The sequence below is a fragment of the Bartonella sp. AC10YNML genome, from assembly GCF_042196825.1.
Lineage (GTDB): Bacteria > Pseudomonadota > Alphaproteobacteria > Rhizobiales > Rhizobiaceae > Bartonella.
In genome coordinates this window covers 1-42,769 of the sequence record NZ_JBHIRA010000015.1, presented here as the reverse complement: position 1 = coordinate 42,769, position 42,769 = coordinate 1, and the positions used below count along the sequence as shown (strand labels likewise).

33 protein-coding genes, 1 tRNA gene and 4 pseudogenes are annotated in these 42,769 nt (G+C 37.4%); 18 read left to right on the top strand and 20 right to left on the bottom strand.

The window, feature by feature from the left end; translation table 11 throughout:
* Positions 1–240 precede the first annotated feature (240 nt).
* Positions 241–426, top strand: a pseudogene (locus tag ACFINA_RS07725) (DNA-binding protein).
* A 103-nt stretch (positions 427–529) separates the two neighbouring features.
* Here the strand turns inward: ACFINA_RS07725 and ACFINA_RS07720 are convergent.
* The 8 genes from ACFINA_RS07720 to rpmH all read right to left on the bottom strand — a co-directional run bounded on the left by ACFINA_RS07720 (position 530) and on the right by rpmH (position 7,249).
* Positions 530–614: transfer RNA gene (locus ACFINA_RS07720), tRNA-Leu, on the bottom strand.
* A 114-nt stretch (positions 615–728) separates the two neighbouring features.
* Positions 729–1,349 (bottom strand): 2,3-bisphosphoglycerate-dependent phosphoglycerate mutase, encoded by a 621-nt coding sequence (locus ACFINA_RS07715; protein WP_375607302.1) that lies wholly within the window; start codon positions 1,347–1,349, stop codon positions 729–731.
* Positions 1,350–1,377: 28 nt separating this feature from the next.
* Entirely contained in the window at positions 1,378–2,190 is an 813-nt protein-coding gene (dapB, locus tag ACFINA_RS07710) for a 4-hydroxy-tetrahydrodipicolinate reductase (RefSeq protein WP_375615366.1), read from the bottom strand.
* A gap of 1,116 nt (positions 2,191–3,306) precedes the next feature.
* Positions 3,307–3,999, bottom strand: a complete 693-nt coding sequence (locus ACFINA_RS07705; RefSeq protein ID WP_375615365.1) for a glutathione S-transferase family protein — start codon at positions 3,997–3,999, stop codon at positions 3,307–3,309.
* Between the two features lie 139 nt (positions 4,000–4,138).
* A complete protein-coding gene (gene yihA, locus ACFINA_RS07700) occupies positions 4,139–4,783 on the bottom strand; it encodes a ribosome biogenesis GTP-binding protein YihA/YsxC (protein WP_375607299.1) in 645 nt (214 codons plus the stop codon).
* Positions 4,783–6,618, bottom strand: a complete 1,836-nt coding sequence (gene yidC, locus ACFINA_RS07695; RefSeq protein WP_375615364.1) for a membrane protein insertase YidC — start codon at positions 6,616–6,618, stop codon at positions 4,783–4,785. Before yidC ends, yihA begins: the two co-directional genes overlap by 1 nt.
* Positions 6,608–6,997 (bottom strand): ribonuclease P protein component, encoded by a 390-nt coding sequence (gene rnpA, locus ACFINA_RS07690; RefSeq protein WP_375607297.1) that lies wholly within the window; start codon positions 6,995–6,997, stop codon positions 6,608–6,610. The genes yidC and rnpA overlap by 11 nt, the downstream gene beginning before the upstream one ends.
* A 117-nt stretch (positions 6,998–7,114) precedes the next feature.
* On the bottom strand, positions 7,115–7,249 hold the full coding sequence (gene rpmH, locus ACFINA_RS07685; RefSeq protein ID WP_005864709.1) for a 50S ribosomal protein L34: 135 nt from the start codon (positions 7,247–7,249) through the stop codon (positions 7,115–7,117).
* Between the two features lie 584 nt (positions 7,250–7,833).
* Here rpmH and ACFINA_RS07680 point away from each other — a divergent pair.
* Positions 7,834–8,895, top strand: coding sequence for an Mrp/NBP35 family ATP-binding protein (locus ACFINA_RS07680; protein ID WP_375607296.1), 1,062 nt, complete (start codon positions 7,834–7,836; stop codon positions 8,893–8,895).
* A 481-nt stretch (positions 8,896–9,376) separates the two neighbouring features.
* Here ACFINA_RS07680 and ACFINA_RS07675 read toward each other — a convergent pair whose 3' ends face one another.
* From ACFINA_RS07675 to ACFINA_RS07645, 7 genes are all read right to left on the bottom strand, one after another.
* Positions 9,377–10,168, bottom strand: a complete 792-nt coding sequence (locus ACFINA_RS07675; RefSeq protein ID WP_375607295.1) for a pyrroline-5-carboxylate reductase — start codon at positions 10,166–10,168, stop codon at positions 9,377–9,379.
* Between the two features lie 55 nt (positions 10,169–10,223).
* Positions 10,224–10,469: a hypothetical protein gene (locus tag ACFINA_RS07670; protein ID WP_375607294.1), complete on the bottom strand. Its 246-nt coding sequence runs from the start codon at positions 10,467–10,469 to the stop codon at positions 10,224–10,226.
* Between the two features lie 103 nt (positions 10,470–10,572).
* On the bottom strand, positions 10,573–10,941 hold the full coding sequence (locus ACFINA_RS07665) for a YraN family protein (protein ID WP_375607304.1): 369 nt from the start codon (positions 10,939–10,941) through the stop codon (positions 10,573–10,575).
* Positions 10,942–10,951: 10 nt separating this feature from the next.
* Positions 10,952–11,839: a 16S rRNA (cytidine(1402)-2'-O)-methyltransferase gene (gene rsmI / locus ACFINA_RS07660; RefSeq protein ID WP_375607293.1), complete on the bottom strand. Its 888-nt coding sequence runs from the start codon at positions 11,837–11,839 to the stop codon at positions 10,952–10,954.
* A gap of 2,093 nt (positions 11,840–13,932) precedes the next feature.
* Positions 13,933–15,594: a 4Fe-4S dicluster domain-containing protein gene (locus tag ACFINA_RS07655; protein ID WP_375615363.1), complete on the bottom strand. Its 1,662-nt coding sequence runs from the start codon at positions 15,592–15,594 to the stop codon at positions 13,933–13,935.
* A 3-nt stretch (positions 15,595–15,597) separates the two neighbouring features.
* Positions 15,598–16,518, bottom strand: a complete 921-nt coding sequence (locus ACFINA_RS07650) for an electron transfer flavoprotein subunit alpha/FixB family protein (RefSeq protein ID WP_375615362.1) — start codon at positions 16,516–16,518, stop codon at positions 15,598–15,600.
* A 51-nt stretch (positions 16,519–16,569) separates the two neighbouring features.
* A complete protein-coding gene (locus ACFINA_RS07645) occupies positions 16,570–17,316 on the bottom strand; it encodes an electron transfer flavoprotein subunit beta/FixA family protein (protein ID WP_375607290.1) in 747 nt (248 codons plus the stop codon).
* 513 nt (positions 17,317–17,829) lie between these two features.
* Here ACFINA_RS07645 and ACFINA_RS07640 point away from each other — a divergent pair.
* From ACFINA_RS07640 to ACFINA_RS07630, 3 genes are all read left to right on the top strand, one after another.
* Positions 17,830–18,645, top strand: a complete 816-nt coding sequence (locus tag ACFINA_RS07640) for a hypothetical protein (RefSeq protein ID WP_375608510.1) — start codon at positions 17,830–17,832, stop codon at positions 18,643–18,645.
* A gap of 182 nt (positions 18,646–18,827) precedes the next feature.
* Positions 18,828–19,748: a sulfite exporter TauE/SafE family protein gene (locus tag ACFINA_RS07635; protein WP_375607288.1), complete on the top strand. Its 921-nt coding sequence runs from the start codon at positions 18,828–18,830 to the stop codon at positions 19,746–19,748.
* Positions 19,749–19,750: 2 nt separating this feature from the next.
* Complete coding sequence (locus ACFINA_RS07630; protein ID WP_375607287.1) at positions 19,751–20,560, top strand: TIGR02186 family protein; 810 nt, start codon at positions 19,751–19,753, stop codon at positions 20,558–20,560.
* 22 nt (positions 20,561–20,582) lie between these two features.
* Here ACFINA_RS07630 and ACFINA_RS07625 read toward each other — a convergent pair whose 3' ends face one another.
* A complete protein-coding gene (locus ACFINA_RS07625; RefSeq protein ID WP_375607286.1) occupies positions 20,583–20,867 on the bottom strand; it encodes a DUF6460 domain-containing protein in 285 nt (94 codons plus the stop codon).
* A gap of 1,086 nt (positions 20,868–21,953) precedes the next feature.
* On the opposite strand from ACFINA_RS07625, the gene ACFINA_RS07620 reads away from it, so the two are divergent.
* From ACFINA_RS07620 to ACFINA_RS07570, 11 genes and pseudogenes are all read left to right on the top strand, one after another.
* The gene (locus ACFINA_RS07620; RefSeq protein WP_375615361.1) at positions 21,954–23,579 is read left to right on the top strand and encodes an ABC transporter substrate-binding protein; all 1,626 of its coding nucleotides are present in this window, start codon (positions 21,954–21,956) and stop codon (positions 23,577–23,579) included.
* Between the two features lie 891 nt (positions 23,580–24,470).
* Entirely contained in the window at positions 24,471–26,102 is a 1,632-nt protein-coding gene (locus tag ACFINA_RS07615) for an ABC transporter substrate-binding protein (RefSeq protein WP_375607284.1), read from the top strand.
* A 461-nt stretch (positions 26,103–26,563) separates the two neighbouring features.
* Complete coding sequence (gene xseA, locus ACFINA_RS07610; RefSeq protein ID WP_375615360.1) at positions 26,564–27,994, top strand: exodeoxyribonuclease VII large subunit; 1,431 nt, start codon at positions 26,564–26,566, stop codon at positions 27,992–27,994.
* A 181-nt stretch (positions 27,995–28,175) separates the two neighbouring features.
* Positions 28,176–28,404 (top strand): annotated as a pseudogene (locus tag ACFINA_RS07605) (Arm DNA-binding domain-containing protein); the annotation flags it as partial.
* A gap of 8 nt (positions 28,405–28,412) precedes the next feature.
* Entirely contained in the window at positions 28,413–29,003 is a 591-nt protein-coding gene (locus ACFINA_RS07600) for a DNA-3-methyladenine glycosylase I (RefSeq protein ID WP_375615367.1), read from the top strand.
* A 1,619-nt stretch (positions 29,004–30,622) separates the two neighbouring features.
* Positions 30,623–32,248 (top strand): ABC transporter substrate-binding protein, encoded by a 1,626-nt coding sequence (locus tag ACFINA_RS07595; protein WP_375610798.1) that lies wholly within the window; start codon positions 30,623–30,625, stop codon positions 32,246–32,248.
* 371 nt (positions 32,249–32,619) lie between these two features.
* Positions 32,620–34,236, top strand: coding sequence for an ABC transporter substrate-binding protein (locus tag ACFINA_RS07590; RefSeq protein ID WP_375615359.1), 1,617 nt, complete (start codon positions 32,620–32,622; stop codon positions 34,234–34,236).
* 110 nt (positions 34,237–34,346) lie between these two features.
* Positions 34,347–35,420, top strand: a complete 1,074-nt coding sequence (locus tag ACFINA_RS07585) for an ABC transporter permease (protein ID WP_375607280.1) — start codon at positions 34,347–34,349, stop codon at positions 35,418–35,420.
* A gap of 2 nt (positions 35,421–35,422) precedes the next feature.
* Positions 35,423–36,352, top strand: a complete 930-nt coding sequence (locus tag ACFINA_RS07580; RefSeq protein ID WP_273790732.1) for an ABC transporter permease — start codon at positions 35,423–35,425, stop codon at positions 36,350–36,352.
* Positions 36,345–37,229 carry an ABC transporter ATP-binding protein gene (locus ACFINA_RS07575; RefSeq protein WP_273790733.1) on the top strand — a complete coding sequence of 295 codons (885 nt, stop codon included), beginning with the start codon at positions 36,345–36,347 and terminating at the stop codon, positions 37,227–37,229. Before ACFINA_RS07580 ends, ACFINA_RS07575 begins: the two co-directional genes overlap by 8 nt.
* A complete protein-coding gene (locus ACFINA_RS07570) occupies positions 37,216–37,998 on the top strand; it encodes an ABC transporter ATP-binding protein (RefSeq protein WP_273790734.1) in 783 nt (260 codons plus the stop codon). The genes ACFINA_RS07575 and ACFINA_RS07570 overlap by 14 nt, the downstream gene beginning before the upstream one ends.
* A gap of 538 nt (positions 37,999–38,536) precedes the next feature.
* Here the strand turns inward: ACFINA_RS07570 and ACFINA_RS07565 are convergent.
* The 4 genes and pseudogenes from ACFINA_RS07565 to ACFINA_RS07550 form a co-directional block, all read right to left on the bottom strand.
* Positions 38,537–39,907, bottom strand: a pseudogene (locus tag ACFINA_RS07565) (autotransporter outer membrane beta-barrel domain-containing protein); the annotation flags it as partial.
* 27 nt (positions 39,908–39,934) lie between these two features.
* Positions 39,935–40,447: a hypothetical protein gene (locus tag ACFINA_RS07560; protein WP_375615358.1), complete on the bottom strand. Its 513-nt coding sequence runs from the start codon at positions 40,445–40,447 to the stop codon at positions 39,935–39,937.
* A gap of 133 nt (positions 40,448–40,580) precedes the next feature.
* On the bottom strand, positions 40,581–41,156 hold the full coding sequence (locus tag ACFINA_RS07555) for a hypothetical protein (RefSeq protein ID WP_375615357.1): 576 nt from the start codon (positions 41,154–41,156) through the stop codon (positions 40,581–40,583).
* Positions 41,157–41,910: 754 nt separating this feature from the next.
* On the bottom strand, positions 41,911–42,147 hold the full coding sequence (locus ACFINA_RS07550; RefSeq protein ID WP_375615356.1) for a hypothetical protein: 237 nt from the start codon (positions 42,145–42,147) through the stop codon (positions 41,911–41,913).
* Between the two features lie 130 nt (positions 42,148–42,277).
* Between ACFINA_RS07550 and ACFINA_RS07545 the strand changes: the two genes are divergently transcribed.
* Both ACFINA_RS07545 and ACFINA_RS07540 read left to right on the top strand, forming a co-directional pair.
* On the top strand, positions 42,278–42,652 hold the full coding sequence (locus tag ACFINA_RS07545) for a hypothetical protein (RefSeq protein ID WP_375615355.1): 375 nt from the start codon (positions 42,278–42,280) through the stop codon (positions 42,650–42,652).
* A gap of 25 nt (positions 42,653–42,677) precedes the next feature.
* Positions 42,678–42,769: pseudogene (locus tag ACFINA_RS07540) on the top strand (phage tail protein); the annotation flags it as partial.

Below are 42,769 nucleotides of genomic sequence, written 5' to 3'. Positions count from 1 at the left end.
AACAAATTATATCAAATTTTTTTAAACAAAAAGCGCGTTGCAATCACCTGTTTTGAAGCCAATGTATGCATGTGTCACAGAGGATAACTCGCATTAGCTCTCACTCAATTACCTGATTGGAAATATGAAATTAAGCACCTCTAAAAAATAAATTTGCAGATTTTTAAAAACTGGAGTGCTCCACATGCTTCCCAGCACCCCCGCCCATTTAATTAATATAAAAAATAGAAAGGTAATAAGATGATATTTGATGATGGAGATGGATATGTAATAACACGTGGGTGTGCAAAGTTTTTTAGTGTATCCACAACCACGATTCGTAATTAGGTGCTTCAAGGGGGGGCAGAGCTATATAAGCTAGAGAGAGCAGTGAGATGGAGAAAGAAAGAGATCTTATCCTTCACTCCAAAGAAAAATAAGGAATAAATTAGCTAAAGTTATATAAACCGTAGAAGGTGGTCTAAAAGTTGGTCTTAAAATAGCTCTTTAAAGAAAAAATTTATATATTTAATATGTTAAAGATACAAAATGGTGCCCAAAAGAGGACTCGAACCTCCACGCCTTACGGCACAGGTACCTGAAACCTGCGCGTCTACCAATTCCGCCATCTGGGCTTATAAAATTCATCTAAGTGCATGAAGTAACTCTGTCAATAAAATTATAGAATTTATTTTTTCAGCTTAAAACGATAGCATTGAACTTTTGAGGGAGATCATGATTTTAGAAGTTTAAGGTGTGAGGACTGTCTTTGATAAAATTGTTGAATCCGGATTAAATGTGTAAATAATAGGAATGCCGGTCGCTAATTCTTGAGATATAATTTCCTCACTGGAGAGACCTTCAAGCGCCATAATAAGAGCACGAAGAGAATTTCCATGTGCTGCGATCAAAACAGTTTGGGAGCGCAAAATATAAGGCTGGATATGGTAAAGATAATAAGGCCAGATGCGCGCACCGGTATCGCGTAGGCTTTCTCCATTCGGTGGCGCAATCGTATAGGAGCGGCGCCACATTTGCACTTGCTCCTGCCCCCATTGTTGGCGTACTTCATCTTTATTTAAACCAGAAAGATCACCATAATTACGTTCATTTAATGCTGGATTTTTTATCACTTCTAAATCTGATTGTCCCATTTGCTCTAAAATGTGCTGAGCGGTTTTTTGAGCTCGCTGTAAGGCAGATGTATAAGCGATATCAAACCTCAAACCATATTCTTTCAGTTTTTTTCCTGCTGCTATCGCTTCTGCATGACCTTTTTCTGTTAAATCGGGATCTTTCCAACCGGTAAAAAGGTTTTTGAGATTCCATTCACTTTGTCCATGACGAATTAGTGTAAGTATGCGTCCCATTATAAATTGCCTCTATTCTATTGATTGTTTAAAATTCATCGTTCAATCCCAAAACATCGAACATTGAATAAAGACCGCTTTCATGATTTTGTGCCCATAAAGCTGCTTTTAATGCGCCATTGGCAAAGATAGAGCGTTCTTGCGCTGTGTGTGAAAGAACAATGCGCTCATTGGAACCAGCAAAAATGATACTGTGTTCTCCAACAACTGTCCCACCACGTGAACAGGAAAAGCCAATGGTGCCTTTTTTGCGTTTACCTATATGACCATTACGTTCGTTGACACACACATTTTTAAGCATAACATTGCGTCCTTCAGCTGCTGCTTGGCCAAGAAGAAGGGCTGTTCCAGAAGGAGCATCAACTTTGTTAGCGTGATGCATTTCATAAACTTCGATATCAAAATCATCGGCTTCTAATGCTTTAGCGGCTTTCTTTACAAGGTTGGCTAAAAGATTTATTCCAAGGCTCATATTCCCGGATTTGACAATAGTTGTATATTTCGCAAAATCTGCAATTTTTTCTTCTTCTTTTTTGCTAAATCCTGTGGTGCCAATAATATGGACAAGGCTTTTTTGAGCAGCGTAGTTAGCATAAAGAATGCTGGCTTCTGGTTGTGAAAAATCTAAAATACCTTCTGTATTAGAAAAGGCATTTTCGGGATCATCAGTGATACTAATCCCAAGAGAATCTGAACCAATTAATGCACTGGCATCTTTTCCTACAAACGGTGAACCTTTACGTACAAGAACAGCACAAAGCTCTACATCTTTCCTCTGCTGGATTGCTGTAATGAGTTCACGTCCCATTCTTCCATTTGCACCAACAACTGTAAGGCGCATTTTTATCTCCTTATGATACTTTACTGTGCAGTATAGGCAAATTCTTGTCTTCTTTCCAATGGTTCTTTTTCTTTATAGAAAATTTTTTTCCTGCTTTAATTTATCTTGTTGTGCTGTAAAACACTGTTGTTTAGAGCAAGTGATATAAGATCTACAAATTTAAATAGAGATGTTTTTCGTTAGAGTGTGTGATGAATATTCTTAAGTAAGGTTTGCTTATGAAATCTAATGAAGATTGTGTATTACTTTACGCTTTTGTTTCTTTCGTTCTTTAAAGGGGAGCGTTCTTCATGCAAAATAAGATCTTCCAAACAAAATAGACCTATGTTGTCAATTCATACGCTTTTCTTAAAGAAATATATTTATCAATTCTTCTAAACTTATTTTATGATAGTGCTCGTGAGTGGTATCACGAGAGAGTATCCATGAATAATATAAAATCTATTCTGCGCCATTATCTTTATGCTTCATAAATAGAGCAAATCAGCATTATCATCCGTTTTGTTAGCCTTTAATGTTTTAACTTAGTCATTTTCACTCATCAATTCCATTTGTGACGCATAAGAAAACGATTATTTATCATTGTATATAAATACGTTATCCATAAATAAAATTACGTAAAAAGGGGTAAAAACAAGGGGCTAACAAGAAGTTGGATTGTTTACATACAAGAGTTGGGCAGATTCTTCATCTTTTAGGAAAGTCAGTTGAAAAAATTGTTATGTTGTAAAAACGCATGATGAGGCTTTGTTTATTATAGAGAAAATAGGATATATATTATGCAATGCGTTTTTTCATATATTGGGAAGAATGGAGTATAACATGCGTTAAGTATTGTTATTTTATTTGCCTAGCTTCCAATGATGCTACAGTTCTTGTATTTAAAGAGAGTCTTTAAAATCCTTTCTTAAGTATTTTTTATCCCTGTGCTGATTTTTTTTGTGACACGATAAGAAAGTGATTTTTGTGATTCAATTATAATGGGTTTTATTCTCTGTTTAATACGATCATAAATCAATGTATTATTATATTGTTTATACGCATGCATAAAAATTCATAAACCTATAAATATCCTTTAGATAGAATATCACTTTTATTTTTGTTTGTGAGAGAAGGCTAGAAATCAAGATCTGCATAGTGAACACTTGCAACAATTCCACGGACGCGATCTGTTAAAAGAGAACGAAAAGAAGGGCGTGATTTAATTCTCATATACCAGTCTTTGGCAGCAGGAGATTGTTCCCAGTCAATTTCCCCTAGAAAGTCAAGTACAGAAATAGAGGCTGCGGCTGCTAGGTCTGCATAGGACAAGGTAGAACCCACTAAGCTATCGCGAGAGGCACAAAGCCAATTGAGATAGTTCATATGGGGTAAAATATTGGCACGCGCATTGCGTAAAATTTGTGAATTAGGAGCACCACCGCCAATGGCAAGTGGCATTTCACGTTTGTGGATTCGTTCTCGTACGATATGGCGCGTTGCTTCATTTTCGAATTTATTTAAGAACCAATCATTGAGACGGCGTACTTCCGCACGCTCTAAAGGATTTTCCGGAAAGAGCTTATTTTCTTGTCGTAAACTTCCATGTGTTTCGTCTAAATATTCGCAGATAACAAGAGGACCTGATAATGGAACCTCGTGTTCATCGAGAAAAACAGGAACATGACCAGCGGGATTGAGGGCTAGAAATTCGTGTCTTCTTGCCCATTCATGTTCTTCAATCAGCTGAGTGGTTACACCATATTCTCCAAGAATGAGGCGTATGAAGCGCGAGGCAGCGGATAGGGGAGAGTGAAAAAGTGTCAGCATAATTTACACTATCAAATAGAGTTGAAGAGAATTCTTTCAAGTAATCATTTTTATAAAGATGCTTGACTAGAAGTACAAGATCATTAGTAGCTGCTAGTAATTATAATTAATAAATTGTTAATGACTAGGGACTGTTCTCTTATGCGATGGTTTGCAAAATGGCAGCACGTAATTCTTCTAAACCGAGAGCTTTTTCTGAAGAGGTTACAAGAAGCTCAGGGTAAGCTGCTGGGCGCTTGAGAAGCTTTGTTTGTGTGATCATAATTAATTTTTCTAAGGCTTTTGATTTGATTTTATCGCTTTTTGTCAAAACAATTTGATAAGAAACAGCGGCTTTATCAAGAAGAGTAAGAACCTCTTCATCATTATTTTTAATTCCGTGGCGTGAATCAATCAGGATATACACACGTTTTAGCGTTGTGCGTCCCCGTAAATAGTTAAAAATCAAATTTGTCCACGCATCAACCAGATTTTTAGGAGCAGCAGCGAAGCCATAGCCAGGCATATCTACTAATGCTAGAGGGGGAAGATCTCCTAGCTGCCCACTGAAGCCATCGGGTACAAAATAATTAAGCTCTTGAGTCCGTCCTGGTGTGTTTGAGGTACGTGCTAAGCTTTTTTGTTGGACGAGCGCGTTGATTAAAGATGATTTTCCAACATTGGAACGTCCTGCAAATGCAATTTCTGGTGGTCCTTCAGGGGGGAGAAAGTGTATTGCTGGTACACCACGAATAAAAATCCAATTGCGAGAAAAAATTCCAGAAAGGGAAGAATCTCTTGTCATTAATGCACTTCTTTTTTGGGTGATCTTCTCCAGATGGCTTTCAGATTATCAAAAAGTTCAATTTTAACTCCTTGGCGCTTCATCATGATGCCTTGCTGAATAATTGATAATATATTGTTCCATGCCCAATAGATGACGAGACCAACAGGGAAAGAGGCGAGCATAAAAGTAAAGACAACAGGCATCCATGTGAATATCATCGCTTGGGTTTGGTCTTGAGGAGCAGGATTCATACGCATTTGTAAAAACATCGTTATTCCCATAATCAAAGGCCATGCACCAATCATAAGAAATGTTGGCGTTGTATATGGCAAGAGACCAAACAAGTTAAAAAGAGAAGTTGGATCAGGTGCCGCTAAATCTTGAATCCAGCCAAAGAAAGGTGCATGGCGCATTTCAATGGTGATATAGAGAACTTTATAAAGAGCAAAGAATATTGGGAATTGAACCAACATTGGCCAACAGCCTGCAAGGGGATTTATTTTTTCGGTTTTATATAGATCTATTATTGCCTTTTGTTGTTTGGTTTGGTCATCGGGATACTTTTCTTTTATTTCTAGCAACCGCGGTTGTATAAGTTTCATACGCGCCATAGATTTATAAGATTTATTGGCTAGAGGGAAAAGAAGTGTTTTTAAGAGCACTGTGACAAGAAGGATGGCGATACCAAAATTTCCTGTTTGCTTATAAAGAATATCAATGAGGGCAAACATTGGTTTGGTGATGAAATCAAACCAGCCCCAATCAATTAAAAGAGCAAACTTTTTAATTTTTAGGTCATTTTGATAATTATTAATAATTTCAACTTGTTTTGCACCAGCAAAAAGACGATTTGTAACAGTTTTTGTTTCATTTGGGGCAATCGTTAAAAGCGACCCTAGCAAGTCAGACTGATAATGCGTTTGCAAACGATCAAAATAAATAAAACGGCTTGTATATTCTTTATTTTGCGGGGGAATAACTGCTACAGCCCAATATTTATCGGTAATACCAATCCAACCTCCTGTTACTTTGGAAAAAGTCATGCTTTTTTGCCCATTATCAGGATTTGGGTCAAGCTCTGCTAAGGTTTTATATTTTTCAGTTTTGAGCGAATCTCCTGCAATACCTATCATACCTTCATGAAGTAAATAGGTTGCATTTGTATGTTCTGGTGGTGCTGCACGTGCAACGCGGGCATAGGACGAGAGATGTATTGGTTGATCACTTTCATTGCTGATAGAATCCTCAATGGTAAACATGAAATGATTATCAACAGAAAGGGTCCGCCGGAAGATTTGTCCTTGTCCATTATTATAAATTAAAGTGATGGGTGTTGAAGGAGTCAAGATTGTATTGCTTCCCTCTATTTGCCATTTTGTATCAGATTGTGGCAAAGCCTTTGCTGGCAAAGACGCACTTGCAAAACCAAATTCAGCAAGGTAGGTTGTTTTGAAGCCTTTAGGATTTAGCAAATCGATTTCCGGTGATTTTTTGTCGACTGTTAAACGATATTTTTTGAGGTGAAGATCATCAAATTGTGCACCAACAAGATTAATAGAGCCTTCCAATTCATTGGTTTTGATCGTAATACGCTCTGTTTTGTCCAATACAGCTTTCCGGATTTCAGGTGTCATGGGCTGTTCGATGATAGATGTAGCTTGATACGTTGAGATATCATCAGAAAAATCTGTCGTGGTAGTAGAAAGGGCTGATTGTTGTTTTGACAATTGCTGTGCGATGATTTGTTGTTTTTGTAACTTTGCTTGTTTGGGAGCAACATGAAGAAATTGCCATGCGATGAGCACTACGAAAGATAAGCCAATAGCGATAAAGAAATTGCGGTTATATTCCATCCGTACACCCTTGTTGTTGCTGATGTTTTATTTTTGGTTTTATTCGCCGATTTAATTCATTAATCAAGGATGTAAAAGGTGCATGTAACACATCACGGTACGCTACAATGACATAGTCTGTTCCTGCTTCCATGTGGTTTGTTACACCAACTCTCACGGCCTCACGCAAGCGCCTTTTAATACGATTACGTTTCACAGCATTACCGTTTTTACGAGTAACAGTGAAGCCTACACGTGCAAAAAGAGAATCTTTTCTTTCTGTTGTTTGTTCACGAGATTTAACTTCGAGCAAAAATAAAGGACCACGTCGTTTTTCTCCTGTACGGACAGCCAAAAAGTCTGCTCTTTTGCGAATACGGCAGGGATGTTTTTTCTTCATAAAAGAATATTTCGCAATTTCATTAAATGCCTGCAAGCAGACATTGTAGGTTCATAATAAAAGTTTCACAACGAAGAAACGATGAGCAATCCTCAACGGTTGTGAAAATTTAAATGGTTAAGCAGAAAGCCGTTTACGTCCACGAGCACGTCTTGCAGCAATAACTTTACGTCCTCCAGCTGTGGCCATGCGTGCACGAAACCCATGGCGGCGTTTACGGACAAGTTTAGAGGGTTGGTAAGTACGTTTCATTTATTTAAATACCGCGGAGTGCGGCCCTTCTTAATCTTCGTTTTATGAGTAGTTATGCGCGAGATAAACAATTTTATCCTATCATACGGCTGTTAACCCATAAGGAAAAATATAAAAAAAGTCAATCTTAGATTGTTTTTCTCTCTCTTGAAAGAATACAAAACACCTTATAACTATTTGTAACGCTTTTTTACAATACTGTAGGAGTGTTAGAAAATAACGATTGAATCTACAGAACATAAATGGCTAGGGCCTTAAAGAATTAAAGAAGGTGTGACTGATTACTGTATGCTCAATTTAAAATATCCTTTAAGATTAAGAGTTTTTTTCAGTTTTTGTTTTTACAAAATTTTTATCAGAATATTCATTAAAGTGGTTGTAGCACAAATGTGATTGATAGGATTTTATAGCAGATTTTATGTTTGAGCTTCTTTATTTTAAGGATGGTTTCATATTTTTAAAGAGATAAGAGATGTATACTTTATAATGCTGAGTAAAGTAGAAAATTATCAGGTGATGAACCTTGTAAGTATTTTTCGTTCTTATGCTTATATTTGCTGGTATTTTTATAGAGAGGAAAGAACATGGATCTTATCACAAGTGAGGCTGTCCGCAACGTATTACGTACAGTCAAAGGACCAGATCTTGAAAGCGATATTGTGTCGTTGGGTCTTCTTTCAGAAATATTGATTGCTGATGGTAAGGTTTTCTTTTCCATTACAGTTCCTGATGGAGGTGTGCAAAAATGGGAATCATTGCGTCGTTCTGCTGAAAAGGTGGTATGTGCTTTGGAGGGAGTGAAATCTGCTGTTGTTACACTTACAGCAGAAAAAATAACAAAGACAGCACCTAGTCGAAGAGCAAATCTCTTACCGATCAAAATGCCCATAGAAGGTGTGAGGCATGTGATTGCTGTTGCTTCTGGAAAAGGAGGGGTCGGGAAATCTACGATGGCAATAAATATTGCCTTAGCTTTACAAGATTCTGGTTTCAAGACGGGGGTGATGGATGCTGATATTTATGGTCCTTCGTTGCCACGTTTGACAGGACTTGTTAATCAAAAACCACAGCTTATTGGAGAAAAAAAGATTCAACCTCTTGAAAAATTTGGACTTAAATTGATGTCGATGGGATTTTTGGTGGAGGAAGAAAAGCCGGTGGTATGGCGTGGTCCTATGGTTATGGCAGCTGTAACGCAATTGTTACGAGATGTTGTATGGGGGCCTTTGGACGTTTTAGTCGTTGATATGCCGCCAGGTACAGGGGATGCACAATTAACGCTTGCGCAACAGGTACAATTAACGGGTGCGTTGGTTGTTTCTACACCTCAGGATCTTGCTTTAGTTGATGCGCGTAAAGCGATAGAAATGTTCATGAAAGTCAATGTTCCTATTTTAGGACTCATTGAGAATATGAGTTGTTTTATCGCTCCTGATACAGGAAAACGCTACGATATTTTTGGCTATGGTGGTGCACGGGTAGAAGCAGAACGTCGAGAGGTCCCTTTCTTAGCAGAAATACCGCTTGATCCAGCTTTACGATTGTCTTCAGATGAGGGCGTCCCTATTTTTGTTGCTAAGTCTAGTGAAGAGCTTGCTAAACTGTATCGTACAATTGTTGATCAAATAAAAAATCAACTCTTTTGAATATATGTTTATTTAAAAGAATTTGCAAAATGCAATCACGAAAGACAGAAAAATGTTGCTTTTTTGTAAGGAAAAGAGGGAACCTTAATGCTTGAGTGGAGTACGAGAGGTGAAACAAACAAAAAATGAGCCATGCACTTGGGTAATCTGAAGGGGGACTCAATCGGAGCGGCTGGAGCAGTGAGGTGGAAAAATATTGGCATTGGTGCGAAAAGAAGAAGATAGAAAATAAAAATAATTTAGGGAAATGGTAAAAGGTTGTAAAAAATATTTAACAATCACTTTTTTGCGATAAAAGCATCTTGAAGATTAATCGGAAAATTTATCCCTATCTACTTAAATTAAAGGGATGGGTGTTTAAAAAGCCCATTTATCTTGCTCTTGAAATATGTATAGCAGGTAATGTTATCAAACCATATTCAAGAAAAACTCAATGAAAATATCAATAACTTTCTCTTATTGAGAGGATAAAAAATGCTGGTCAAGCCTTTTTAGAAGCATTTATTTTTTGAAAAGTAGCTTCAATAGCTGTTGTTAAAGCACGTCTTCCCCCTTGATGAGAAAAACAATTTGACAAAAATTCATTTGTTCCCCCCTTTGTTGAAAACTCTTTTTCAAGGAGTACAAAATCGAGAGATGTAGCACAATCCGTTGCTATAATTTTACGCATTTCATCTGTAAGATTACCAAACATCATGGTAAGAAATTCTGCTGATTGCTGTTGTTTTAACCCCTGTGTTATAAACCATTGATGGGCTGTTTCTATAAAATTAAAATATATGCCCATAAGTGAACCAGCAGTCATAAAAAGATTAAACTGCTCTTCCTTATCCAGCACCAATGTACCCCCCAATGCATCAAATAGAGCGCGTAAAAAGGGATGATCGGGATAAATTGGTGTCAAATTTTTACACTCTGCAACAAAAGGTAGAGGAACAGCACGATAAACTTTATGGTTGATCCATTCTTCTACTTCTGCTGCTTTTGCCATAGCAAGTACGGAAATAACCAGCTGTTCTGGACGAAAGCGAAGAGAACGCAAAACGTTTTCTGCAATTTGGTTAGGCAAGCAAAGAAAAACGTAATCACTCACATCGAGCAACATTTGGTTATTTTCAGCAATCATAACCTTATCATATGTGCGTGAAAGATGCTCTGCTGTTTGTGCATTGCGAGGTGAAACAATAATGGAAGAAACGTCAAAGGTGCTTGTCATGAGGCCATTGACCATTGAAGCACTGATTGTGCCCGTTCCCAAAAAGCCAAGTTTCATTTCTCTTCCTCATTTTTATATTTTAAAAGGAATCTCAATTAACAGTTTATGTGTTTTAACTAACATAGATGCTAATTGAGGAAGCAACACATAAAATAGCAAGAATAATCAAGCCCAAATAGACTTTTGGTTTGTCAAATAGAACAGCAAAAGCAGAAAACCAACCAACAATAGCTGCGGCTAATGCAAATAAAAAACCTGGTTTATTCATAAGAACAATATGCATTGCCATTAAACCACCAATAATTAGCGCTCCAAAAACAATGAGCAAACCTGTTGCAAACTTTTCATAATCATCCATATTTCGCTCCTTATAGTGCTCAAATTGTTACACACTTTTTAACGCATATGCATATAAAAACGAAACGTTTTTTATTGGGTATGGTTAAAATTGGCGCCTCCTCTTATTTATTAGATGTAAAAAATGCGGGGATATGCTGTGGCCAACGCCAAGGTAAAACTGCAATCAAATCAAAACGTACAGACAAAAAGGCATAATCCTTTTGCCGTGCTAGCCAAATATCGGCTGCTGCCTCAATTCGCTTTTCATTTATTCGAGAAACTGCTTCCATTGCTTCGGCTAATGTTGAACGCGCTTTGACTTCAACGATTAAAACCAAATTTCCACGTCGTGCAATTAAATCAATTTCACCACATTTTGTTTTAAAACGCATTTCGGCAATGTGAAACCCTTTGCAACGCAACCACCATGCTGCCAATTTTTCTGCACGAACTCCTCGATAAAAAGACTTTTGTCTCTGTTTTTTTTGTATAGTCTTAATTTTATGCATTTTTTAAAAAATTTAACCGCTGAAAAAGTTCCTGCTTTTTAAAACCGGTCTTTTTTGCAACCAAAGCTGCTGCCTGAGCAGCAGAATGTGTCCGCGAGAGTTCTAATAACATTTCATCAACTTCTTGATCACTCATTACGTTTAAAGAAGATGATGATTCTCCAACAAGTACAACAATTTCTCCACGAATATGTGATTGTTTTTTGTAAGATTCCAACAAATTCCCCAAATTTGAAGCATCCACTGTTTCAAATTTTTTTGTTAATTCACGACAAATTGCGGCAGGTCGATCAGCCGAAAAAAGCGTGACCATATCCTGTAAAGTTTCAACAAGACGATGCGGTGATTCATAAAAAATCAAAGTCGCTGGAATCTCTTTTAATTGTTCCAATCGTTTTTGACGCTGTCGCTTGCGTGCACTCAAAAAACCTGCAAAGAAAAAGCTATCCGTAGGAAGCCCTGTCGGTATAAGAGCGGCTAAAAGAGCTGATGCTCCAGGGATCGGAATAATTTTATGACCAGCTTTACGTGCCTTTTCTACCAATCGAAATCCGGGATCAGAAATAAGTGGCGTTCCCGCATCGGAAACAAGCGCTACCGTTTTGTTTTCTGCCAAAGCGGCTAAGAGCTTCGGACCCGCTTTTTGCGCATTGTGTTCATGATAGAGAAAAGTTTTTTTCTGAATACCATAACGTTGCAACAAAACACGTGTTACTCGCGTATCTTCACACGCTAAAATATCAATTCCTGCAAGCACTTGCAAAGCACGAAGCGTAATATCTGCAAGATTTCCGATAGGCGTTGCTACAAGATAAAGCCCTGGTTCTATAACGGGGGCAGAATAAGCATGCGCACCTATAAAATATGCTCTTTCACACATGCTCTTTTCTTTTCATCAAATTCCCCTCACACAAGATTTTTATTCATACTCATAAGCTTTATAAGCCATTTTTGTTCATTTTTTACCAGTACATTTTTTATCATTACAAAGGCTTACTTTGCTCGAATAGTTGATACTCCCACAATACAATAGTTTTACCTTCATATTCACTAACATTATCATCTGTTTTTCAGCATGATCTTTTTCAAAAAAACAGATTCCAGATGTAGCCAATATCTTATCAGCTCTATAATTTTCTATAAAGTTTTTCCTTCGAGAACAAAAAACAATTTTACCTGTGCCTATATTTCACGCTTGGTTGTGCTCTTTTACAAGCTAAACTTTCTCGATTATTTCCATAACGCCCATCTTTCAAATACTCCATTGATATTCAAACTGTTCTTCTGAGTAAACGTAAGCAGATCCTTTTAAAACACAAACAACTCGCTATATCGTTATTGATCAAATATAAGCCTTTCTTAGAAAAATATTTCATTTTGTCCTATTCTCTTCCCCCTTAACAGATATAAAGAATATCTTAAAAACTTTTAAGATTTATTTTTATCTTAATTATTTGATTTATAATGGATAATTTATTATTTTTTGCCTATAGAGTAGGCGCCTTAAATATCGTAAAATTATCTCATTTTAACGCCTTTTATCATCAATGAATCAAAATCATTTATGTGCATCACAAGGAGGATTTGTGTGTCGTTAAAGACGAGTAAAAAAGGAGTAAAATGCCTTTTTGAGCTCTCTTAAAGCAAAGGCTATCGCAACATTGGAGTTAGCAAAGAAAGTGATGCTGCCAGTTTATACTTTTTATTGCGTTATGGAACTATTCATTGACGAGAATACGTGATATTTTTCTCAAGATTTGTCACGAAAGAATTGTTCGATATGTATTGAGAGCTATCTTTTAAAAATAAATCCATAAATAAACAACACAAGTCTGTTTTAATTTTAGGCGTTTTATTTTTTTGAAGGATATGCTCCTATAAAAAATGCAGGTCATAAAAGCAGGGACAATATGTGATCTCTCTTTTTTAAAAGATAGTGTAATGTTTTTGAAAGTCGTAAAACCGCATGACAAAGATGGAAACGGATTTCTTCCTTTCAGACTTCATATTCTTACTCAATGAAGCAGTCTTTTCGTTTCAGGAATTACTCAAATAGAATATGCAAGATTTTTGCTCAGGATACAAAAGCTGGAATGACTCGCTTTCATTCACCTTTATCTTTCTTAACATATATGCCGCTTGTGTTCGATTTGGATGTTGATTTACAAGTTACAGCGAAAGTACAAGCTTTATAAAGAAAATACGCTATAAAACGCGTAATAGAATGGTCATGAATTGGAAAGACATTTGGGCTTTGTCAGATATTATTTCCAATAATGATAGCGCTTATGGCTTTTTATTCTTATGGTGTTTTTACACATTCTTTGCATTACATCTGTAAAGGTTAGATGCAAGACAATGTATAGCCCCCCCTTGATTTGAGCGTAAAAAGTTGATGTGATACTCAGATTTTGGGTTGTCTTTATCAGTAGAAACATATTGAGATTGATTAAATAAGCATGCTCTGTGTATGCAATATTTTATTTTTTCTACATTCATCCGTGGTCTTCTTTAGTGAAAATTGTTTGGCAAAGGATAGGAGATAAAACAAACTCGAAGCATATCTCCATGGGTTTTATTCTTGGCTTTTTGAAACGATTGAGTTTTCTTATGAGGAGGCTAAAAACATTTTGAATCATGGGGGAGGGAGCAAAGTGGAGCTACAGCTTTGTCTTTGTACAGACTGTTGAGAGTAGAGTCTGTATTTTTATAGCAGAATGGTTAAGATATCTTCATTCTTGTTTTGTTATTAAGATAAAAAATTTTTTATAAAAATATGTTATGTTTTTCTATTGAAAAAAGTTATACGGTGGAGAGAGTCTTTTATATTGAGAATAGAGTTCTTTTTACATTGTGAAAGAACGTATGCAGGAAGGTAATTGATAGATTTCTGATCTGAGGGAAATATTTTTATCCATTGCGTTTTGTATATTTCAATTTTAGGAGAATGAACAATGATTATACATTGGGAAATTACATATTGGGATAGAAGGGGCCTTCATTGCCTTGCGGACAGATCCAAGTGATATTTTGGTTCGGATCTTTGATGTCGCATGTTTTACAATGTATGCAATTTGAAGCGTTTATCATATAAGTCAGATGATCATTATCCTCTAGCCACTCGTAGACAGCGGCGGGGCAATAGTTTGTGGAAGGTCCTCCGTAGATTGCATATTCAGAGTCCTTTTGCTTTTTTAATGAGGCTATTTTTAAATGGCAAGGTTGATTTTCTTCATGATGCGTATTGGAAAGGGCAACACTTGAAAGGCGATCAAAGGTTATAACGCCATCTGGTTTTGGGTAAGAAATGGGTTGAAATTTTTCTGCTGGTTCAAGGCATGCATAATCTTCCTTTCCATGGGAGAGTGTTTTAAATAAGGAAAATCCGAACAGTTGTTGCCACCACATATCAAAACCAGCAAGTTTAATTCCATATTTTGTCCCATATTTTGCCCAGAGCGGTTTGGCATTTCGCACTTTATAAAGATCTTTGCCAATGAGCCCTTTTCGCCATTGTTCTTCGATTTCTTTAACCTCATCATGGGCACGCCCTTGAGCAAGAGCGGTAGCGATTTTATCGGCAGCTAATATGCCAGATAAGATGGCATTGTGTGATCCTTTGATACGAGGAACATTGACAAATCCAGCAGAGCAGCCAATAAGTGCCCCACCAGGAAAGGTGAGTTTTGGTACAGATTGCCAACCTCCTTCGCTGATAACACGTGCACCATAGGAAAGACGCTTTGCACCTTTAAAGATTTTATAGAGTTTTGGATGTGTTTTAAAACGTTGAAATTCTTCAAAGGGAGAAAGATAAGGATTTTTGTAATCTAAGTGCACAACAAAACCGACAGAAATGATATTGTTTTCTTGGTGATAAATAAAGCCACCACCACCGGTATTATTGTCTAAGGGCCAACCCGTGAAATGTTGTACTAAACCGCGTTGGTGTTTGTTGGGATCAATTTCCCAGAGCTCTTTGAGACCAAGACCAAATTTTTGTGGTTCACGATTTTTGCTAAGGTTGAAATGTTGTATCAGTTGTTTTGCAATTGAGCCGCGTGCTCCTTCCGCAATTAAAGTATATTTTGCCAATAAAGCCATACCAGGCATATAATTTTTTCCAGGAGTTCCATCTTTGTTAAGCCCCATATCACCGGTGAGAACACCAATAATCGCTTTGTTATCGTTTTGGATAATCTGTGTTACGGCAAAACCGGGATAGATTTCAACACCCAATGCTTCAGCTTTTTTGCTTAACCAGCGGCAAACGTTTCCAAGCGAAACGATATAACATCCGTCATTTGATAAGATTTTGGGATGCAGAATATTGGGAAATATTGTAGCTTTTTGAGGCTTTAGAAAAAAAAACTGGTCATGGGTAACAGGGGTCGTGAAGGGATGATCATTGTCATTTCGCCATTCTGGTAAGAGTGTATCGATACCAATGGGGTCAATAACTGCGCCAGAGAGAATATGGGCACCAACTTCGGTCCCTTTTTCAACAATTGTGACAGAAAGCTCAGGATTAATTTGTTTCAAACGAATTGCGGCAGAAAGCCCTGCAGGTCCTGCTCCGACAATGACTATGTCAAACTCCATACTTTCACGTTGGTCATGTAGAGGTGTTTTCATGGCTTATAAAGCTTTCTCCAATTCTGGAATAATTTGGTGGAGATCACCTACAAGGGTGTAATCGGCAATTTGCATGATGGGAGCTTCTTCATCGTTATTAATGGCAACAATAATTTGTGCATCCATTATACCGGCTAAATGCTGGATTGCACCGGAAATGCCAACGGCGATATAGAGTTCAGGGGCAACGACCTTTCCTGTTTGTCCAATTTGCCAATCATTGGGAGCATAGCCTGCATCCACTGCTGCGCGGCTGGCACCTAAAGCAGCATTTAATTTGTTTGCAAGAGGAAGAAGCAGGTCCATAAATTTCTCTTGAGAACCAAGACCACGCCCGCCTGATATAATAACACGGGCTGAGGTGAGATCAGGACGATCACTTTTGTTTGTCTCTGCTTTTACGAAAGAAGAAAGATTTGGATTGGGAGCTGGTGTTATTGTTTTAATGGGAGCAGAATTATTTTGGGAAGGCGTTGGGGTGAAAGAAGCGGTGCGAACTGTTATAATCTTTTTATAATCATTGGTGCGTACAGTTTCAAATGCATTGCCTGCATAAATTGGTCGTTTGAAGGTATCGGGTGAAAGAATGGCGGTAATATCTGAAATTTGCATAAGATCAAGAAGAGCTGCTACGCGCGGCATCACATTTTTCCCAGTACTGTTGGATGCTGCCATGATCACATCATAATCATTTGCTAACGTGAGAATTGTATCTGCCATAGGCTCGGCAAGTTGATGGGCTAAATAGTCTGCTTTTGCAATAAGAACTTGCCGCACACCATCAAGTTTAGCACTGTTTTCCGCTATCGTTTGAATTTTTTCTCCGCAAACCAGAATATCGATATCATTACTGAGTACGCGTGCAGCGGTGAGTACTTTTGCTGTTTCTTCTGTATTATGATCGGCCAGTAAAAGAATTGCCATAAGTTTTTACCCTTTTATGTAAGTGTTGCTTTTACTCTAGTGGAGAGAATATTAAATGCAGTTCTTTTGTTTTAGCGCACTGACAAGCTCTCCTACATTAGCTACTTTAATACCGGATTGACGGGGTTTGGGTTCTTCAACGCTTAAAATTGTTAAGCGTGCTTTCGTATCGATGCCAAGATCAGTCAGCGCTTTTTGTTCAATGGTTTTCTTTTTTGCTTTCATAATATTAGGGAGAGAGGTGTAGCGCGGTTCATTGAGCCGTAGATCGGCGGTCATAACCATGGGAAGGGGAAGAGAAAGGGTTTGTGTTCCATTATCAACTTCACGAATAACTGTAGCATGCCCATTTTCTATGTTAAAATGTGAGGCAAAAGTTGCCTGTCCCCACCCAAGAAGAGCGGCGAGCATTTGTCCTGTTTGGTTGCTATCGTCATCAATCGCTTGTTTTCCTAAAAAGACCATATCAGGTTTTTCTTCATCAACTATGGCTTTGAGAATCTTAGCAATTGCTAAGGGTTCAAGTGTTTGATCCGTGGTGACAAGAAGTGCGCGATCAGCCCCCATTGCAAGTCCTGTTCGTAGAGTTTCTTGGGCTGCTTCTGGTCCGATTGAAACAAGAATAACTTCTGAAACTTTACCGGATTCTTTCTGGCGGATTGCTTCCTCTACGGCTATCTCATCAAAAGGATTCATAGACATTTTTACGTGAGACAGATCAACGCCTGTGCTATCGGGTTTGACACGTATTTTGATGTTATAATCAACAACACGTTTGATAGCGACAATTATTTTCATGATGATCCTCTTTGTTGTATGATTACAAGTTTATAGCAATACTCATAAGAAACAAAATTGTTTAGAATGAAGTCTTATTTATAACTTGTGTTTTCTTTCATATAAGCTTTTTTTACGTTTACTTGTACTTTCTTGTTGTCATTTTCAATCTTCATATCTTCTGCATTGCCATAATTGCCTTATTTGCTTGAATAAAAAGTAAAAAAATCACTCTGTCTTATGAGAATATTTTTTTCATTTTATATGCTCTGTTTATGATGGCGCATCAGGGGCTTTAGGCAATGAAAAAATTAAGTGAAAAAAATAAAAATGGGGGAATGATTTTGCTCTTCAAATCTTGAGGACAAAAAAATAGAGATTTTTCTTTCAAATATTTTAAATAAAGATTGGGGCGAAATATTTCTAACAAAAAAGTTTTTGGGCGTTCTTAAAGCTCTATTTACTAAAATAGAGCACACTTTATTCATCATTTGTGCGATTCTTTTCAAAAAGGTTAATGAGGGGTAAGCGTTTGTGAATACGAAGGGTCATACGATCAACCAGCCGATCAATCAGGTTAGGAATGATAAATTCTCTTCTTTTATTGAACAGAAGGAGAGAACGGATGCGCCTATGGATGTAACGATGTCGGATATTGCTCAAAAATTACGCACTGTTCATGCACAAATGCAAATGAAGCATTCTTCCCGTTCTTTGATAGAGCAGGGGGCTTTAGAAGAGCATTTTAAATCTTACTTAGATGATATTAGTCGGGCCATTTTGGCTGAATATTATATCCGTCGTCAAAGAGAAAAAAAGCTTTTCGAATCTTTAGAGCAGATTAAAACAATTGTTCAAAGTTTACAGAGTGAAAAAAAGAGCTTAGAAGAAGCAGCGGTAACACGACCGGTGTCTCGTTCAAAATCACCTGATTCTGTTGTACAAAAACTTGCTCATATGGAATATGAGGGAAATAAAGAACGCTTATCACTTCAAAAGGTTCAAAATTTTTCGAGACAAAACGGTATAATTCCACTCCAAACAAATGTTAAAAATGTGGCGCAGAAAGAAAATAAAGGCTCTTTGCCAAGTGATACTATGAAGCCTTCTTTTAAAAAGGTTGAGGGAGCCGTAGAGTGTGCTTCGATAGAAAAAAAGGATATGGGTATTCAGGCACCTAATCGTGGCATTGAGAACGATTTTTCTTCTTTAAAGGCGCAGTCTCAAGAGAGTGTTTCGTTTTTATCTCATTTGGTAAAAAAAAGTGTTCTTTGTTTTTTAACCGTTGCATTTATGGTAGCGATAACGTTATGTCTTTACAGCGTTTTAAAAGGAGCGCGTTTTTTTTAGTTTTTATGATGTTGATGTTAATAGATATGAAATGTATTGCGCATTCGTGGATTATGCGAAAGTTGTATAGCAATTAAAATTATCCTTTTAAACACGCAACAGAGATTATTGGAAAAGAGGATAATTGGAGAAAGATTCTCTCAATTGTTAAAAAGCCTCAGATTATCTTGAAGGTTCTGTAAGTGAGTATTTATTTACCAATTGCTGAAATGTCTCTCAATATGCTGATTTTGATTGGTATGGGAGTCGTTGCTGGTTTTTTTTCTGGTCTTTTTGGAATTGGGGGCGGTTTTCTTATCACTCCTTTATTGATTTTTTATAATATCCCTCCTGCTATTGCTGTTGGAACAGGTGCAAATCAGATGATTGCGTCATCTGTAACAGGAGCGATTACCCACTTTAGAAGACGTACGCTCGATATCAAACTTGGTATTCTTTTGGCGATTGGAGGAGGGGGGGGATCTTTAATCGGGATTCAGATTTTCTCTGTTTTGAAAAAATTAGGTCAATTAGACTTAATGATTTCTCTTCTTTATGTGATTCTTCTTGGAAGTGTAGGAAGCTTGATGATTGTTGAAAGTTGGTATGATATGATGCGCAAGCGTAAGGCAGGAAAAGCCAATATTCGTCTTGCTGGTCGACATAACTGGATTCATCGCTTACCGTTAAAAATGCGTTTTCGGACATCTATGATCTATGTCAGCATTATTCCAGTTTTAGGGATTGGTCTCATTGTAGGGTTGTTGTCTTCTATTATGGGAATTGGTGGGGGGTTCTTTATGGTACCAGCATTGATTTACCTTCTGCGTGTTCCAACCAATGTGGTGATTGGAACTTCACTTTTTCAGATCACATTTGTGTCTTCTTTCACGACAGTTTTACAAAGTATGACTCATCAGTCCGTTGATATTGTCCTGGCTTTTTTATTAATGCTGGGAGGAAGTATTGGTGCGCAATATGGAACACGGGCTGGACGGAAGTTAAAGGCGGAACAATTGCGTATGGCACTTGCGTTTTTGGTGTTGATTGTGTGTATGCGTCTTGCTTTTCAATTATTTATACGCCCCGATAATCTTTTCTCTCTGGATATTCTTATGAGATAAAAATGGGTAGATTATTTTCTTTATGCATCATTACAAGTTGCTTTTGTTTTGTTTCTTTTTCTACATGGTCACATGTTGGGACGACAGCGACATTCGTTGATCAAGTTGATCACGAAACTGTTCAAATTATCGTAACAACAAATACGATTACTGTGGATGCAAATTTTGCTGGTCGTGATCTTTATATTGCTGGTGTTTTGGAAAATATTGATCCGTTATATGCTCGACAAAACCGTTATGATGTTGTTGTGAGCTTGGAGGGACAAGAGCGGACAATGGTGATGCGAGAAAAAAAACGTAATGCCGGTGTTTGGGTTAATACAGATTCTCTTATTTTTAAAAAGGTTCCTCTTTTTTACTCTATGGTCACAACACGTGAAATTGACGATATTACGAGTGTTGAAGATTATAAACGCTTGGGGTTAGGATTACTTTATTTGCCATTGCAGACGGATGAAAAAGATCAGAAAAAAATACAGATCTTTCGCGATGAACTTATAAAACTGCAAAAAGCCAAAAGCCTTTATTATGAGGAAGTAGGGGGTGTTCGTTTTGGTTCTGACACGCTTTTTACTGCACATTTTCGTTTACCAACCAATATTCCTGTTGGACATTATAAGGTTCGTGCTTATCTTTTTCGTGATGGTCAGTTTATTGATAGTACAACAACGACTCTTGAAATTGTTAAAGCACATATCGCTTATACAATTTTTTACGCAGCACATAAGTATCGTTTCTTATATGCTATTGTTGCGGTGATCATTGCTGTTACCACAGGATTTTTATGTCGTTTGATTTTTCGAAAAGACTAGCGCAAGGAAAATGTTGAGGCTTTTATTTTTTATGAAAAATGCGTAAGATAAGAAAGATAGGCACAACAACAATCGCTCCCGTCATGGTGATATGAAAGAAGTTTGTGAGCGTTATAAATCCTGTTGCCCATAGAGACTGAAAAAAATCTATAATTTTCTGTATGAGACTTTTGGGTGTCCATCCCAAAAAATTCATTATGATGCCAATAAAAAATGAAAGGATGAGCAATTTTAAACTAACATGGTGGCTTAATGTGCCTCCAAGAAAAGCACGAAAAGAATCTGACAATTTTTTCTTTCGGTTCATTTTAATATACTTTCGAATATCTTGTTTTTTATTGTATCATCATAGTACAGTGATGTCATTGTCATAAAGGAGAAAGATTTTTTATTTTTTCTTACTTTTTTGGAGTGCATCACTTTAGTACTGGTGTAATATCAGTGCTTTAAAATATACGCGCGTTCTCTTGCTTTTTTGCGATATTTTCATGGCGCTTTTTTCATTAAATGAAGAGATATCCTTTCGTTTCTGAGAATTTGTAGGGGAGTTCTTGTAGCGTTTCGATATTTCGTATTAGGATAAGAGTTCTAGTCTATTGAAGATTTTATAACGGATTTATTATTGTTGTGTATTGAAATAATATTTCAAGGCATTTTACTTAAAAAAAGACTATCTATTCTGATAAGGGTGTGCTTATATAGGTATTATATTTAGGTATTTCAACCTTAGTGCATTGAAAAGATATTTTTTGCTGAAAAAATGTAAGCAATGAAGTAAGTGTTGTTAGAGGAGCAAAGGTATTTAAAATACGATGTGGGAAAAAGTTTTGTTATGTGCGGGTGTGTAAAAGAATATCAGAGGGCCATGCTCCTTTTATTTAGAAATAAAATATAATTTAAAAGCTGTTATTTGGCAGAGGATTATGGAAAAATTCAAAATTCCTCTTGTAGGGAGAGGAGATCATGTCGGTTGATGGGTGAATTTTCCTGTTTTGTTAAAATGTCAAATTGTTATTAAAGCTCTTTGTTATTAAGGCGCTTAAGCTAACGAGGAAGAGTCTTTTGATGGCATAAAAAGACGAGAGGAAAGAAGAGACACGCTTGCCCGACAAAAGAGAGAAAATAGTGGTTTTATAATCTTCAATCGTAGGCGTTATGACATCATGAATGGCTCTGTTATGGGGGAGCATTCATTGTATGTCAGAGTGTTTGTTGTTGCATGTTTTGGTTTGTCTTGGCTTATAGGTATGGGCAGAAGGCGTGGTTGGTAAGTGGTGTTGTTTGAAGGTTTTAATACTTTAGTTTGAGGCGCTTATGGATCATCTAACCTTATTATTAAGCATGTGCTTGTTGTGTGGGAAATTTATATAATAAACTTTAAAAGGAAAAGTCTATGAACTTGAAGAAAAAAATATTAAAGAATAGCAGCTCTCTTGTTTCTGCTTTTATAGCACTGGGGATGGTTGCACAACAGGTTTCAGCAAAAACTCCCGCTGACACCCTTGTGATGGCTTGGAATATTGATACAATTAGTACATTTGATCCCGCTCAACTTAGTGATGTTTATGGAAGTGAAATTGTCCGCAATGTTTGTGATAGTTTGGTCAGTACCGCAACGGATGATCCTGCTAAAATGGTTCCGGCATTAGCTACACATTGGGATGTTTCAGGGGATGATCACAGTACGGTGATTACTTTTCATTTGCGTGATGGTTTGAAGTTTAATGATGGGCGATCAGCCAATGCCAATGATCTTGTTTGGGGTATGAAGCGGATTGTCAAATTGAAGATGACCAATGCGGCAATTTTTAATGAATATGGAATTACAGAGCAAAATGTTGATGATGCTTTGCAAGCCCCAGATAAGAAAACAGTGGTGATGAAATTTGATAAGCCTTATCCAGCAGAGCTTATTCTTAATAATATTGTTGCAAGTCCAGCAACAGCTTTGCTTGATCGTAAGACAATTATGAAGCACGAAAAAGATGGCGATCTGGGAAATCAGTATTTGAAAAGTCATGCTGCTTGTGTTGGTCCTTATCAGTTAAGCAGTTGGCGCCCTGGAGAAGCTCTTTTGTTACGTGCGAGTTCCCATTATTGGGGCGAGGCGCCTAAATTGAAGCAGATTCTCATTCGCCATGTTATGGAGCCTGGAACACAACGTTTATTGTTGCAAAAGCATGATATTGATGTTGCTCGTGATTTGTCCCCTGAAGATCTTGCAGATCTGCAAAAAACAACAGATGTTAAAATCGAAGAAGTGTTAGAGCCATCCATGATGTATTGGGGATTTAACATGACAAATCCCATTTTTGCTAAGGAAAAAGTACGCTTGGCGATGCGTTATCTTATTGACTATGAAGGTCTTGGCAAGAAGCTTCTCAAAGGGATTGGTGTTCCACGGGCAAGTTTTATTCCTCTTGGTAACTTTGGGGCTCTGGATGAAAAAGAAGGACAACCCTTTACATTTGATGTTGCAAAAGCCAAGCAGCTTTTAGCAGAGGCCGGTTATCCGAACGGATTTGAGGCAAATTTTCTTGTCTCAAATGCTCCTTATAGGCTGTTGGTTGCTCAGTCACTTCAAGATAGTGCCGCACAGGCGGGGGTGCGTCTTAAAATTGAGCGTTTGGCAGGTACACAGTTGTTTTCCAAACTTTATGCTCGGGCTTTTGATACGATTTTTGTCGGATGGAATAACGATTCTGCGGATCCCCATACAATGGCTTCACGTCTTGTTTATAACCCTGATAATCGGTTTGAGGCAAAAAATACCGCCTATCCTAGTTGGCAGCATGGGTATTTTGATGCCAAGATGAATCAAAAAGTTGAAGAGGCGTTATTTCAAAAAGATCCACAAAAACGAGCGCAACTTTATGCTGATTTACAACGTGAACTGATGCAAAAAGGACCTTATGCGTTTATCTTTCAAAAATATAGCGTTATCGCGATGACACCTGATATCAAAAAGTGGGTTTGGAATAGTGCGCCACAAATTTTTTATAGTAAAATTGAAAAATAAGTGTGTCTTTAAATATTGTAAAATACAACAAAAATGAAATCATAATAACTTCAGCGTTTTGCATAGTGTTCAAGAACTTTGTAATACGCTGGAGATCATGGGGAATGATTGGATATGTTGTTGAATATTTCTATTTTAAAAGGGATCTGTCATTTTCATTAAAGATGTGTTGGTATGGATGTTAAAACTGAATATTTCAACTTCTGTGAAGTGAAAAGTGGTAAATTTATTTGCTCAAAAATCAGTGCAACAAATGTCGCGGAATTTTAGCATTGCTGAAGAAGCAAAGACTTTGCAATGGTGAATAAAAGTTTTATTATGGAGAAGGTACGAGGAATATCAGTTTTTATGGTGTCTATGTTTCTTACTTTGAAAGATGGTAAGATGCCAATTGGAGGGTGTTATTTTACGGGGTGTGATGAGAAATTGCAAGTTTCCTTTTGAAGAAGGAATAAAAGTCGTTGTACTTGGCAAATTGATGAATTTTTCTGTTTGATCGAAACGTTAAATTATGATGAAGGCTTTTTGTTATTAAAGCACTTGAACCAACAGGGGGTGCTTTGATGACATTAAAAAAACGTCAGAAAAAACAAGGGGAAACTTGTTTAACAAGAGAGAAAAACAATAGAGGTTTGTTAGTCTTTAATCGTAGCATTATGCTCTCATGAATAGGCTCTGTTACTGGTAAGCGTTTATTGTATAGCAAAAGTGTTTGCCATTGCACGTTTTGGTTTAGCTTATAAGGGTGGGCAGGAGGAGTGATTGGTAAGTAGTGATATTTGAAAGTTTGAATACTTTGTTTGAGGCGTTTATGTATCGTCTCATTTTATTATTTAAATATGTTTGTGTTGCGTGGAAAATTTATACAATAAACTTTAAAAGGAAAAGTCTATGAGCTTGAAAAGAAAAATATTGAAAAGGAGCAGCTCTCTGGTTTCTGCTTTTATAGCACTGGGGATGGTTGTACAACAGGTTCCAGCAAAAACACCCGCTGATACTCTTGTGATGGGGTGGAATCTCGATTCAATTAGTACATTTGATCCAGCGCAAATCAATGATCGTTATGGGAATGAAGTTCTTGTCAATGTTTGTGATAATTTAGTTGACCCCGCTAAAGATAATGCAGCTAAAGTTATTCCTTCTTTGGCCAAAAGCTGGGATGTTTTAAGTGATGATCAGAAAACGGTGATCACTTTTCATTTGCGTGATGGTTTGAAGTTCAACGATGGTCGTTCTGCTAATGCTTATGATCTTGTTTGGAGCATGAAGCGGGTTGTTAAATTGAAGATGGCTACTGCGGCGACATTTAATGAATATGGTATTACAGAACAAAATGTTGATGAGGCTTTTCAAGCACCGGATGAGAAAACGGTGGTGATGAAATTTGATAAACCTTATCCAGCAGAGCTCATTCTTAGCCATTTTGCCACTAGTCGTACTCTTGCCTTGTTGGATCGAGAGACAATTATGAAACATGAACAAGATGGTGATCTGGGAAATCGGTATTTGGCAAGCCATTCTGCCTGTGTTGGTCCTTATCAGATAAGTAGCTGGCGTCCTGGAGAAGGGATTTTGTTGCGTGCAAGCTCCAATTATTGGGGTGAGGCACCTAAATTAAATAAGATTTTAATTCGCCATGTTGCGGAGCCTGGAACACAACGTTTATTGTTGCAAAAACACGATATCGATGTTGCACGTAATTTGTTGCCAGAGGATTTAGCAGATCTCCAAGCTACAACGGATATTAAAGTTGCAAGAGTATTAGAGCCATCTGTAATCATATGGGGATTTAATGTGACGAATCCAATTTTTGCCAATGAAAAAGTGCGTTTGGCGATGCATTATCTTATTGACTATGAAGGACTCGGTAAGACGCTTCTTAAAGATGTTGGTGTTCCACGGGCAAGCTTTATTCCTCTTGGTAATCTTGGAGCTTTGGACGAAAAAGAAGGACAACCCTTTAAACTTGATCTGCAAAAAGCAAAGCAGCTGTTAACTGAGGCTGGTTACCCAGATGGTTTTGAGGCCAATATTTTTGCAGGGGCATCTCCTTATCCTTTTGCTTTGCCTATTGCTCAGTCTCTCCAAGATAATGCAAAAAAAGTGGGAGTGCGCTTTAAAATTGAACGTTTTGTGGGGACGCAATTATTTTCAAAACTCTCTGCACGTGCTTTTGATACGATTTTTTTCGGATGGAATAATGATTCTGCTGATCCTCATACAATGGCTTCACGTCTTATTTACAATCCGGATAATCGGTTTGAGGCAAAAAATACCGCCTATCCTAGTTGGTGCCATGGGTATTTGGATGAAACGATGAATCAAAAGGTTCAGGATGCTTTATTTGAAAAAGATCCACAAAAACGGGCGCAAATGTATGCTGATTTGCAACGTGAATTTATGCAGAAAGGACCCTATGCTTTTATTTATCAGACGTATCATACGATAGCGATGACACCTGATGTCAAAAAATGGGTTTGGAATAGTGCTCCACGTATTTTTTATAGTGCAATTGAAAAATAAGTGGATTTTAATGCTGTAAAATACAACAAGAATGAAATCATGATAACTTCAGCGTTTTGTATGGGGGGTAAGAATTTTGCAAAACGTTGAAGCTTATCGGTAACGCATTGATATGTTGTGTATAGAATGTAATTTCAAGATACGCTATTTAAAGAGCTCTTTTATCCTATCACGCCATAAAACACTGTTGTTTAGAGCGGTGATATAAGGCATGAAAAGCTTTACATATTAAGTGTTTTTAGATACCGTGATCAGTACAGGGCAGGGTTTGGGCTGTTGCACCTATGCAGGAAACCGCATGAGTGGTCAGCAAGTGGAACTTGCCCCGTGAGAAGCTAGTCCGGTGGATTGGTAGAAATCTCCATCCTTTGAGATGTTGGGAGGAGGTTAATTTCATTAAAATTAAAAATGTGTTTGTGTGAATGTTAAGACTTAATATTTCAATTTCTGTGAATTGAAAAATGGCAAATTTATTTGATGAAAAAATAAGTGCAACGAATGTTGCGGAATTTACTGTTTCCGAAATAGCAGGGGCTTTAAAGCGTGTTGTTGAGGAGAAGTTTGGTTATGTACGGGTGCGTGGGGAGATATCAGGTTACCGTGGTGCTCATGCTTCAGGACATGCTTATTTTGCTTTAAAAGATGATAAGGCGCGGTTGGAAGCTGTTATTTGGCGTGGAGTGATGGAAAAGCTCAAATTTCCTCCTGAAGAAGGGATGGAAGTGGTCGCTGTTGGTAAACTTACGACGTATCCAGGATCATCAAAATATCAAATTGTCATTGAAGCTCTTGAACCAACAGGGGTTGGTGCTTTGATGACACTTCTTGAAAATCGTAAGAAAAAGTTTTTAGAAGAAGGCTTATTTGATGAAGCAAAGAAAAAAACTTTGCCTTATATGCCCCGAATTATAGGCGTTGTAACATCACCAACAGGTGCTGTTATTCGTGATATTATTCACCGTATATCCGATCGTTTTCCTTTGCATATTTTGGTTTGGCCTGTACGTGTTCAGGGGGAAACAAGTGGGAGGGAAGTCGCTGCTGCTGTTGAAGGTTTTAATGCGTTGCCTTTAGGAGGCGTTGTTCCTAAGCCTGATCTTCTTATTGTTGCACGGGGAGGGGGAAGTTTAGAAGATTTGTGGGGATTTAATGACGAAGCCGTTGTTCGTGCTGTTTATAACTCTTCTCTTCCTGTTATTTCTGCTGTTGGGCATGAAACGGATTGGACCTTGATTGATTATGTGGCTGATTGGCGCGCTCCAACTCCCACAGCCGCAGCAGAGCGGGCTGTTCCTGTTAAGCTTGATCTCGAGGTGCTAGTGGCATCGCTTGGTGCACGTTTGCGTACGGGACTTGCGCGTTATTTTGATTTTTATCGACAAAAACTGCGTGCTACTCTAAGAGCTCTTCCGACTGCTGATCAACTTTTTGCTCTACCACGGCGAGGTTTTGATGAAATTTCAAGTCGTTTGCAGCGTGCTCTTTGTGTAAGCTATGATAAAAAACGTTTTTCTTTTCATGCACTTGGTGTGCGTCTTTCACTGCGTTTACTTAATACTGAAAAAGCAGAACACAATACGAAGGAATATACTGCACGTCTTCAGCGTGCTTTTGTGCGCAATGTTGAAAAACAACGGGCTGGGTTAGAGGTAGCCTCTAGGCTTTTAAGAAGCACTTCGTATCAGAATATTTTGGAGCGCGGCTTTGTTTTGGCTTTGGGGAAAGAGAATAAGCCCATCAAACGGTTGGTACAGTTTCCTGAAACGGGGCAAATAAATTTACGTTTTTTTGATGGTGATATCAGTGTTGCAACACAAGAGCCTGTTTCTGCTAAACGTTCAAAACACAAGCAAATAAAATCGTCTAGCGATGATCAAGGAACCCTCTTTTGAATACAACAACATATTGATTTATATTAGCTAATTTAGCACTATTCATATTGAATTAGAGCTCCGAATAACGTATGATTCTCTCATTGCAAATATGTGTATCTTGAATCAATCAAAACCACTTGCTTGCACATTACAAGTGGGGGCCCCATGAGGGTAAAAACTGTACAAGAAAGGACTAAAAATGGCTCTTATGAACCGTTTTAATGCAAGGTCTGTTGCAACATTGGGAGATGGCAAATATAATGATGGTGCTGGCTTGCTTCTTCACAAACGTAAAGATGGGGACGCTCAATGGTTTTATCGTTATATCATTCATGGTCGACGCCGTGAAATGGAAGTGGGTGCTCTTTGAGGGATGTTTTTTTAAATGAGCCCGTGAATGTGCAACTGGGTGGCGTTCTGTTTTACGGTGAGTGCTATGCTTGCGGAAGGTCTTCTTAAGGGAGTGGATGGAAAAATTCGTTGCGCATGGGCCGGAACTGATCCACTTTATTGTGCTTATCATGATAATGAATGGGGAAAGCCTGTTGTAGAGGATATTTGTTTGTTTGAAAAAATTTGTCTTGAAGGTTTTCAAGCTGGACTTTCTTGGTTGACAATTTTAAAAAAACGCTCTTCTTTTCGCATTGCATTTGATCATTTTGACTTTGAAAAAATTGCTCATTATGATGAGTTAAAGGTGCAAATGTTGATGCAGAACAAAGATATTGTTCGCCATCAAGGAAAAATTCGATCAGTACTTAATAATGCACTTAGAGCACAAGAAATTATAACAGAGTGGGGGAGCTTGACCCACTATTTTTGGTCTTTTCAGCCACCACAATCAGAACATTATGAAAAGATAGACTTTCAAACACTGTCGGCTCATCCCATAACACCTGCTTCTCTTCGTCTTTCTCAAGATTTAAAGAAACGTGGCTGGACATTTATTGGTCCAACGATTTGTTATGCTTTTATGCAGTCCGTAGGGATTGTCAATGATCATCTTGAAGGATGTTTTTGTCGATAAATTGGTAAAGTTGCGTTCGTGAAAGCAATGATCAATAGGCTAATAATTGAATTATTTAATAAATGTACAGATTATGCACTCCACTGTATAAGATAATTGAAATATACAAACTTATACAAGATTGATGATTTTTTACGGTTGTTGGCAATCAAAACGACAAAGCGATAATTTTGAAGATGAAAAAACAGATGCAAAAAGAAGTGATATCTAATTGTCATGTATTTCGAGTTAGATAATGGTAATGTCTTGTATATTTTAAAGAAACATCTAGTTACACCAAAGCCCATTTTGCAACGCTGTTCGTGAATAGTATGATAGTAAACCCATTGTGCATTCCATCTTTAAGCTTATGAAGGAACAAATCGGCATCATCACACATTTACTAGCTCTCAATGTTGTGCAACAGTCTTTAGCATTGGTAATGGTCTCAGAAGAGGTGTTTTTATTTCTGTTAATGACATGACCGTTATAATTAATGAATATTTTATTCATGTTTATTGACGAATGCAAAGTGTTTTTTAGATGGGGTGCTGTTGTTGCATTCTTTTACTTTGCTTGTATGGCTGTTGGTTATTTGTATATAGATCGATTGCTCAATGCTTACCTAAGCAATAAAAATGAAATGCAGCGATGAAAAATTGAAGTTAAATGACTCAAGCTGCTTGTGTTAGGTTTTATTATCTGATAGTTTTTCTCTATTAGAGTGTGATCTTGCCGCGTGTGCGCTCCAATTTTTTGGAAGATGATGAAGCTTATGCAAGTTTGTATCCACTACATTGCTTCGTTGAATCTCTGTATGTTTCCGCTGGAAACGAGAGTTCTATTGCGGTATGTTGTTTTCTGTTCTATCTTTATAGTGGTAAAGCAATGATGCACACTAAAGTTTAGAAGGGTTTATATTCGTTATGTCTTTGGGGGAGCGTCTAATGAGTTTTGTTTTTATCAATGGGGAGATACATTTTAGTGTATATTTTTTTGATTGTAAGCTTTATTATCTCAAAAGATAAAGCGTGGAGGGAATGATTCTTCTCATTTTTCCTTTATCTTTGTTAACGCGTTTGGTTTTGTTGGTAAAAACGTAAAACTTTTGGCACTTAGTTTTCAAAAGATTAAGCAGATTTTTGTGGGGGTGGCGTTTTAGAAAAGATATTTTCTTATGTCTTTCTGCTGTTTCAGTGCCGTTTTGGTCATGTAATAAAGATGCGTCGTATCTTGAAATTGAGTGTTTGAGGGGGATGACTATTTTTAAAGTTTGCATATTTTATTTTAAATATCGCCTAAAGGAATAGAATAATGAATTCATAAATTGTTGCGTAATGATTTTTTAAAAGCTCACTATTTTTTGGGGCGACAAGGCTTATTGATGATTAATAGGGAACTGATATAGTGCATTATCATATGCAAAGATGTTATGAAAAGAATGTAATACTGGTTAGCAAAACATATATTGCATGTTTGCTATGGTTTATTGAGACGTAAGTCAATGAATTTATGATGACTCTGTATAGGTGATTAGAAATATAGGCGATTAAAACGTATTTATTCAATGTTATAATTATAAATTTGCTATATTATTTCAGCGTCATTAATTGATAAAAAATAAATAAAGGGGAAAGTTTATGAACTTGAAGAAAAAGATATTAAAGAATAGCAGCTCTCTTGTTTCTGCTTTTATAGCACTGGGGATAGTTGCACAACAAGTTTCAGCAAAAACACCGGCTGATACTCTTTTGATGGCTTGGAACCTTGATGCAATTAGTACATTTGATCCCGCCCAACTTAATGATGTTTATGGAAGTGAAATTGTCCGCAATGTTTGTGATAGTTTGGTCAGTACCGCAACGGATGATCCTGCTAAAATGGTTCCGGCATTAGCTACACATTGGGATGTTTCAGGGGATGATCACAGTACGGTGATTACTTTTCATTTGCGTGATGGTTTGAAGTTTAATGATGGGCGATCAGCCAATGCCAATGATCTTGTTTGGGGTATGAAGCGGATTGTCAAATTGAAGATGACCAATGCGGCAATTTTTAATGAATATGGAATTACAGAGCAAAATGTTGATGATGCTTTGCAAGCCCCAGATAAGAAAACAGTGGTGATGAAATTTGATAAGCCTTATCCAGCAGAGCTTATTCTTAATAATATTGTTGCAAGTCCAGCAACAGCTTTGCTTGATCGTAAGACAATTATGAAGCACGAAAAAGATGGCGATCTGGGAAATCAGTATTTGAAGAGTCATGCTGCTTGTGTTGGTCCTTATCAGTTAAAAAGTTGGCGCCCTGGAGAAGCGCTTTTGTTACGTGCAAGTTCCCATTATTGGGGACAAGCGCCTAAACTGAAGCAGATTCTCATTCGTCATGTTGTGGAGTCAGGAACACAACGTTTGTTGTTGCAAAAACATGATATTGATGTTGCTCGTAATTTGACCCCTGAAGATCTTGCTGATCTGCAAAAAACAACAGATATTAAAGTTGATAGAGTGTTAGAACCAACTATGATGTACTGGGGATTTAATACGACAAATCCCATTTTTGCTAAGGAAAAAGTACGCTTGGCGATGCGTTATCTTATTGACTATGAAGGTCTTGGCAAGAAACTTCTCAAAGGGATTGGTGTTCCACGGGCAAGTTTTATTCCTCTTGGTAACTTTGGGGCTCTGGATGAAAAAGAGGGGCAACCCTTTACATTTGATGTTGCAAAAGCCAAGCAGCTTTTAGCAGAGGCTGGTTATCCGAATGGATTTGAGGCAAATTTTCTCGTATCAAATGCTCCTTATACTTTGTTACTTGCTCAGTCACTCCAGGATAGTGCTGCACAGGCCGGGGTGCGTCTTAAAATTGAACGTGTGGCAGGTACACAGTTGTTTTCAAAAGTGAATGCAAGGGCTTTTGATACAGCTTTTCTCGGATGGAATAACGATTCTGCGGATCCCCATACAATGGCTTCACGTCTTGTTTATAACCCTGATAATCGGTTTGAGGCAAAAAATACCGCCTATCCTAGTTGGAAGCATGGGTATTTTGATGCCGAGATGAATCAAAAAGTTGAAGAAGCATTGTTTCAAAAAGATCCGCAAAAACGGGCGCAACTTTATGCTGATTTACAACGTGAACTGATGCAAAAAGGACCTTATGCGTTTATTTATCAGCAATATAGCGCTATAGCGATGACACCTGATGTCAAAAAATGGGTTTGGAATAGTGCGCCGCGTATTTTTTATAGTAAAATTGAAAAATAAGTGTGTCTTTTTAGTGTTATCAAAGCTAAAAAGAGCTTAATCATAATTGCATGATGAAAATATTCTCCCATATAAAGCTCTTCAGTTTTTTAAGGATGAAACGTGAGGGATGTTTGTGTAGTAGCAGTATATAATTAAGATCGTTTATAGGGAGCGATGAATATAGAAAGTTATATTGGGGAGGATCTTTGTTTATGGTTATAGATTCTCTGCATCCCGAATATAGACTGATGTACAAGAAAATTATTTTATAGATGCTTAGTTTGATTAAATGAAATTGATGTCTAATGCTATGCTATTTAAAAGGTGAAAGAGCAAAATCACAATCACTTTGTGTGAAAAGGTAGAAGAATACAAAAGGAAGAGATAAAATGGGAAAACAAAGAATATTAAAAAAATTTTCTATTTTATTAAGCTCAATCGTTTTTTTTAATGGGGCTGTAACATCGGCATTCAGTGCCTCATCTAAAGATATATTGGTAATGGCATGGAATATTGATTCAATTAGTAGTTTTGATCCAGCGCAAACTGTTGAGGTTGTGACGAGTGAGTTATTGACGAATATTTGCAGCGCGTTAGTACAATATGATGAGCATGATCCTACAAAAATTCGTCCTGCTATGGCAGAATCTTGGGACGTTTTAGATAATGGCAAAAGAATAGTCTTTCATCTTCGTGATGATTTAAAGTTTAATGACGGAAGGACGGCTACAGCGCAAGATCTGGTATGGTCGATGCGGCGGATTATAAAATTAGGATTAAGCTATGCTCAATCTTTAATGGATTATGGATTTACCAAAAACAATATTGAAACAAATATTCAGGCTCTTGATGATAAGACTTTACAATTAAAATTAGATAAACCCTATCCTATTCAGCTCATATTGACTGTTATTGGACAATCTTATGCTTCTGCTTTGCTTGATCGGAAAACAATTGAAGCACAGAGTATTAAAGGTGATATGGGGAACAAATATTTAGCAACACATTCAGCTTGTGTTGGACCTTATAAATTGGTGAGCTGGTCTCCAGGAGATAAAGTTGTGTTAGAGGCGACACAACATTATTGGGGCGATGTGCCTAAAATTAAGCAGATTGTTGTGCAGCATGTAGCGGATTCATCAAGTCAAAGACTTCTTTTGGAAAAAGGTGATGTGGATATAGTGCGTGATCTTTCTTCAGAGGATATTTTAGATCTTGAAAAAAAGGGAGGACCAGTCAAAATTAGTCGTGTTTTGCGTCCGCAGATTATTTACCTATCGTTAAATAATAAGAATGCAATTTTTGCGAATGAAAAGGTCAGATTGGCACTCCGTTATTTAGTTGATTATGAAGGTCTTGGGAAAACTGTTTTGAAAGGGATTGCTATTCCTCGGGCAACTTATATGTCCTTGGGTGTTCCAGGTGCGTTGGATGAAAAAGAAGGGTTGCCTTTTCAGTTGGATTTGAAAAAAGCAAAACAACTGATTACTGAAGCTGGTTATCCTAATGGGTTTAAAGCTAATCTTTTAGTTGGAAGCCTTAGTTATATGTCGTCTGTTGCACAGTCTATTCAAGCCAATGCACGCAAAATTGGTGTTGAGCTTACAATTGAAAAAATGGCACAAAATCAATTGTTGAGCCGTGTACGTGGTGGAAATTATGATACTGCACTTATGGGGTGGGGGAGTGCCGATCCTGATGGACATCCTGCTTCATTAAATCACGTGTTTAACCCTGATCCAACATTTACAAAAAAGCACAATATGTATTTAGCTTGGCGCGCTGGGTATTATGATGAAAATGTTAATAACATGGTGATGGATGCTTTGTTTGAGAAAGACCCCAATAAGCGTATCATGCAATATCGTACTTTACAGCATTATGTGCTAGAGCATGGTCCTATGGTTTATTTATTTCAGACATATTATACCGTTGGTATGGGGCCTGATGTCAAAAAATGGATTTGGAACAGTTATAGACTTTATTACAATGAAGCAGAAAAATAAAAAGAAGCATGTTATAGAAAAGGATTGTAGAACATGCTTAATAAGAGATTGTTTTGTTATATAAAAAGGTATTTGCTTTATGTTTTGTCGCTACAGAGGGGATTTTTATAATGGTTTTGCCACTTTCAGAGACTGAAAGAGCTGTATCAGAAAAGCAGAAAAAATTATTTTTATGGGATTTTTTATGCAAAGGATTGAAACTTCTTATTTCAGTTTTTATCACATTGCTTGGGTTGGTGACGATCACTTTTTTTCTTGGTCATCTTCTTCCTCTAGATCCAGTTCTGTCTATTCTTGGTGATAATATCAGTCAGGAAGCTTATGATGCAATGTATTATAAGCTGGGTCTTGATAAGCCGTTGATTGTCCAATATTGGAAGTATCTTCATAATGTATTTTTGTTTGACTTTGGAGATGCTTTAACTTCTGGGCGACCTGTTCTAGCCGATATTATGCGTGTATTTCCTGCAACATTAGAGCTTGCAACCGTTGCTATTGTTATTGGCACAAGTCTTGGAATTCCATTTGGTGTTTTTGCAGCAATGTATCGCGATTCATTTATTGATTATGTTGTCCGTGTTTTTACACTTGTAAGTTATTCTACTCCAACATTTTGGCTCGGATTAATGGCGTTGTTAATATTTTACGCCAAGCTTGGCTGGATTGGTGGCCCAGGACGACTTGATTTTCTTTATGAATATTCTTTTGAACCAAAAACAGGATTTTTCCTTTGGGATACTGCAAGCCAAGGACAATGGGAGGCTTTTGGTAATGTTTTTAGTCACGTTATTATGCCTGCTTTGATCTTGGCTTTCGGTGCTATGGCTTATATTAGCCGTATGACTCGTGGGTTTATGATTGAGCAGCTTAATCAGGAATATATCATTACTGCACGTGTAAAGGGATTATCGTGGGCGCGAACCGTTTGGGGGCATGCCTTTCGAAATGCTGCTGTTCAAATTATTACCGTTGTTGCACTTTCTTATGCTTTTTTATTAGAAGGGGCTGTTTTAACTGAGACAGTTTTTGCTTGGCCTGGTTTTGGACATTACTTGACAAATGCTCTTTTAGCCGGAGATATGAATGCAGTTGTAGGATGTACTTTGCTTGTAGGATTTATCTTTGTCGCCATTAATTTATTTTCTGATTTGCTTTATCGCATTTTTGATCCAAGGACACGTTGAATATGACAGTAAGTAATCATCATAAATCGCAATCATCATCTTCTTTGGGTAGTTGGTTAAACGATCCTGTTCCAAACTCCATAATTCAAGCGAACATACAAAGAATTTATCACGCACTGGCTAAGTTTTTTCATAACTTTTCGGCTGTATTCGGTCTGCTTATTATTTGTATTATTATCATATGTGCATTTTTTGCTCCTTGGATTGCTACGCATGATTTTCTTAGCAATGATCTAGGGCATCGGTTGCAGCCACCCTCTATGGCGCATTATTTTGGAACAGATGAATTGGGACGTGACATTTTTAGTCGCCTTGTTTTTGGTTCCCGTATTACTCTTTATGTTGTTTTTCTTACAACAGTTATTGTAGGTCCAATAGGGCTTATTGTTGGAACTGTATCTGGTTATATGGGCGGATGGGTTGATACTGTGCTCATGCGCATTGTCGATATTTTTCTTGCTTTTCCAGGTTTGATTTTAGCTCTTGCATTTTCAGCCGCATTGGGACCAGGGATCGAAAATGCTTCTATTGCAATTTCAATTGCAGCATGGCCACCAATTGCACGTTTAGCACGTGCTGAGACTTTGACAATACGTTCTTCTGATTATGTTTCTGTAGTTCGCCTGCAAGGGGCCTCTGCTTGGCGAATTATTTTGTTTCATGTTGCACCCATGTGTATTCCTTCAGTGATTGTACGATTAACTTTGGATATGTCTGGAATTATTTTAACGGCTGCTGGTCTTGGTTTTTTAGGGTTGGGAGCTCAACTTCCAAGTCCTGAATGGGGTGCGATGCTTTCTTCAGGGCGGGAATTTATGATGACAAATTGGTGGTTGGCGGCAATACCAGGCTGTGCAATATTATTTGCAAGTCTTGCTTTCAACCTTTTAGGTGATGGTCTTCGTGATGTATTGGATCCACGCAATGGGTAATAAATTATTAGAAGTAGAAGATTTACGTATTTCTTTTCCTACAACGCGCGGCATTTCAGAAGTTGTGCGTGGCGTTAGTTTTTCTGTTGGAAAAGAAAAAATTGGAATTGTTGGTGAATCCGGATCTGGAAAATCGATGACTGGGCGCGCAATACTAAGGTTGAGTCCAAAAGCAGCCATTGTTAAAGCTAAAAAAATGCGCTTTGAGGATGTTGATTTATTGGCTGCAAGTGAACCTCAGATGCGAAAAATCCGTGGGAAACGTATTTCAATGATTTTACAGGATCCAAAATATTCACTTAATCCATTAATACGGATCGGGGAACAGATTATGGAGGCTTACCGTATTCATTACCGTGTTTCAAAAGCTGAAGCGAGGGAGCGCACCATATCTATGTTAGAATCTGTTCATATTCGTGATCCTGAACATGTGATGCGTCTCTTTCCTCATGAAATATCTGGGGGGATGGGGCAGCGCGTGATGATTGCAATGATGCTCATTCCAAAACCTGATTTAATTATTGCCGATGAGCCAACATCTGCACTTGATATTACGGTCAGACGACAAGTTTTATCTGTATTAGATGAACTTGTGACAAAATCTGGAACGGGACTTATTTTCATTAGTCATGATTTAAATATGATTGCTGATTTTTGTGATCGTATTTTGGTGATGTATGCGGGCCGTGTGTTAGAAGAGTTGCCTGCTTCTGATTTGTCTCACGCTTGTCATCCTTATACAAAGGCGTTGCTCGCGAGTTTGCCACGGCTTGATAATCCAGTTGATATTTTGGCTGTTCCTGAGCGTGATCCTGACTGGTTGTATAATCCTACGATTGTTAATGGTGTTGAGGAGGTTCCTCATGACAAATTGTGAGAATATTATTGATGTTTCTAATTTATCTGTAACTTTTGGGCACAGGCATAAGGCAGTAACAGTTGTTAAAAATGTTAATTTTCATATTAAGCGTGGTGAAGCTTATGGTTTGATTGGTGAATCTGGATGTGGAAAGTCAACTATTTTGAATACATTGGTGGGGCTCATTCCAGATTATAGTGGAAAGTTCCTTTTTGCTGGACAAGAAGTTGAAAAGAAAAGAAGTAAGGATTTTTTACGCTGTATTCAAATGGTTTTTCAAGATCCTTATGCTTCGCTGCATCCAAGAAAAATGGTCCATACGGTTCTTTCTGAATCGCTCAAAATCCATGGGATGGATAATCAAAGAGAGCGTGTGGAGGATGCTTTAGATTCCGTTGGTTTAGATTCTTCATTTCTTTATCGTTATCCTCATGAGTTGTCTGGAGGGCAGCGTCAGCGTATTGCTCTTGCACGTGCTTTAATTATTGAGCCAGAGGTGTTATTGCTTGATGAGCCAACATCTGCATTGGATGTGTCGGTACAGGCTGAAATTTTAAATTTGTTGAAATCACTGCGCGTGAGAAAAAAGCTTACTTACTTAATGGTATCCCATGATCTTGCTGTTGTTGCACATATTTGTGAACGTGTTGGAATTATGCATAAAGGGATTATTCTTGAAGAGCTTAGCAATGATGAATTGCGTAATCTACATGCGCAACACGATTATACAAAGGAGTTTTTTGAAGCAAGTATAGAGCCTATTGTTCATAGAGAGCAAAGAGCATGATCAATTTTACAGAAGAGAAAGTGCAATTTTATTTGTTTTAAAGTTTTTAGAGATGTTTGGCGGCATTATTAAGAGGGAAGAGGATAATAGGATTTTTTCAGTATGAATTTGCTGGGCAGTGTTTGAGCTATAATATTTTAAATCCTATTAGAACTCGCATTTTGAAATATACGAGTGACTTATAACATACATCCCTTTGTTTGATATTGTTGCATTATTTTTACTTATCATTTTATGTTCAAAAGTTTTATTTTGAGATTTTAAGCATTAAATTTGTGAGAAATAACAAAAGATAGTAATGCTGTATTTTCTAGAACAGCTTCTCATTATTTTACAATATCATTTTGTTTTTGGTTATTCTCTTTTTTACAGTTTTATTCTTTATAAAAAGAATTTTTTGTAAAAAATATCCAATGGTAAATAACTGTCTTCAAATATTTCACTGTTTTCTATTAAAAAAACGCTTATAATAAGCTAGAAAGGCAGAGGTATGCTGCCTTTTTGTTAAATTGAATAGGCTGTTTTTTACAATCTTGATTTAAAACTGATAGCGTATTCCTCCTGAAAAGTTTGCACCACTTATACCAGTTTTTTGAAACTTTTGTTGATAGCTGACATCACCATGAAGGGAGAGGTTAGCGGACAATTGTGCACTTAATACCAAACCCACCTTCAAGGGAAGTTCCTGAGGGGTCACGTTTATAGTCCTTATCGATATGGAGTGCCTGATCATCACCAAAGGTTTTGATCAAGTTTACTTTTCCATAGAAAGACATAGGACGGCTGTTTTTAGTGGCAATGGTTTTTGTCAAACGTGCACCAACACGGATTATCCCTTGAGAAGGATTTTGCATCTCAATGGTCAGATTATCAGCATCTTTAATGGTATCAAACATCAAATACTAATAGGCAAGCTGTGCCTGCGGTTCGAATGTTACGCCTTGAATACCCGTTGCAAATTGTTTGCCAACAGTTGTGGAGATCGCCAACATTTTTGCATTTTTCAATTTTGCGGTTGTACTAATGAGGGCATTGGTGATCTTTCCCTTTAGGAAGCCATAGGATAACAGCGTATCAAGATAGAAACCACTGTCATGTTGTATGGTTCCATAGGTTGTGAGTGACCATTTATCCACAGTGCTCTTACTCGCTGTCTTGTATATTCTTTGGAGTGAAAGAGAGTTGTCCATAGGTTTCTACAAGATCCAAATGTGTTGTAGATATTTTTCCCTTCTGCGCGACAAAGTTAGTGGCTCCTTGTAGAGCAGCATAGTGAAGATTAGCACTGCTATAACCATATTTACTAGGAGCACTACTCATCAGAAAATAAGATTCCTGTTTCTCCATAGAAGTATAAGAAGAAGCCGTTCCGTTTGTCTTATTCTTTCCCTAAAACAGATGTTCGCATATTGGCTAACAGTTGCCATATCGATCAATCCAGCATACAAGAGAGCACAGAGCATGATAAAATAGCTTGTATTTATGGCACGATGGTTTTTACTTTTGAGTCGCTATCAAGCAGTACTGGTTGTAAGCGAAAATCCCAGAAATTTTTATTTTCTTCTAAAAGGTTTTGTTCAGTATTTGTTTTACTGTGGTTTGATTTTGGTTCATAAGCTTTCAGTATATCTTTATAAGGTGAACCACTTATTGTGATATAGTCCTGTGCAAGTTTGAAAGAGTTTTGATTTACTTTTCCAGAAACTTGAATGAGTGAAAGACCACGTGCACTGGTAAGAGCAGAAGCCTCTGCTTTAATATTGTTCTTTTCTAAATGTCCAGTGATATAAACCAGTGTAGTACCTGAAACATCACCGTGAATTAGAAGATGGTCAGCTTTTTGTTTGTTTATGGTAGCACTATCACTCCATTCGACGTTGAAATGAATTTTTGCTTTTCCTGTTGCATGGAGTCCAGTGCCATGAGATGATGTAGCTTAAACATTATTGGTTAGAGTTACGAGACTACCATTGTAAGCAGATATTGCTGCCTTTGTGGCATCAAATGATCCTCCCAATATCGTGATTTCAGATTTATTATTTACAGTAACGCTATTCATTGCCTTAGTCACTTTTACATTTTCTAAAGTGACTTGACTGTTATTGTACGCAAATGCGCCACCGGATAGTGATGCTTTGCCAGTTGATATTATTACATCTTTCAGCTTATTTTCAGTATTCTTACTATTATCGAAGCTAGCACCAATATAGGAAGCGTTAATGTTTCCTCCGGTCATTTTGATCATAGCATTATCTTTTGCAAAAAGTCCATCTCCATCACCGCTAATCGTTGTCTTTCTGAGCAACTCAATTACGGTATCAGAATTATAAGCATTGACAGTAAAAGTTAGGCTATTTACTATTTTTAGAGACACATCTGTGACTTGAATATGGCCACCTTTGGTTGTAGATAATGCTGCATCTTTTCCTGTTATATTTCCTCCCATCATTGTGATCTTGGATTTTGAGCCCTCTGCATAGAGACCAACGTTATCAGATGATGTAATTTGAGCATTGTTAGTTAAAGTAATCGTACTACTGCTTAAAGCATGTATTGATGCACCTTTTGCATCAAACGATCCTTCACGATATTGTGATTTTAGACTGATTATTTGCGACGACGCTATTCATTGCCTTAGTCACCTTTAGATTTTCTAAAGTGACTTCACTGTTTTTGTCTGCAAATATTGCAAAAGTTAGTGGAGCTTTGCCTTTGCCACTTGATATTATTATATCTTTTAGCTTGTTTTCAACATTCTTACTGTTCAAGAACTTAGCGCCAGTGTTGGAAACTGTAATAGTTCCTCCAGTCATTTTCAGTGTAGCACCATCTTTTGCTTCAAGTCCGAAGAAAATGCTAGAACCATTTCCTTTTATGGTTGTACCATCCAGTAATTCAATCGCAGTGTTGGAACCTTCAGCTGTTATAGCGTACATATTTGTGCCTATGTTGGTGTTTGTTTTTTTGTTTCCGATTATCGTCAAATGCTTGCCGATAATTTGAACACCTTTTTTTGCGTGAATAATTTCATAGGTTTCGTTGGAAACTTCTTTTTTACTTTCTGAAATTTCAAGATTTTTAGCTTGTGTATTAAGATTGATACCAGAAAGTATAACTGCTACAATTGCTGTGCAGGATAGAAGAAATTTTTTAGGCAACAGCCTACTCCTTTTAAAGCCCCCAACATTCATTTTTCCGCTAACGTCATAAGAATAATTGAAAATAGATATTGCTTTTATTTTAATAACACAGCACTTTGATATTTTGTTTTGCTTTTTTTTCAAAATTAAAGTTGTATTTATATTTAATCATGTAATATTAATTTATTTCATAATGTATCTTTATCTAATTATATTTAAAAAATAAATTTTTCATATTCAGGGAAATATTATGAGGCGTTGATAGTTGCATTTATAATATTTTTTATTGATTGTAGATATTCTTTGAGCCAATATTCATTGGTGTATGATTAAAGAAATACAGGAATAAAAAAGACAGTAAAAAACGTAATGTAAAAGAGAAGAGTAGTGCTTTTACAGTTGTATATTTTCAAAAAAAGGAGAGGTTTTAAAGTCAATAAAGAATAAATCTTTTTGTGTGTAATTTGACTTTATATTTTATACTGAGTGGGAAAAGGTGAAATTAGGGTAGATATGCGATAATTGATTGTTGTTGCTTACATTGTGTATCAAATGAGTTTTTGACAGAGCTTTAAAGGTTCTTTGAGTGCTTAGTGTCCTCTTTGAACAAATAAAATATAAAAATATACAGAATCTGCTGATAAGCCATAATTTCTGAAAGGTTACATATTATACAAAATTTCGTTGAATGTAATTTGACATTAGGTTTTGTACTAAGTGGGAAGAGGTGGAAATACACGGTAATTTATTGTTTTATGATCACTTTTTACCATTAAATGCGCGTTTTGTAAAATGGCATGGGGCGTGCCCATTCCGTTTTAACAAGCGCCGTTATCAAAACCATTGCCGCCCTGATGGCTTTTAACATTGCTTTACGTGTGTTGTGCTTTACCATGACTGGCACACATCTTGGTTTGTTTTTGGTGCTGATACCACTACCATCACCAAATGGAAAAATATCATTGCTGCTGCTTTTGATTTCTCTCAAACTTGGCAAAAGTTCAAACAAGGACTTTCCTCTGTTATTCAAAGCTTTGAAGGTTTGTGGGAGAGCGTTAAACGAAGCTTTTCCAACTTTTGGCAATGGTTGAAGAGTTTTTTTTACACAGGAAAAGCTCTCGGAGGGTGCCAAGGCTGGTATGGAACAAGCCGGCGAAGATTTAGCCAATTGGATTGTTTGTGGTTTTATGGGCCCCATTACAAAGTTGAGCGATTTTTGTAAATCTTTGCCCAGCCGCATGAATGGGTGGATTGGGTCGATTGATGTAAGAGAGTTTTTGCCAAGTTTTTTGGGAGGCAAAACAACCATCCAACCCATAGCACAATTTGCGGGGGCGGGGCATGCAAATTCCCCTTTCACAGAAGCAAAAAGCAAAGATCACTCCCCCATCACACACAATCAAAATGTCACGGTGCATGTCAATGGTGCGCGTGATCCTGTTGTCACTGGTCGTGCGGTTGCCCATGCTTTGCAACGGGCACGTGCCAATGCGCTGCATGGCGGGACAGAGTAATGATACAATCAAGGGGAGGGCGTCTATGAGAGATCCTTTGCTGATGTTAGGACCACATCTTTTTTATGTGGACTGGCTGAATTTCCAATCCTTTGAGGAAGAGTTTTCTGCTTCATG

Coding starts and splice junctions, on each gene's coding strand:
- ACFINA_RS07715 (WP_375607302.1), bottom strand. CDS start 1,349: ATGGGACGCATACTTACACTAATTCGTCATGGACAAAGTGAATGGAAT.
- dapB (WP_375615366.1), bottom strand. CDS start 2,190: ATGCGCCTTACAGTTGTTGGTGCAAATGGAAGAATGGGACGTGAACTC.
- ACFINA_RS07705 (WP_375615365.1), bottom strand. CDS start 3,999: ATGCTGACACTTTTTCACTCTCCCCTATCCGCTGCCTCGCGCTTCATA.
- yihA (WP_375607299.1), bottom strand. CDS start 4,783: ATGACAAGAGATTCTTCCCTTTCTGGAATTTTTTCTCGCAATTGGATT.
- yidC (WP_375615364.1), bottom strand. CDS start 6,618: ATGGAATATAACCGCAATTTCTTTATCGCTATTGGCTTATCTTTCGTA.
- rnpA (WP_375607297.1), bottom strand. CDS start 6,997: ATGAAGAAAAAACATCCCTGCCGTATTCGCAAAAGAGCAGACTTTTTG.
- rpmH (WP_005864709.1), bottom strand. CDS start 7,249: ATGAAACGTACTTACCAACCCTCTAAACTTGTCCGTAAACGCCGCCAT.
- ACFINA_RS07680 (WP_375607296.1), top strand. CDS start 7,834: ATGGATCTTATCACAAGTGAGGCTGTCCGCAACGTATTACGTACAGTC.
- ACFINA_RS07675 (WP_375607295.1), bottom strand. CDS start 10,168: ATGAAACTTGGCTTTTTGGGAACGGGCACAATCAGTGCTTCAATGGTC.
- ACFINA_RS07670 (WP_375607294.1), bottom strand. CDS start 10,469: ATGGATGATTATGAAAAGTTTGCAACAGGTTTGCTCATTGTTTTTGGA.
- rsmI (WP_375607293.1), bottom strand. CDS start 11,839: ATGTGTGAAAGAGCATATTTTATAGGTGCGCATGCTTATTCTGCCCCC.
- ACFINA_RS07655 (WP_375615363.1), bottom strand. CDS start 15,594: ATGAAAACACCTCTACATGACCAACGTGAAAGTATGGAGTTTGACATA.
- ACFINA_RS07650 (WP_375615362.1), bottom strand. CDS start 16,518: ATGGCAATTCTTTTACTGGCCGATCATAATACAGAAGAAACAGCAAAA.
- ACFINA_RS07645 (WP_375607290.1), bottom strand. CDS start 17,316: ATGAAAATAATTGTCGCTATCAAACGTGTTGTTGATTATAACATCAAA.
- ACFINA_RS07630 (WP_375607287.1), top strand. CDS start 19,751: ATGGGTAGATTATTTTCTTTATGCATCATTACAAGTTGCTTTTGTTTT.
- ACFINA_RS07625 (WP_375607286.1), bottom strand. CDS start 20,867: ATGAACCGAAAGAAAAAATTGTCAGATTCTTTTCGTGCTTTTCTTGGA.
- ACFINA_RS07620 (WP_375615361.1), top strand. CDS start 21,954: ATGAACTTGAAGAAAAAAATATTAAAGAATAGCAGCTCTCTTGTTTCT.
- ACFINA_RS07615 (WP_375607284.1), top strand. CDS start 24,471: ATGAGCTTGAAAAGAAAAATATTGAAAAGGAGCAGCTCTCTGGTTTCT.
- xseA (WP_375615360.1), top strand. CDS start 26,564: ATGGCAAATTTATTTGATGAAAAAATAAGTGCAACGAATGTTGCGGAA.
- ACFINA_RS07600 (WP_375615367.1), top strand. CDS start 28,413: ATGCTTGCGGAAGGTCTTCTTAAGGGAGTGGATGGAAAAATTCGTTGC.
- ACFINA_RS07595 (WP_375610798.1), top strand. CDS start 30,623: ATGAACTTGAAGAAAAAGATATTAAAGAATAGCAGCTCTCTTGTTTCT.
- ACFINA_RS07590 (WP_375615359.1), top strand. CDS start 32,620: ATGGGAAAACAAAGAATATTAAAAAAATTTTCTATTTTATTAAGCTCA.
- ACFINA_RS07585 (WP_375607280.1), top strand. CDS start 34,347: ATGGTTTTGCCACTTTCAGAGACTGAAAGAGCTGTATCAGAAAAGCAG.
- ACFINA_RS07580 (WP_273790732.1), top strand. CDS start 35,423: ATGACAGTAAGTAATCATCATAAATCGCAATCATCATCTTCTTTGGGT.
- ACFINA_RS07575 (WP_273790733.1), top strand. CDS start 36,345: ATGGGTAATAAATTATTAGAAGTAGAAGATTTACGTATTTCTTTTCCT.
- ACFINA_RS07570 (WP_273790734.1), top strand. CDS start 37,216: ATGACAAATTGTGAGAATATTATTGATGTTTCTAATTTATCTGTAACT.
- ACFINA_RS07560 (WP_375615358.1), bottom strand. CDS start 40,447: ATGATGGGAGGAAATATAACAGGAAAAGATGCAGCATTATCTACAACC.
- ACFINA_RS07545 (WP_375615355.1), top strand. CDS start 42,278: ATGGAACAAGCCGGCGAAGATTTAGCCAATTGGATTGTTTGTGGTTTT.